The organism is Nostoc sp. (assembly GCF_036916975.1).
Classification (GTDB): domain Bacteria; phylum Cyanobacteriota; class Cyanobacteriia; order Cyanobacteriales; family Nostocaceae; genus Nostoc.
On sequence record NZ_JBALFF010000057.1, the window covers coordinates 57,672 to 115,342 of the forward strand.

General features: G+C 41.5%; 46 protein-coding genes, 4 tRNA genes and 2 pseudogenes (2 of these 52 cut by a window edge). 32 read left to right on the top strand and 20 right to left on the bottom strand.

Going from position 1 to position 57,671, the window contains the following annotated elements; genetic code table 11:
* Positions 1–620: the 3' portion of an O-antigen ligase family protein gene (locus V7K73_RS13565; protein ID WP_334880723.1), read on the top strand. The gene continues 610 nt to the left of window position 1, outside the view; the window shows 620 of its 1,230 coding nt (coding positions 611–1,230); the start codon falls outside the window, past its left edge; the stop codon is at positions 618–620.
* 505 nt (positions 621–1,125) lie between these two features.
* Positions 1,126–3,345 (top strand): GumC family protein, encoded by a 2,220-nt coding sequence (locus tag V7K73_RS13570; RefSeq protein ID WP_334880725.1) that lies wholly within the window; start codon positions 1,126–1,128, stop codon positions 3,343–3,345.
* A 564-nt stretch (positions 3,346–3,909) separates the two neighbouring features.
* Here V7K73_RS13570 and V7K73_RS13575 read toward each other — a convergent pair.
* Together V7K73_RS13575 and V7K73_RS13580 are read right to left on the bottom strand one after the other, a co-directional pair.
* Positions 3,910–5,352 (bottom strand): right-handed parallel beta-helix repeat-containing protein, encoded by a 1,443-nt coding sequence (locus V7K73_RS13575; RefSeq protein ID WP_334880726.1) that lies wholly within the window; start codon positions 5,350–5,352, stop codon positions 3,910–3,912.
* A gap of 1,083 nt (positions 5,353–6,435) precedes the next feature.
* Positions 6,436–7,302: an aldo/keto reductase gene (locus V7K73_RS13580; protein ID WP_334880727.1), complete on the bottom strand. Its 867-nt coding sequence runs from the start codon at positions 7,300–7,302 to the stop codon at positions 6,436–6,438.
* A gap of 113 nt (positions 7,303–7,415) precedes the next feature.
* Between V7K73_RS13580 and V7K73_RS13585 the strand changes: the two genes are divergently transcribed.
* Together V7K73_RS13585 and V7K73_RS13590 are read left to right on the top strand one after the other, a co-directional pair.
* The gene (locus V7K73_RS13585; RefSeq protein WP_334880729.1) at positions 7,416–7,955 is read left to right on the top strand and encodes a hypothetical protein; all 540 of its coding nucleotides are present in this window, start codon (positions 7,416–7,418) and stop codon (positions 7,953–7,955) included.
* Between the two features lie 360 nt (positions 7,956–8,315).
* On the top strand, positions 8,316–8,579 hold the full coding sequence (locus V7K73_RS13590; RefSeq protein ID WP_334880731.1) for a DUF3146 family protein: 264 nt from the start codon (positions 8,316–8,318) through the stop codon (positions 8,577–8,579).
* 54 nt (positions 8,580–8,633) lie between these two features.
* On the opposite strand, the gene V7K73_RS13595 is transcribed toward V7K73_RS13590, so the two are convergent.
* The 3 genes from V7K73_RS13595 to ntcA all read right to left on the bottom strand — a co-directional run bounded on the left by V7K73_RS13595 (position 8,634) and on the right by ntcA (position 11,533).
* Positions 8,634–9,089 carry a Holliday junction resolvase RuvX gene (locus tag V7K73_RS13595; protein ID WP_334880733.1) on the bottom strand — a complete coding sequence of 152 codons (456 nt, stop codon included), beginning with the start codon at positions 9,087–9,089 and terminating at the stop codon, positions 8,634–8,636.
* A 108-nt stretch (positions 9,090–9,197) separates the two neighbouring features.
* On the bottom strand, positions 9,198–10,688 hold the full coding sequence (locus V7K73_RS13600; protein ID WP_334880735.1) for a DUF3084 domain-containing protein: 1,491 nt from the start codon (positions 10,686–10,688) through the stop codon (positions 9,198–9,200).
* A gap of 173 nt (positions 10,689–10,861) precedes the next feature.
* Positions 10,862–11,533: a global nitrogen regulator NtcA gene (gene ntcA, locus V7K73_RS13605; protein WP_010998529.1), complete on the bottom strand. Its 672-nt coding sequence runs from the start codon at positions 11,531–11,533 to the stop codon at positions 10,862–10,864.
* 382 nt (positions 11,534–11,915) lie between these two features.
* Here ntcA and fabI point away from each other — a divergent pair, with 382 nt between their 5' ends.
* From fabI to V7K73_RS13625, 4 genes are all read left to right on the top strand, one after another.
* Positions 11,916–12,692 (top strand): enoyl-ACP reductase FabI, encoded by a 777-nt coding sequence (gene fabI / locus V7K73_RS13610; RefSeq protein WP_334880737.1) that lies wholly within the window; start codon positions 11,916–11,918, stop codon positions 12,690–12,692.
* 95 nt (positions 12,693–12,787) lie between these two features.
* Positions 12,788–13,429: an imidazoleglycerol-phosphate dehydratase HisB gene (gene hisB, locus V7K73_RS13615; protein ID WP_334880738.1), complete on the top strand. Its 642-nt coding sequence runs from the start codon at positions 12,788–12,790 to the stop codon at positions 13,427–13,429.
* Positions 13,430–13,582: 153 nt separating this feature from the next.
* Complete coding sequence (locus V7K73_RS13620; protein ID WP_334880740.1) at positions 13,583–14,566, top strand: ABC transporter ATP-binding protein; 984 nt, start codon at positions 13,583–13,585, stop codon at positions 14,564–14,566.
* 498 nt (positions 14,567–15,064) lie between these two features.
* The gene (locus tag V7K73_RS13625; RefSeq protein WP_334880742.1) at positions 15,065–16,522 is read left to right on the top strand and encodes an SLBB domain-containing protein; all 1,458 of its coding nucleotides are present in this window, start codon (positions 15,065–15,067) and stop codon (positions 16,520–16,522) included.
* Between the two features lie 436 nt (positions 16,523–16,958).
* On the opposite strand, the gene V7K73_RS13630 is transcribed toward V7K73_RS13625, so the two are convergent.
* The 3 genes from V7K73_RS13630 to V7K73_RS13640 form a co-directional block, all read right to left on the bottom strand.
* Positions 16,959–17,183 (bottom strand): hypothetical protein, encoded by a 225-nt coding sequence (locus V7K73_RS13630; RefSeq protein ID WP_334880743.1) that lies wholly within the window; start codon positions 17,181–17,183, stop codon positions 16,959–16,961.
* An 88-nt stretch (positions 17,184–17,271) separates the two neighbouring features.
* Positions 17,272–17,356 (bottom strand) — tRNA-Ser (locus V7K73_RS13635).
* Between the two features lie 100 nt (positions 17,357–17,456).
* Positions 17,457–18,386: a TIGR04168 family protein gene (locus V7K73_RS13640; RefSeq protein ID WP_334880745.1), complete on the bottom strand. Its 930-nt coding sequence runs from the start codon at positions 18,384–18,386 to the stop codon at positions 17,457–17,459.
* 149 nt (positions 18,387–18,535) lie between these two features.
* Between V7K73_RS13640 and nadA the strand changes: the two genes are divergently transcribed.
* The 4 genes from nadA to V7K73_RS13660 all read left to right on the top strand — a co-directional run bounded on the left by nadA (position 18,536) and on the right by V7K73_RS13660 (position 19,888).
* Positions 18,536–19,510, top strand: a complete 975-nt coding sequence (gene nadA / locus V7K73_RS13645) for a quinolinate synthase NadA (RefSeq protein ID WP_334880747.1) — start codon at positions 18,536–18,538, stop codon at positions 19,508–19,510.
* Between the two features lie 29 nt (positions 19,511–19,539).
* Positions 19,540–19,671 (top strand): hypothetical protein, encoded by a 132-nt coding sequence (locus tag V7K73_RS13650; protein ID WP_334880748.1) that lies wholly within the window; start codon positions 19,540–19,542, stop codon positions 19,669–19,671.
* Positions 19,634–19,719 (top strand) — tRNA-Tyr (locus V7K73_RS13655). Before V7K73_RS13650 ends, V7K73_RS13655 begins: the two co-directional genes overlap by 38 nt.
* Before the next feature lie 97 nt (positions 19,720–19,816).
* Positions 19,817–19,888, top strand: a tRNA-Thr gene (locus V7K73_RS13660).
* A gap of 175 nt (positions 19,889–20,063) precedes the next feature.
* Here V7K73_RS13660 and V7K73_RS13665 read toward each other — a convergent pair.
* Both V7K73_RS13665 and V7K73_RS13670 read right to left on the bottom strand, forming a co-directional pair.
* Entirely contained in the window at positions 20,064–20,717 is a 654-nt protein-coding gene (locus tag V7K73_RS13665) for a group I intron-associated PD-(D/E)XK endonuclease (RefSeq protein WP_334880750.1), read from the bottom strand.
* Positions 20,718–20,786: 69 nt separating this feature from the next.
* A tRNA-Arg gene (locus tag V7K73_RS13670) sits at positions 20,787–20,859 on the bottom strand.
* Positions 20,860–21,005: 146 nt separating this feature from the next.
* On the opposite strand from V7K73_RS13670, the gene V7K73_RS13675 reads away from it, so the two are divergent.
* From V7K73_RS13675 to cutA, 5 genes are all read left to right on the top strand, one after another.
* Positions 21,006–21,131 carry a hypothetical protein gene (locus V7K73_RS13675; RefSeq protein WP_334880752.1) on the top strand — a complete coding sequence of 42 codons (126 nt, stop codon included), beginning with the start codon at positions 21,006–21,008 and terminating at the stop codon, positions 21,129–21,131.
* A gap of 85 nt (positions 21,132–21,216) precedes the next feature.
* Positions 21,217–21,876, top strand: coding sequence for an Npun_F0813 family protein (locus V7K73_RS13680; protein WP_334880754.1), 660 nt, complete (start codon positions 21,217–21,219; stop codon positions 21,874–21,876).
* Positions 21,877–22,000: 124 nt separating this feature from the next.
* A complete protein-coding gene (locus V7K73_RS13685; RefSeq protein ID WP_334880756.1) occupies positions 22,001–22,852 on the top strand; it encodes a hypothetical protein in 852 nt (283 codons plus the stop codon).
* Between the two features lie 21 nt (positions 22,853–22,873).
* Complete coding sequence (locus V7K73_RS13690) at positions 22,874–23,875, top strand: transposase (RefSeq protein ID WP_334880758.1); 1,002 nt, start codon at positions 22,874–22,876, stop codon at positions 23,873–23,875.
* Positions 23,841–24,263, top strand: a complete 423-nt coding sequence (cutA, locus tag V7K73_RS13695; protein ID WP_334880760.1) for a divalent-cation tolerance protein CutA — start codon at positions 23,841–23,843, stop codon at positions 24,261–24,263. The genes V7K73_RS13690 and cutA overlap by 35 nt, the downstream gene beginning before the upstream one ends.
* Positions 24,264–24,441: 178 nt before the next feature.
* Here the strand turns inward: cutA and V7K73_RS13700 are convergent, their stop codons facing one another.
* On the bottom strand, positions 24,442–25,383 hold the full coding sequence (locus tag V7K73_RS13700) for an ADP-ribosylglycohydrolase family protein (protein ID WP_334880762.1): 942 nt from the start codon (positions 25,381–25,383) through the stop codon (positions 24,442–24,444).
* 357 nt (positions 25,384–25,740) lie between these two features.
* Between V7K73_RS13700 and V7K73_RS13705 the strand changes: the two are divergent.
* The 5 genes and pseudogenes from V7K73_RS13705 to V7K73_RS13725 all read left to right on the top strand — a co-directional run.
* Positions 25,741–26,082, top strand: a pseudogene (locus V7K73_RS13705) (hypothetical protein); the annotation flags it as partial.
* Positions 26,083–26,345: 263 nt separating this feature from the next.
* Positions 26,346–28,262, top strand: a complete 1,917-nt coding sequence (gene sir / locus V7K73_RS13710; protein WP_334880764.1) for a sulfite reductase, ferredoxin dependent — start codon at positions 26,346–26,348, stop codon at positions 28,260–28,262.
* A 289-nt stretch (positions 28,263–28,551) separates the two neighbouring features.
* Positions 28,552–29,196 carry a Uma2 family endonuclease gene (locus tag V7K73_RS13715; RefSeq protein WP_334880766.1) on the top strand — a complete coding sequence of 215 codons (645 nt, stop codon included), beginning with the start codon at positions 28,552–28,554 and terminating at the stop codon, positions 29,194–29,196.
* A gap of 13 nt (positions 29,197–29,209) precedes the next feature.
* Positions 29,210–29,938, top strand: a complete 729-nt coding sequence (locus tag V7K73_RS13720; protein ID WP_334880768.1) for a 16S rRNA (uracil(1498)-N(3))-methyltransferase — start codon at positions 29,210–29,212, stop codon at positions 29,936–29,938.
* A 60-nt stretch (positions 29,939–29,998) separates the two neighbouring features.
* Positions 29,999–31,063, top strand: coding sequence for a tetratricopeptide repeat protein (locus V7K73_RS13725; RefSeq protein ID WP_334880770.1), 1,065 nt, complete (start codon positions 29,999–30,001; stop codon positions 31,061–31,063).
* Positions 31,064–31,291: 228 nt separating this feature from the next.
* Here V7K73_RS13725 and V7K73_RS13730 read toward each other — a convergent pair whose 3' ends face one another.
* On the bottom strand, positions 31,292–31,813 hold the full coding sequence (locus V7K73_RS13730) for a hypothetical protein (RefSeq protein WP_334880772.1): 522 nt from the start codon (positions 31,811–31,813) through the stop codon (positions 31,292–31,294).
* Between the two features lie 496 nt (positions 31,814–32,309).
* Between V7K73_RS13730 and V7K73_RS13735 the strand changes: the two genes are divergently transcribed.
* Positions 32,310–32,939: an esterase/lipase family protein gene (locus V7K73_RS13735; RefSeq protein WP_334880774.1), complete on the top strand. Its 630-nt coding sequence runs from the start codon at positions 32,310–32,312 to the stop codon at positions 32,937–32,939.
* Positions 32,940–33,272: 333 nt separating this feature from the next.
* On the opposite strand, the gene V7K73_RS13740 is transcribed toward V7K73_RS13735, so the two are convergent.
* On the bottom strand, positions 33,273–33,704 hold the full coding sequence (locus V7K73_RS13740) for a VOC family protein (protein WP_334880776.1): 432 nt from the start codon (positions 33,702–33,704) through the stop codon (positions 33,273–33,275).
* Positions 33,705–34,462: 758 nt separating this feature from the next.
* On the opposite strand from V7K73_RS13740, the gene V7K73_RS13745 reads away from it, so the two are divergent.
* From V7K73_RS13745 to V7K73_RS13760, 4 genes are all read left to right on the top strand, one after another.
* Positions 34,463–35,260 (top strand): TIGR00297 family protein, encoded by a 798-nt coding sequence (locus V7K73_RS13745; protein ID WP_334880778.1) that lies wholly within the window; start codon positions 34,463–34,465, stop codon positions 35,258–35,260.
* Between the two features lie 512 nt (positions 35,261–35,772).
* Entirely contained in the window at positions 35,773–36,555 is a 783-nt protein-coding gene (locus tag V7K73_RS13750) for a peptidylprolyl isomerase (protein WP_334880780.1), read from the top strand.
* Positions 36,504–39,206 (top strand): type I secretion system permease/ATPase, encoded by a 2,703-nt coding sequence (locus tag V7K73_RS13755; RefSeq protein WP_334880782.1) that lies wholly within the window; start codon positions 36,504–36,506, stop codon positions 39,204–39,206. The genes V7K73_RS13750 and V7K73_RS13755 overlap by 52 nt, the downstream gene beginning before the upstream one ends.
* A gap of 607 nt (positions 39,207–39,813) precedes the next feature.
* Positions 39,814–41,400: a S8 family peptidase gene (locus V7K73_RS13760; protein ID WP_334880784.1), complete on the top strand. Its 1,587-nt coding sequence runs from the start codon at positions 39,814–39,816 to the stop codon at positions 41,398–41,400.
* On the opposite strand, the gene V7K73_RS13765 is transcribed toward V7K73_RS13760, so the two are convergent.
* The 3 genes from V7K73_RS13765 to murJ form a co-directional block, all read right to left on the bottom strand.
* The gene (locus V7K73_RS13765) at positions 41,385–43,064 is read right to left on the bottom strand and encodes a flavin monoamine oxidase family protein (RefSeq protein ID WP_334880786.1); all 1,680 of its coding nucleotides are present in this window, start codon (positions 43,062–43,064) and stop codon (positions 41,385–41,387) included. The two genes, V7K73_RS13760 and V7K73_RS13765, sit on opposite strands and share 16 nt — an antisense overlap.
* A 336-nt stretch (positions 43,065–43,400) precedes the next feature.
* Entirely contained in the window at positions 43,401–43,913 is a 513-nt protein-coding gene (locus V7K73_RS13770) for an outer membrane beta-barrel protein (protein WP_334880788.1), read from the bottom strand.
* Positions 43,914–44,132: 219 nt separating this feature from the next.
* Entirely contained in the window at positions 44,133–45,737 is a 1,605-nt protein-coding gene (murJ, locus tag V7K73_RS13775) for a murein biosynthesis integral membrane protein MurJ (RefSeq protein WP_334880790.1), read from the bottom strand.
* A gap of 829 nt (positions 45,738–46,566) precedes the next feature.
* Between murJ and V7K73_RS13780 the strand changes: the two genes are divergently transcribed.
* On the top strand, positions 46,567–49,584 hold the full coding sequence (locus V7K73_RS13780; RefSeq protein WP_334880792.1) for a GAF domain-containing sensor histidine kinase: 3,018 nt from the start codon (positions 46,567–46,569) through the stop codon (positions 49,582–49,584).
* Positions 49,585–49,723: 139 nt separating this feature from the next.
* On the opposite strand, the gene V7K73_RS13785 is transcribed toward V7K73_RS13780, so the two are convergent.
* Both V7K73_RS13785 and V7K73_RS13790 read right to left on the bottom strand, forming a co-directional pair.
* The gene (locus V7K73_RS13785; protein ID WP_334880794.1) at positions 49,724–50,230 is read right to left on the bottom strand and encodes a pentapeptide repeat-containing protein; all 507 of its coding nucleotides are present in this window, start codon (positions 50,228–50,230) and stop codon (positions 49,724–49,726) included.
* A 245-nt stretch (positions 50,231–50,475) separates the two neighbouring features.
* The gene (locus V7K73_RS13790) at positions 50,476–51,993 is read right to left on the bottom strand and encodes an LCP family protein (RefSeq protein WP_334880796.1); all 1,518 of its coding nucleotides are present in this window, start codon (positions 51,991–51,993) and stop codon (positions 50,476–50,478) included.
* A 115-nt stretch (positions 51,994–52,108) separates the two neighbouring features.
* Here V7K73_RS13790 and V7K73_RS13795 point away from each other — a divergent pair, with 115 nt between their 5' ends.
* The 4 genes from V7K73_RS13795 (at position 52,109) to V7K73_RS13810 (ending at position 57,035) form a co-directional block, all read left to right on the top strand.
* A complete protein-coding gene (locus V7K73_RS13795; protein ID WP_334880798.1) occupies positions 52,109–53,230 on the top strand; it encodes a mannose-1-phosphate guanylyltransferase in 1,122 nt (373 codons plus the stop codon).
* A gap of 213 nt (positions 53,231–53,443) precedes the next feature.
* On the top strand, positions 53,444–55,090 hold the full coding sequence (locus V7K73_RS13800) for an ABC1 kinase family protein (protein WP_334880799.1): 1,647 nt from the start codon (positions 53,444–53,446) through the stop codon (positions 55,088–55,090).
* Between the two features lie 130 nt (positions 55,091–55,220).
* Entirely contained in the window at positions 55,221–56,201 is a 981-nt protein-coding gene (locus V7K73_RS13805; protein WP_334880801.1) for an ABC transporter ATP-binding protein, read from the top strand.
* Between the two features lie 45 nt (positions 56,202–56,246).
* Positions 56,247–57,035 carry an ABC transporter permease gene (locus V7K73_RS13810; protein WP_334880803.1) on the top strand — a complete coding sequence of 263 codons (789 nt, stop codon included), beginning with the start codon at positions 56,247–56,249 and terminating at the stop codon, positions 57,033–57,035.
* 314 nt (positions 57,036–57,349) lie between these two features.
* On the opposite strand, the pseudogene V7K73_RS13815 reads toward V7K73_RS13810, so the two are convergent.
* A pseudogene (locus tag V7K73_RS13815) lies at positions 57,350–57,439 on the bottom strand (transposase); the annotation flags it as partial.
* 1 nt (position 57,440) lies between these two features.
* Positions 57,441–57,671, bottom strand: the end of a protein-coding gene (locus V7K73_RS13820) for a serine/threonine protein kinase (protein WP_334880805.1). It continues 1,488 nt past the right edge of the window; only the last 231 of its 1,719 coding nucleotides appear in the window; its start codon lies beyond the right edge, outside the window — the gene reads right to left on this strand; the stop codon is at positions 57,441–57,443.

The window sequence follows — 57,671 nt, forward strand, 5'->3', positions numbered from 1 at the left end:
TACTATCAAAATCAACAACATCTGTAGGTAATTTTATAATCATTACAGGTGCTTTTCTTATATATTATCGAATTTTAAACTTAAAGTATAAAATAATGATACCTGTTGTAACGTTTGTGTTAACATTTGCTATCGCTTTTTATACATGGTTTCTCTCCAATGCTGATACAATTCTTGGCTCAGTAGGTAAGGACACAACACTCACTGGACGTGCAGAATTATGGCCTGCTGTGTTGCAGATGATTGCAAAAAAACCGTGGCTAGGATATGGCTATGGAGCATTCTGGACAGAGAACGGTGAGTCTTCTATTATTGTACAAACCGTAGAATGGAATGCTCCTAATGCTCACAATGGTTTTTTGGATCTATGGCTAGCATTGGGTCTATTAGGAGTTTTGATTTTTCTAATTGGGTTCGTTATTAATTTATTAAGAGGACTATATTTAATCCGGTGGAATCAGACATCTGAAAATTTATGGCTTTTAGTCTATCTTACCTATATTATTCTTTCAAATCTAACCGAAACTACATTATTAGAGCAAAATAGCCTGGAATGGATACTTTATGTATCGGCAATATTATCAAGCAAAGTTTCTATACGTACAAATTTGTCAAAATAAAATCAATAGGTTTACTCGATATTAAAAGAAAGTGGGAGCGTTTTGAATCTGGTAAAATCAATCAAACTTTAACTTGTGATTCTTTCGATCATGTATTAATCAAAAAGAGACCAAACATTCAAAAATTACAGCTAATGTGTCGAACTAATAGTCTCAAGATTATCATATTAAGTTCTAGCTTAGTCCAGCAGAGTGTTATTTACGGTTATGAGAAACTGTCATGGCTGAAATTGATTATCTTCTGAGATAGCACCCCAGGAGCAACGCAAAATGGAGAAGATCCTTGAGTGGCAATATCAAGCTCCAAAACTGTTAGAGGCTGCTGATAAAATTTGGCAAAGTTAGTAGTTACTTTAAATTTCGGAAGGAACTAAATTTGTAACTTAATATAGTCTATACTATTGTCATATTGTCAAATCGCATCAGTCTTGTCGCAGTGGTTTGTGCATTCTCTAAGTAAGGGAATTTTTAGTTTCTTGCTTAAAACCTGTACTTTTGAAGATTTATGTCAGAAAAATCTATGGAATCTAGAGAATCTATCGATTTAGACCTTAGTCGTTACTTATTGATATTAAAACGATGGTGGCTACCTGCAACTGCGATATTTGCAGCTACTGTTATGCTCAGTGTTATAGCTACACAATTTATGAAGCCATCCTATGAAGCTGAAGGAAAACTGTTATTTAGAATTCCTTCTTTTAAAGTAGTAGGCTCCAATCTTTTGCCTACTAACACTGAAGGAGGAGATGCAGGAGATTTAAAATCCCTGCTAGCAACTCAAAATCCTATAAACACTCAAATAGAAGTTATTTCTTCACCTACTCTATTGCAGCGAACAATAGACAAACTAGGGCTTAAAGACGAAGAAGGTAAACCCATAAAGGTAGACCAACTACGGAAAGCCGTAATTATGAAGGTTGTTAACGGCACAGATGTATTGGGAATTAGGTATAGCAGCCATGACCCCGAACAATCAGCGGCAGTGGTCAACACAATCATGAATCTTTATTTAGAAAATGATATTTTGACAAATCGCTCTGAGGCAGCAGCAACTCGTCAATTTATTGCCAAGCAGCTTCCTAAAACTCAAGAGGCTGTTAATAATGCAGAAGTAGCGCTACGTATATTTAAACAGAAGCATCAGATAGCAGATTTATCAGAGGAGACAAGGTCAGCCGTTGCAACTATTGGAAATCTAGACAATGAGATGAATACTGTTAAGGCTCAACTGGATGAGGTAAACGCCCAAACCAATGAACTGCGCCACAAAGTAGAGCTAAATTCTCAGGAAGCGATCGCTGTGAGTGCCCTCAGTCAGTCGCCAGCAGTACAGGGAGTTCTTACACAACTTCAAGATACCGATCGACAGCTAGCGGTTGAACGTAGCCGTTTTCTAGATAACAACCCCGTAATTATTAACTTAGAAGCAAAGAGAGCTAGCTTAAAATCCCTCTTGCAACAGCAAGTTGGTCAGACTGTTGGTAATCAAACACCAATTCCGCAGAGCCTATTGCAGATTGGAGAACTTAGGCAAAACCTGATCCAAAATTTTCTGCAATCAGAAATACAGCGCTTTGGTTTAGCTAAAAGACTCTCCTCTCTAAATAATTCCCGTTCTGCTTACGAGCAGCGAGTAAAACTGATACCTCAATTAGCACAAAATCAGCGGGAATTAGAACGGAAAGTCGAAGTTGCAGAATCGACATATCAAACTCTTTTGAAAAAGGTTCAAGAATTACAGTTAGTTGAGAATACCAATACAGCCAGTTCGCGGATTATTGTTCCGGCTTTAGTGCCAGATAAGCCATCAATAGGCAAAAAAATTATTGTTCTATTGCTAGGAGTGATGTTCGGTTTATTTTTGGCTACTACAAGTGTTCTCTTACTAAGCATGAGAGATAGATCTTTGAAAACACTTAAGGAAGTCCGAGATGTATTTAGATATACATTGCTAGGAATTGTTCCTTTGTCTGTTAAAAAGGTTCGCTCCCGTTATTCAAATGTAGAAGAAAAAATTGCTGTCAGAGATACGCCTTACTCTTTAACTAGCGAAATGTACCGAATGATTCAAGCAAATCTGAAATTCCTGAGTTCAGATAAAGTGCTGAAAACTATCGTGGTAACTAGCGCAGTTCCTAAAGAAGGCAAGTCTACAGTTTCAGCTAATTTAGCAGCAGCGATCGCTCAACTAGGGCGTAAAGTTTTATTAATTGATGCAGATATGCGAGTTCCTTCTCAGCATCATCTTTGGCAGCTAACCAATGCAGTTGGTTTAAGTGAAGTTCTTGTAGGTCAGGCTGAATTTGACGTTACTGTATCTAGGGTAATGGATAATCTTGATGTCTTAACTGCCGGAGTTAGACCTCCCAACCCACTTGCTTTGCTTGACTCGAAACGGATGGCATCATTAATTGAAAATTTCTCATCTCAACATAATTATGATTTTGTAATTATTGATGCTCCTCCCCTGCTTTTGGCAGCCGATGCTTTGACTTTAAGCCAAATGACTGACGGTATTTTGTTAGTAGCTCGACCTGGGGTAATCGATTCTAACAGTGCTAACGCTGCTCAAGAGATGTTAGAAAGATCTAATTACAATGTACTAGGCTTAGTCGTGAATGGAATCATTGATAAAAATGAATCTAGTAGTTATCTATATCACGATCATGAATATTTTAAACCAACAAAGTTGGCAAAAGAGTTTCAGAAACTTGCAAACAAATAAAACTTTCAAAGGTTAGGAACTACTGCAATACATATTAATAAAACATGATCCTAATTCATGTGAGAGTTTGAAATGGGGAATGTAGGTTAAAACCTACAGTTCGCCCATTTTATTTTGAATTTTTTAGGGCTTACGCAAAAACCCTCTTAAACTCTCATTTCTCCGTGACCTCTGCATCCTCTGTGGTTCGTTTTCCGTTATCTGTGCGTAAGGGGTAGAAGCACCACTGGTAGAGAAATGGGGGATTTAGACCTTAGACCCATGCTACGCTCTCATTCACAGCAGTTCTTGATGGGGTCATTTCCCCCTACTAAGTGTCCCTTTCAAGAACTACCTTTTGCTTGAAGCAACAGCTAGCTTTAGCAGGTAATTACTTATGCCTTAGTGTAGCCTGATATACATATTACCTATCTTCGCAAACGCTGAAACTTTGATTATTTACCACCACACTTTTTCTTAGTTCCTAATAAATGAGCGAACAGTGTGTTATAAAAATGAGTTGTAGACAAAAACGCTGGATAAATTAGGATTTGGCCATACAACTCAATTCCATACTTTTAACTACTACCGCATTTCGTATGCCCCTCTATCGGATCGTGAACCCTTCACACGAGGGTCGCCTAGAAAATCGGTTTTCACACTATTGAACTTCATACCACTATTGATTGCTGGACTAGCCCACTTCAGCCTAAAATCACCATCCGAGGCATTCATAAACTGTGAATCTGCAATAATATCACTAGGTCCAGAAGCACTTATCGAGGAACTATTCGCGTTGAGGTTGTAGTCAAACCTAATGTTGCTACCACCCCATCTCCCGTTTATCGGTTTCCCACGCTCAGAATAAAGGATGTTATTGAGAACGTTGATATTATTTGAATCATTAACCGAGATTTGCCCGTATGCAATTTCCGGACTTTGGTTATTCAGATAACTAGTGTTGTAGACAATATCGATATTCTCACTTTGAAATGTATGAATGCCACCACCACCATTTTTATATGTGATGTTGTCGGCAATCAAAGTACGCCCTCGATACGGACTCAATCTTGATCCCTTTTGCTTATTCATTGCGCGATCAATAATAATGCCATTACCGTCTTGGATCTTGCCATTACGCATCCAGGGAACGAGCATTTGATTGTTGTAAACCCTGTTTCTGGTCACAAACATCTTATAGTTTTGGTTGTTGTCAGAATTCCAATTGTTGAGCAGCGAAATGCCACTACAGCCGTAAACTGAGTACCAGGCATTATTGAACACCTCGTTATTCTCTATTGTTACATAGTCTGATTCAGTCGCTGAAATGCCTCCGCCTCCACAATCATGTACCTTGTTGTTGAGAATTCGTATATGGTGGGTGTGACCATTTTGTGTTCCATCTATGCTGATGCAATTTCCATTGGTCAGTGGGTTTGATTGGTTATACTTCTGACTTACTCCATAACGACGGGTCATATTGCCATTGTTCCCTGCAACCTCCAACCCGTTAATTTCAATATATGATGCTCCATTGGAAATCCAAATTCCATGCCATCCATTGTGCTGAAGTTTCGGTCTATGTCCAGGATATGCTTTATACCTAATCCATGCCTTTGCCCTTCCAGAGCGTTTAATATCTACTACCGTTCCAGTTGGATATGCATTCTTGTATACCCCGTCCATAATAAGTACCGTGTCTCCAGGGTTAGTCAGGTCTGCCGCCCTTTGAATTGTCCTAAAGGCAGATGAGGTAGTGCGTCCGCTATTTTTATCGTTTCCTTTACCACTAACATAATATTTTGTCGCAGTTGGAACCTCACTGATCAGCTTGCGGCTTGGTAGTGGCATTTCTTGATCGGTGGATGACTGATGAACATCTTTAACAAAAGACTTTGTGATTCTCTGTCCTTGAACCACACCTGTTAATGCCCAGGGAAGTATAAGAGATGCGCTCAAACTGAGAAAACCTAAACCATGAATCATCATAGGGAAAAATAGGGTATGTTGCAAAAACTGATTTGTCAACGGTCAGTAACTCTAGCCTTAGTCAGTAACTCAGTATTGGTTACAGTCGTGTAACTGCCATTTGTAAGTTTATACACCGTTTCTCAGGTGTTAACCTGAGAATTACCACGTAAATATGGCTAAAAAGCCTTTTTAGCTTGTCTTCCAAAAAATAGCAACTATATAGTAAAAGTACTGAAGGAAAATGATTCAGTATCCAGCGCTACTTCATTAATGGACACCAAGCAAGTGTACAAATGGCGTCATTTCCAATTCGACATTATTGTACTGTGTATACGGGATATCTGTGGTTAAGATACTATATATGTCATCAATTAGTTAATTTAGTTAAATAATTCTTATGATAATAATAATCAGTAAGGAGTTTATAAGCAATATATCATGGTTTTTACGCCTATATCTTTTAAAGTATTATCATTCTCATTAAATATTAGGTAACTAAAACAAAGTTTGAAAAAGCGTATCAATAGCAGATTAAAAATTTTCGGTGAAAACTTTAGGTCTATAATATTTGTAAGCAAGTAATACTACTTAAAAAGATATTAAAATTAGGATATAAAATACAATTTTCGACGAAGTGATCGCTCCATGTAAGCCAGTTCTCTACGCTAGTCTTGCCTTATCCCGTGGCCTTGACGGTGCATAGGTTTCTTTGCCATACCATAGGAGTACGAGAATAGCTATTCTAACCTAGAAGTTTTTTTTGAAATAAGAGACGCGTTGCATAGCTTGCTTCTCTGGAAGAATACGGTTCTACGCATCATATTTAAACACATCATTTAAGCAAGTAGGCAAGAATAAATAAAACTATAGCAGTTGCCATAACGATTAGGACGCTAGATGTAAGATATGCTCCATCGCATCCCGTAGACACTATGGATTGGATCACCATAATAGCGAAAATCGTAACTGTAGGGTTTAGCCATAGCAAATCAGACCATAGTAGGTCATGATAATACTTTTAGTCTACGTCCTAATAGACTAGACGGTTGCTATATTGGATGAGACTAAACATCTTGATACATCAGGGTTGAGGATGACGTTCAAACTGTATTACACCGAAGTGAAAATCGCTTGGAATGATTAAGTTGCCCGATCGATTTTTTGCACTTCTTCATCAGATAGTTTCACATTGATAGCTTGGGCTGAGTCTTCAATGCTAGAAACCTTACTAGCACCAGGAATTGGCAAAATAGCGGGCGACTTGGAACGCAACCACGCCAAAACGATATTATATATTGAAACGCCTTTTTCTTTAGCTAAGTTAGCGATCGCAGGGATATCTTGCAAATCCTGATGGCGACGCCTACCACCAAAGGGACTCCAAGGCAAAAAGGTCAATCCTTGTTGTTCGCAATACTTCAACACGCCGTCATTTTCTGGCTGTCTTTGCCAAGGGCTGTATTGATTCTGCACTGAGATAATATCCACTACATCCCGCGCCCGTTTAATTTGTTCAACAGAAAAGTTAGAAACTCCCACAAACCGAATCAAACCTCCCTCCACTGCTTCTTTAACTGGCGCAAGGGATTCTTCGATTGTGTACTTAGAATCGGGCGAATGGTATTGCCAAACATCAATGGGTTTAGCACCACCCAACGCCTCAAAACTGACTCGAATTGTTTCGCGTAAATGTTCTGGGTTACCGTTGCTTGTCCAGTTTCCATTGGGACGCATCAAACCGCCCTTGGTTGCCACAATTACTTGGCTAACATCGCCTTTGTAACTACTAAGTGCCTTGTGAATTAGCCGCTCGTTGTGGTGCTTATCTGATTCATCTTTGCAGTAAGAGTCCGCAGTGTCAATAAATGTAATACCTAGATCCAAAGCCCGATGAATGACTTGAATTGATTCCGATTCGGGAGGGCGATTGGAGATTGACATAGGCATACCACCTAAAGCGATCGCACTTACAAATGTACCAGTTTTTCCTAGCTGTTTAGTTTCCATGTTTCTAATTCTAGCTTTCTGCCCCAATTATCTACCACCTAGCCAATACTTGTTTAGCATACATTCTTACAAAGACTGGTAGCAAAGGCGGAAAAACCTATCAAGTTATCATTGTGACTCCATTTAGAGACTTTGCTCTGCTATCAAATATTAGCTATCAAGAGGATGAGGAAGTTGTCTTAAAAATCAATAATTTTATAAACTCTGGGCAAACTTCCTTATTAGTGCAGCAGAATCAACGTAATTATTTATTTTTCTTCAGTTTAACACTGCCTGCAACAGCAATCAACGCAGCATTCTATAGCAATACAACACAGGTTCTTTATTTTCCTCCTACTGGAGGTCAGGAACTGAAACTAACGCAAATTATTCTTCCTGCTGGTAAGTGGATAGTTAATTATTCAGCGACAGCTGTAAACGATGGAACCAACGGCTTTGTGCGATGCTATGTCCGCGCGAGAGAAACAGGTGAGATTCTTTCCATACACGCAGCCGTCCTTGGAACACAACTGGGCGGATCTATAGGAACTACAATCAGTGGGGTTACACTCGTTAATTTAAATAAGCCAACCACAATGGTTCTTACTTGTACCCACGATGTCACTAATGGGAGACCTTTCATTGATTCTGGTGCTGAGATAGTCGCTTACTAAGCAAGCCCTTAGAGGATGTTTGTAAAGTCTAATTTATTACTCGCCCTGGCGAATATAATTCGCGGCTACACAGGCAAAACCCACCTCCGTGGGTTAGCAAGCCCTTGATTTTGCATTAGTCCACGGAGGTGGACTTCGCTTGTGTAGTAGCGAATTCTATTCGCCCAATACTTACTTACTTAAAACCTTATTGCCTTATAGCGACGACTTCAGAATACTGGAGTCGTTTTGCTCATTAACACAACCTTGTAAACTATAAATACCCACTTTGTGAGTTTGTCTAATTAAGATATGTTTGATAAATAAAATAAGTAGCCAGCCTATATATCGGCTGTTATTCCACACTTGACATAAAGCATTGTGAGTGTAAAACGTCTGCCAGAAACCATTGCCCATGTCAGAATTACCCGCCAATCCTGGCAACACGGCTTCCTTGAAGGCGAAGTGAATGCGGGTGAGTTTGAGTGGCATTTCCAGTGGCATTTTCGCCGGGGAGAACTTGCCGTCAAGCCTTCCCAAGGCCGCGCCTTAATCAAAGAACCCCTCGGTCGATTTTTGGAGCAACAAGATTATCAGCTAGAGCCTGGAGGAGACTATGCTTTTACTATTCGGGCGGAACTTTGAAAGTTAGGAGTTAGGAGTTAGGAGTTAGAAGTTAGGAGTTAATGATCTAATTCCTCACTCCTGACTGCTGAGTGCCGATTCAGTGAGGCGATTTAAGTATCTTTCGATTAAGAGGATGGCAACAATGTCATCTATCGGTCTTGGTGGCTGTCGTAGACCCTGTGGTAATAGCTTTATTAGCCCTTTGGGTGGGAACATTTGCCAATAGCGATCGCGTGCTTCTAAGGTTGTGTAGCGCTCATCCACTAAAATAATACTCAACGGTTCTGTCAATTCCTGATATAATTGCTGTCTCCACTGCTTGGCTGTAGTTTGGTCGCCCATCACCATCAAAGAGATCGGGAACTTTTGACGTAGAGTCTCAATGGTAGCGATCGCCTGTTTTGCTATCACGACCTGATGATAATACAATTGCCGATCCAGTCCCATCACCGCTAAACCACACTTATCTCGACCTGGATCAAACCCCAAAATGACTGGTTGCGTTCGTGAAAATTCAGGGAAAGCCATAATAAATTCAAAATTCAAAATTCAAAATTCAAAATTAAGAAATACAATTACAGTAGGCATTTTAGCTACTGTTAAAATATGTTTAAATCTTAGTGTACAAATAACTTTTTAAGTACTAAAAATAATTTGTCCGTTGACTATTGCCACTAATTTTACTCTCAATGGACCGACTGTATAAGTGTCCTCTGCCGCGATCGCTTTAATCTCTAATGGTTGATTGTACTGTCTTAATTGGCTGACAAAGCGTAAAAAAGTCCCTTCTACTTGCACATCTTCGACAATTCCGGCATTACGCGCCCGAAATTGGGAAGCAGAAATCAGTATTTCCAGGCGCTGCTGTAACTGATAGGATGTCATAATTTTGGAATCGGCAGTCGTTGTGGCTAGCACTGCACCTCCCGAAAAAACTAATTGATTTCGGGCTGTATCAGTGAAAAATTCTATCTGCTTTTCTCCCCTGACGTAATTACCAGCCGAGAAAATTCGCACCACATATTCTTGACCATCGCTAAGGGGCTTGCTCAATTGGTCAATCCTATCCTGGGTAACACGCAGTAGCTCTACATTTGCCGGATTTACCCCAGGCTCACTTAATTCTACGTTGGCGTTGCGATTAGCTTGTTGTAAAAGTTGTACCACTGCCTGACGAGCAGCAGTAGGTTGGGTAACACGAACTACAGCAGCAGCCAGAACTTGACCGCGAACTAAGGCCAGCTTACCTAGACGCAGGTCGCGGTAGGACTGATAATATTTTTCCAACCTAGCAACTTCCATTTCTAGTTGCTCTTGTTGTGCTTCCAATTCTTTGAGGCGTGATTCCCGTTTGGCAATCACTTGCTCTCGCGCTGCAACTTCTACATTACGCTTTTGAATCAATTGATCGAGTTGCGAGATTTTTTGATCGCGCACTTCTATGGCTTCTTGGCGATTAGCAAGTTCCCGATCGCGTTTTTCAATAGCTGTTTTGGCTTGGTCAATAGCTTTTTTAGCTTCCGCGTACAGTCGTTGACGTTCTGTCTTCAGTAGTTCAACTGCCGCCTGTAGCTCTTTTCTCTGATTGTAAACGCTTTGCAATTCAGCTATAGCTTTTTGGTACTGAGGTACAACTTGTTCTAGCTGACCTTGAGTGCGTTGCAGTTGAGTTTGAGTTTGAGTTTGTTGACTAATGGTGCGGTTCAACTGAGCTTGTGTTTGGCGTTGTTTCGCATTCGCCGCCTGCAAATATTGATTAATTACCTGCAAATCTTGTTGTGCTTTTGTTTGGGCAATTCTTGCAAGGTTTAGCTCACTCTCTACCTGACTTTTCTGAGTTTCTGCGGTTTTTAGCTGTTCCCGCTTCTGTCTGAGGTCTGTTTGAATATCTTCTAATTCAAAGACTCCCTTTCGCAAGCCTTCGTCGGCAGCGAATAAAATTCCTAAAGTTGATGCTGAAATCAAACCACCCGTAAAAATAGTTACCAGTACAGCAGTATTTTTCGGACGAAGGTTAAAAAGTGAGAGGCGGGCTTTGCCAACTCGTGTGCCGATGCGATCGCCCACGGTTGCAATTACGCCTCCCAGAATTAAAATTGCTGCGATGAGGATGTATCCGGTGGTCATCTTTACTTTAGCTACCGAAATCCTTCCAGATACAGCCTACTACTTTTAAGCATTGTCTGGAAATAAGTGGAAATTGGCAATAGCTGAAATTACTCAATTTTAGATTTACCTCTAGCTATTAGTGTCATTTTTCAAAATAGAACACGCGCCGATTCCCCTTTCTCCAATTGATTTTATGTGAATTGCCTACTTAAGGTAACAGGTTTGTGTACAGTAATCTTCTTTTTGTGGATAGAAATCATCTTTTTTTCACGCAAATCCCCTAGTAGCCTAGTAACAGTAACACGAGTTGAACCAATTGCCTCTGCGATCGCTTGATGAGATAACTTCAAATCAATTGTGATCCCATCTGCACAAGGAACCCCAAAATCCCGACAAAGAATTAGCAAAAAACTTACCAACCTAGAACCCATATCTCGGTGAGCGAGAGTTTCAATCATCATCTCTGTTTGTAAAATGCGCGAAGACAGACCTCGCAGCATTAACATTGATAATTCTGGATTTTCCTTGAGTGCTTGCTCCACTTGTTCAATTGGTGCTGACAGTAACTCCACAGGGGTAAATGCAACCGCATGGTAAAATCGATCCGACTTATTTCCCGTCAGCAATGACAATACACCAAAAACACTATTTTCCCGCAGCAGCGCTACCGTTATTTCCTCTCCTGCCTCGTACACCCTAGAAAGTTTAACAGCACCTTTCAAAAGAAAATAAACTCGTTCGGCAGGATCGCCAGGAAAAAAGATCGTTTTATTGCGTTCAAACGTTTCCACAACTGGCGGAAACGCCCCGGTCGCCATCTGACGAAATACATTTGCTAGGGCTTTATCTTGTGTCACGATCATCTCCCTTCCCCTACCCAATGCCGGAAAAACAAAAACTGATTACCTAAGAATACACCTGAAAAATGAATAAAGCACCGTCAACCTTTCTGTACTTTCCTATACTCCAACTAATCTCTTCATAACTCTTTGTTTATAATGATACATAATTGTTGATCCTTTCAGCTACAACTTGTTGATAAGTACTTCCAATAGCTGTATTAAAAAGGGTTTTTTAAAGAACAAATAAAGTTATTTTGGGAATATCTTTAGGAAAAATCAAGATTTTTACACGCAGCAAACACTCTTACCAATATTCATTTTTGCAAATCCTGTATAAAACAAAGACAAAACGTGCCTCAGATTCTAGTATGCTCCTAGATGATCGATCGCATTAACAATTTCTATGCTAAATCTGACTGGAAAAAATGCCCTTGTTACAGGTATTGCCAATAACCGCTCGATCGCCTGGGGCATTGCCCAACAGTTGCACAAAGCCGGAGCTAACCTGGGTATTACCTATCTGCCCGATGAACGCGGCAAGATGGAGAAAAAAGTTGCGGAATTGGTAGAACCTCTCAACCCCAGCTTATTTCTTCCCTGTAATGTCCAAAATGATCAACAGATTCAATCTACCTTTGAAACAATCCGCGAACAGTGGGGAAAGCTAGACATACTTATCCATTGTCTTGCCTTTGCCAGCAAAGATGATTTGACTGGAGATTTTAGCCAAACCTCTCGTTCTGGCTTCAACACCGCTTTAGAAATCAGTACCTACTCCCTAGTGCAGTTAAGTGGTGCAGCTAAACCTTTGATGAGCGAGGGAGGTAGTATCGTCACTTTGACGTATTTAGGCGGTGTCAAAGCAATCCCTAACTACAACGTTATGGGAGTTGCCAAGGCGGGGTTAGAAATGAGTGTGCGTTACTTGGCTGCCGAACTAGGGCCACAAAATATCCGCGTCAATGCCATCTCCGCAGGCCCCATCCGCACTTTGGCATCTTCAGCAGTGGGTGGGATTTTGGATATGATTCATCATGTAGAACAAGTAGCTCCCCTACGACGCACCGTAACTCAGCTAGAAGTGGGCAACACTGCCGCTTTCTTATGTAGTGATTTGTCTAGCGGTATTACCGGACAAGTTCTATATGTAGATGCAGGATATGAAATTATGGGAATGTGACGCGATAAAGTTAGGAGTGAGGAGTGAGGAGTTAAGAGTTATAAATTTTTAACTCATAACTCATAACTCCTAACTTTTAACTCTTTCCACTCCCCATGCAAACAACCAATCGCCAAGTTAATTCAAACTACGACCAGTTAACTAAAACCCCTCGAATTGCCACTGTTGAGCGCACCACTAGGGAAACCAATGTGCAAGTTACCATCAACTTGGATGGTAGAGGAACTTGCACAGCAGCAACAGGCGTTCCGTTTTTGGATCACATGTTGCATCAAATTGCCTCCCACGGGCTGATTGATATAGATGTTCAAGCCAAGGGAGACTGGGAAATTGATGACCATCACACCAACGAAGATGTAGGCATTACCTTAGGTCAAGCTTTTAACCAAGCACTAGGCGACAGAAAAGGTATTGTCCGCTTTGGTAATTTTCTTGCGCCACTGGATGAAGCCTTAGTTCAGGTAGCGCTAGACTTTTCTGGACGCCCTCACCTCAGCTACGGCTTACAAATTCCTACTCAGCGTGTCGGAACCTATGACACCCAACTGGTGCGCGAATTTTTTGTGGCACTCGTGAACCATAGCCAAATGACACTGCATATTCGGCAACTGGATGGCATTAATTCCCATCACATTATTGAAGCAACATTTAAGGCGTTTGCGAGGGCAACGCGGCTGGCGGTGGAAATCGACCCTCGTCGTGCTGGTCTAATTCCCAGTTCTAAAGGCGTTTTGTAAAGCTAGCCAGAATTACTTGCCAGAACTCACCTTTTTAGTGTTAATTCAGCGATTCTGTTTGCGATAATTGACACACAGGTTAGTGATGGTTATTATCAGCCTATCGGGTAACTTGTAATTAGTGCCAAGCTGGTAATTAGTAATTGAACCGAGATGAAGTCTGTTGCAGATGACCCTGATTCTCAACTTAATACGGCAGACACTCCGCCAGTAGTCCTGACTTCTGAGTTGCGAAAAGTCTATCGCACTGGTTTTTGGCTAAATCAAAAAGTCGTATCTCTCAAAAACTGTTCTTTAACAGTTTATAAAGGCGAAACCTTTGGGTTGCTCGGGCCAAACGGTGCTGGGAAAACCACCCTTTTAAAATTGTTGCTGGGAATTATTCGTCCTAGCTCTGGACGGGGATTATTATTGGGTAAGCCAATAGGCGATCGCAGTGTCAAGCAACATATCGGCTATCTGCCAGAAAATCCCTATTTGTATGACTATCTCACTGGCTGGGAATTTTTGCAGCTAGCCGCCGGACTATTCCAAATTCCCCAAAGTGTCCAACGCCAACGCATTCCCCAATTGCTCTCATTAGTAGGTTTATCCCAAGCCGATGCCCGCAAAAAGCTGCTGCGTCGCTATTCTAAAGGAATGCTACAGCGTGTTGGTATGGCACAGGCGCTAATTAACGAGCCAGATTTGGTTTTTTTGGATGAACCGATGTCTGGTCTTGATCCGGTGGGACGCTACCAAATGCGGGAAATTATCCTGGCGCTAAAAGCTGCTGGTAAGACGATTTTTTTTAACAGCCACGTTCTTAGTGAAGTAGAACAGATTTGCGATCGCATTGCCATCCTCGCTCAAGGTGAATTAATTTGCTCTGGTTCCCTCAATGAACTTTTAGGCAAAAACAACACATATCACGTCAAAGGTCAAGGTGGTGACTGGGAAATTCTAAAAAAATGGATACCTAGTCTCAGATTTGAACCTGATGGTTCCTGGCAAGGTACACTACAAGACGATTACTATGATTTTCTCGCCAGTCTTCGTCTCATGGAAGGTAAAATTATTGCCATGAACTTGTCGCGTTACTCTCTAGAAGAGTTTTTTATTCAACAAATCCAAAGCAAAAATAACTCGCTTAATTAATCTTGTTGGTAAATAGTAAATTTTGGGCTGTCTTGAGCAACAAAACCCAAAAAATCTGCATTTTTTTTTGAGTTGATCCTTCTCAAGGCAACCCATAAAAAATCAAGTTTCTAGCTATTTTTAAGGTTATTTGTATTTATTTGATGAACTTGTTCACAATTTTGGTAGTTAGAGTAGGTTTTAAATCGTACTAAAATGTTGTCAACTTGAGTTTTACAAAAAAAATATTTGTCAGTGTCTTATTGGTTAAAAAAAATTATTGTATAAACTGCCCTTAATTGCCTAATTTCTAATATTTTTGATAATTCTTATATTCAAGATTGCTTAACTTTAAATTAACTTCACTAAAAATTCAAATTCAATCAACAAATTTCCTCCGGAGAATGACACTTTTCGAGGAAAATAAGAGTGTCGGGGAACTTGAATACTTTGGTCTAGTCCAAATAAAAATGTTTAGACAGTACATTATTGATTGTAGTTTCAGAGTCTCAAGTAAATATGCTTAACACAAGTTTGTTTAAATTCCTAACTCAGCCAGTTGTGGGTGTGGCTTTGTTAACTGCTGTCAATGCCGTTGTGCCATTTGCCAGTCTAGCTCAGGGACAATCATTACCACCAACAACAGGAACACAATTAAATACTAATTATTCATTAGGAGGCGGCGATCGTATCCGTGTAAATGTATTTGAAGTACCTGAATATACAGGCGAATATCAAATTCCTCCAGGTGGAGCAATCAACCTACCCTTAATTGGCAGCGTGCCAGTCCTCGGTTTAACAACTGAACAGGCTGCTGATGAAATTTCTAGAAGATATGCCCGCTTCCTCAAACGCCCTTTGATTTCAGTCAATTTGTTATCGCCTCGTCCCATTAATGTTTTCGTTGCTGGAGAGGTGACACGTCCAGGAGCTTACACTCTTAGCTTGAGCGGAGGCGCGGGAGACAATCCAGGCGTACAATACCCCACTGTATTAGCCGCATTGACAACAGCACAGGGGGTAACCTTGGCTGCGGATGTGACTCAAGTTCAATTAAGGCGTAAATTAGGACGTTCCTCAGAGCAAACTGTCAGTATCAATTTGAAGGAACTCATCCAAACAGGCAGGTTATCACAAGATATTACCTTGCGGGATGGAGACACTATAGTTGTGCCAACTGCAACCAACTTCAACGTCGCAGAATCCCGCAATATATTTGCATCAAACTTTGCCGCTAGCCAAACCACACCCCGCACAGTAACAATTATCGGTGAAGTTAACCGTCCCGGTTCATATCTTGTCACCTCAGGCAACACAGATGCACAGGGGGGAGGACCAACCACTAATAGTGGCACTGCTTCTCCCTCTGGTCTACCAAATGTGACGCGGGTAATTCAACTAGCTGGGGGAATTACAGCACAAGCTGATATTCGTAATCTCAAGCTACGCCGACCTACAAGAATCGGCTCAGAACAAGCTATAGATATCAATCTTTGGCAATTATTGCAAAGCGGTGACGCCAATCAAGATATTATCGTCCAAGACGGAGATACAATAGTTATTCCGACGGCAACTGAAATTAACCCCGCAGAAGCCACTCAATTAGCTACCACTACTTTGTCTCCTACACGCATTCAAGTTGGTGTAGTAGGCGAAGTTAAAAAACCAGGGTTAACAGACGTTCAGCCGAATAGTTCCTTAAATCAAGCTATACTCGCTGCTGGAGGATTTAATGATGCCAGAGCTAGTAGTAGTGCTGTTGATTTGATTCGCCTCAATCCTAATGGTTCTGTTACTAAACGTATAGTAAAAGTGGATTTCTCGGCTGGTATTAATGAGCAAACTAATCCCATACTCCGCAATAATGACGTTGTAGTAGTCAACCGATCTGGTTCAGCTAAAACTGGCGATACCATAAGCACTGTAACTGGACCTCTAGGTGTTATCTTTAATCTTCTAAACTTGTTCGGACTCTAGTTTAAGATACAAATGTGAATTGGGGGCGTTGGTCAAATCTCTCCGTCCCCAAAATTGCCTTTTTTATCAGTCAAGGCTCAATAGTCAAGAGTTAATATAGCCCTACTTAATCATTTGTGAGAGACAAAAAGTTGAAAAGCTTATAAATAGGTATTTTTATCTCTATATTTTTTCACGATTTAATTTGGATTGCTATAGAAAAGAACTATAGACTCATAATGGCAGTATTAAATTAACTCTTGTACTGCTTTTTTAGAGCAAGAATAAGTGAGTGGGCGTGAATAATTAAAGGTTTAGAATAAGCAGAGCCAGCCAGATTTTAAGGGCTGGAGCCGTTTAATACCAGCCAATTTAATTAATTTTACATTACGTAATATATAGCAACCGTCTAGTCTATTAGGACGTAGACTAGACGGTTGCTATATTAAAGATACTTTTAAAATAAATTTTTGATGCAAAAATTTATTTTAAAAGTCTTTGTTTTATCAAATACTTTGCGTACTTCTTGTACAGAAATAACATTACTAGCTTTGCTATCCATTAGTTTAGCTTCAACAGGTTGCCGAACATAAATTTGGTACATCAAATCATCCGATATGAAATTTTCTGGCAACTTGTCAATCAATTTGTGGGCTTCTTCTTTAATATTTAGAATTTTCATAGTAGTCAATCAAATACTGTTTGTGCATCAAGTTGGATATATTGTAGATGCAAAACAGGTGTAGTACTTGATAACAACATTCATTCAACGGAGAGGGGGAGATTCGAACTCCCGGAGGTTTTAGCCTCATCCGATTTCAAGTCGGACGCAATCGACCACTCTGCCACCTCTCCAGTAAATCTGTCAAACTTGTGCATACCCTACTTTCAGACCCTATTCAGGCGCTTTTGTTAGTTAGCACTAAAGCTGACAGATAATACTATACCCTATCATCTACGCAGATTGCACTACTGGATGCGATCGCTCATACAAAATTTCCTCTGAAGCCACCTGAAAGTCATTCCCCACCCAAACTAAGGAAACTTGCGAAACCACACCCGCCTCTAAGGTGACAATGGAAAAATTACGCAACTTCTCGCCCTCATTTTCCACAATCCTGGGGACACTAGCCGCATTTAAATAAATTGTCCCCTCTGGACTTCTAAAGATGGGCTTGCGTTGCACCTTCTTGGTATGGCGTAAATCTCGGTGCATGTGACCAAATGTCACCAGAGGAATAGTTTTACCAGCAGTCAAGGCTTGAGAAATCGCCTCGCCCAAATCTGGATCGCCAAAATCGCCGCCAATTGGGTGCCAATCTTTGCCGCAGGGGTCTTCGGGGCGATCGCCTAACCCACTAGGCCCATTGTGACCCAAAAATATAATCGTCTCATAAGCGGCACTTTTAACTGCTTTGAAAATGCGATCGGCGGATTCTTCCAAACTCGTCACACCGTAACGTTCTTGACAGATTTCCGCGAATTTCCACTCTGGCCCACCCCAGGTAAAGGGACGACCCCCCACTACAGTTAAATTCCAAGCGGGAAAATCCAACTTACCGTAACCGACATGGGACGAACCTAATAAATCGAGTTGTTCCTGTACCCAGTCTTCCTTAGAGCGGTCATAAGGAGCCTTTTTCCGTCCCCATTCGGTGGCGGTGTACCAGGCATCATGGTTGCCCATTACGGCTGCTTTGGGAATATCGAGAGAGGCGATCGCTCTGACCACTTCCACCGATTCATTGCCAAAATCCCCGACAAACAGCACTAAGTCAACACCCAGATGCTTGAGTGCAACGCCATCTTCCACTTCCCATTGGTCGTGAATATCTCCAACTACAGCAATTTTGAAGGTTATCGATTGAATTTTCTGACTGGTCATGCCACTTTCCTTGCCGTCTATCTCCAGGATATGAAACTCAGCCCGATTTGGACACAATCCCAAGATATCAACCGTCCACTATTTTTGGTAAAAACTACTATAATTGATTTCACAGGACATAAATTTGCAACTTAAAGCACCCCTTAACTGTGTTTACCACTGCACTAGCTCAACGAGAAAACACCCAACTGGGTGAACTACCACTAGATTTGTTTGCCGCAATTGTGAGTCTCAAAAAAGAACTCAACGCCGTTATCCTGGCGCATTATTATCAAGAGCCAGATATTCAGGATATTGCAGACTTTATTGGGGATTCATTACAACTGGCGAAAGCCGCAGAAAAAACCAATGCGGATGTGATCGTCTTTGCTGGTGTTCACTTCATGGCAGAAACAGCAAAGATACTTAATCCCGATAAATTAGTACTTTTACCAGATTTAAATGCTGGTTGTTCTTTAGCTGACAGTTGTCAACCAGAGGCGTTTGCAGCTTTTAAAGCAGCGCATCCGAACCATTTGGTGGTGTCTTACATCAACTGTTCTGCTGATATCAAGGCAATGAGCGATATTATTTGTACTAGTTCCAACGCTGTGAAAATTGTGCAGCAGATACCAAAAGAACAGCCGATTATTTTTGCCCCTGATCGGAATTTAGGGCGGTATGTGATGGAACAGACAAGACGAGATTTGGTGCTATGGCAAGGTAGCTGTGTTGTCCATGAAACCTTCTCGGAAAAGAAAATTGTCCAGTTAAAAATTGCCCATCCCGAAGCAGAGGCGATCGCACACCCAGAATGTGAAAGTAGTGTATTGCGTCACGCCAGCTTTATTGGCTCTACAGCCGCTTTACTCAAGTATTGTCAAAACAGCCCCAGCAAAGAATTTATCGTGGCGACAGAGCCGGGAATCATTCATCAAATGCAAAAATTAGCTCCTGACAAGCGTTTTATTCCTGCACCGCCGATAAATAACTGTGCTTGTAACGAATGTCCGTTTATGCGGTTAAATACCTTAGAAAAACTCTACTGGGCAATGAAAAATCGCACTCCCGAAATTACCATGTCTGAGGATATTCGCCTTGCAGCACTGCGACCAATGCAACGAATGCTGGAGATGAGTCTGTAACTAATATTTTTTATCCATAAGGTAGAGACGTGATTCCTTCGCATCTCTACCCAGAAATTATTTTTTCTAACTACTTGCAATTTTTAAAAGATGGTGCTAATATTATTAATCGTGAGACAAATCGGGTCGGTGTCCGAGTGGTTAATGGAGACGGACTGTAAATCCGTTGGCTAGCGCCTACGCTGGTTCAAATCCAGCCCGGCCCACCACTTGCGAAGTTATAGGTTATAATCGCTGGGTAAGCATCAAAACTCCCAGCATTGTAACTTAGAACTCAAAAACAAAAGTTAAGCAAAGTTATATTTTGCCCGTGTGGCTCAGTGGTAGAGCACACCCTTGGTAAGGGTGAGGTCACGAGTTCAATCCTCGTCACGGGCTTTTTAAATTAACGAAATAAGCAACGTAAATTCAAGGGTTTCAGGCTTATTAAGAGATTTAGATATTCAAAAGCTAAGTCTCTTATTTGCATTAGTGGCTATTTTGACTATGATTTTGACTATCAACTTGTTTTATTGGCTATGATTTGGCTATGGTTTTGTAGAGTATATTATTTTCATACCACTTTCCCATAAGCTTTCTTCACCCAATACCCTCTAGGTGGCTTTTCTATCCCATAAGCCTTACACCATTTTTCTACAGCTTTATCAGACACACCCAAATCTCTGCCAATTTGTGCGGTTGGCGTTTCCCACATTAATTTTTCTAGTTCTTCTTTTGATGGCCTTTCTACTTTTCTGGTGTGAATTCTAGAGTCTGGGTTAACCTTTCTAGTAGTTAAATCAATGCCAAATTCCTTATAGGTTCGCTTAGACGCTGCTTCAGTTAAATCTGTAAAATCTTCCCACCAGTAAAACGGTGTAGGTGAATTAGGTATCTGGGTGGTTATGTAGCAACCATTAAAGTTAATTGATGGATAAACAACTTTATCTATGTCAGGTAGATAAACAGCATAAAAGTCAAAGTCATTTACTTTATACTTTTTCTGATGAGTACCATTTTTATCTACCCAAATAGTTTTATTTACTACCCTGTTGTCTCCCGCGTATTTAGCTTGTATTTTGTAAAATTTATCATCTTTGTAGGCAACAAAATCAAAAGGTAAATGCTCACAAACAAGTGGTGTGAGAATCAAGTATCCTTTAAGTGTTAGATCAGCGATCGCTTTGGTAGCAGCAATATCGCCCTTGTTCTTGGTATGATGCAGCAATAACGAACCTTCAATCTAGATAATGATCATATCACTTCACGGTGCATGAGGGTTCATATTGAGTTAAAACGAGCGCGGCAGGGTTCGAACCTGCGACCGATTGCTTAGAAGGCAATTGCTCTATCCACTGAGCTACGCGCCCAACATAAATTAATGGCTCCCGAAGAAGTCATCTACACTATTATATCGTCTTCACCTACCAAGAAGCAATCGAAAATTGCAGATTTACCATTAGCAAGGCTAAGATGCTAGTCGCTAGTTAGTTAATCTACACCGAAAACGAAACAGATGGGGTATTGGTTTAGATATATTGAGTTGTCAAGAGGTTATTTGCCTGTTAGCGCCAACGACCTGTGGGCGGCTAACTTCGAGAAGGATCTAGCGATCGCTAGGCTCATTTCCACAGTATGCTAGGTAATTTCAGCCTTGGCGATACTGCCAAATGCCATTATATATTCCATATTAAGAGTGCCCCTGTGAGGAGTTATTTGCTAGTGCCATGTTTATTCTCAAACGGCAGGATGTTGAAATATCAAGCATTCAGCACCCAAAAAAGGATCAGCAAGTGCCGATTCTCAGTTATCAAGGGCAGACTTTTCGCTTAATTAGCGTATTCAAAGCTAGTCAAGAAGAAGAAGCTAGAGCCTTATGGAGAGAATTAACGGATAACCGAGGTAAAGCCTGTGTTTTACTGGAAGAACCCGAACGCTTTAGTGTTTGGGGTAAAATCCGTTTAGAGCAACTGGATAGTGACACAGGTGGTCATGGCAAAACGGCGATTTTAATCCAAGCCAGTATTTTGCTGTTGCAGGGTGTTTCTATCGATATTGAAGAATTTTTAGGTGCTAGACAAGCTGCATTATTTGAAAAAGATATTGCCGAGGTGTTCAAGCAGAAACAATTTCCGCAAGCATCAACCCTTGAAGCAGTTAAATATTTGGTATCTACTAATCCGTTACCGACAGCCAAAATACCTGATTGGCAAGAGAATCATGTAGTTATCTTGTTACAAGAGCTACATCGATTAGGAAAAGGCTATTTTGGCAACGCTAATTTTACCAAACAAGTGATTTATAAGCTAGAAGATATGCCAGAAGCCGAGCGATCGTTGTTTATCACTTGGCTAAATCAATCGCCACTGGGTAAACTATGGCAGTAACAAAATTACTGTCACTGGTACTTGCTTTTGGTGTTAGATTGTGCATTACTTAGCAGACACATTGCTAGATATACAGTCCTTTAACTCAAAATACTGCCAGAGAGCATCTACATAGTCAAGTTTTATGAATAACTCTTACGAGAATTCGTTTCTTTCTAAATCCATTTTCAACACTCAGAACATAGTCTTAGCTAATATTGGCTGGGCGGTACTGGCACTGCTATACTTTTTGTTGTTTAGTGCCAAAGTTCCCGGAGCAGATGGCATAGAAAGCCGGGCCGAGTGGTATGTGATTGGCACAAATATTTTTGAAGCTTTCGCTTATTTGGCTGCCGGTATCTTATGCTTGAGGAACTGGCTGAGTCCGCAAATCGTCAGTGGCCGGAATGTTTGGCTCTTGATTGGCTTAGGTATGCTTTCCTATTTCGTCGGGGGGATAATTTTCGGCTATACCGAAATAGTTTTAAAAGATGAACCGGATGTGTCTGTAGGGGATATATTTTTTGTACTGACTTATCTATTACTTGGCGCAGGCATGACTTTAGCTGTGGCTTCCAGGCGAATCAATCTGGAAAAATGGCAGTGGCTAATTGTTTTAGCAATAGCAGTGTTCGGTAGTGTGTTGGCATGGTGGATTTCTATGCAACAGGAAAAACCCACAGCACTGCTAGTCGCTATTTTGAATTGGTTTTACGTAGTTAGCGATGTGGTTCTGTTAATTATTGCTACCACTCTGCTGTTAGCCTTTTGGGGGGGAAGAGTTTCCCAGTCTTGGCGAATGATTGCGGCCGCGGCCTTTTCGCTTTACATTGCAGATATGTGGTTTAAATATGCCCAAGGCCCAAATTATCAAAGTGGAGAGATATTAGAAGTGTTTTGGGTGTTTAGTGGAGTGTTATTTGGTATGGGCGCTGCCTTAGAATATGACGCATCACTAAGACGAACGCGGCGTACCAGTGGACGAAAACGAGCTTAGTAAAGATTTTTGGTATCTACCGTGAGAAAATTAACAGACTCTGACAAGCAAGAAATTCTTAAGTTATATCGAGAGACTGCCGAAACAACCTCAACTTTGGCAGAGCGCTATGGTGTGAGTAATTCGACAATTAGTCGTCTGCTCAAAAGCACTTTGCCAGAAGATGAGTATGAATACTTAGTCTCCTTAAAACGGGCTGCGAGAACTCCTGAGGGTAGGGCGCAGGTAAGCTACGAGCAGTTACCCCTGCTGACTGAACCAGAGCCGGAGATAGAAGTTCCAGCCATCGAGAGCCACCCTGTGGAAGTACTAAAGGTTGAGCCACTACCACGTCGGGTAATTCATGTAGAGGAGCAATTTTACTCAGAGGAAACGGCGGAGTCACTCGCTGCTAGTAGACGGGTGCGGCGACGTCCCTCGGCGACGGAAAAACCAAAGCTCCGAGTCACAGAGAAATTAGAAACTCCAGAGCCAAAACCGCCGGAAATAGTCAGCATCCCTATCCCACCACTAAAGAATGAACATCCAGGAGCGGCCGTCATCGCGCAGATGCTGGGCGAAGATTTGCTAGACGAATCGGAGGATTTGGACGACTTAGATGATGATGATTTAGAAGATGACGATTTTGAGGAAGAAGATTTTGATGACGATGACCTGGATGACCAAAGACCTTTAGTCACAAAACGCAGACCAGGGGAAGCATCAGTTCAAGTTTTACCTCTGTCAATAGCCAATTTGCCGAAAACTTGCTATTTGGTAATTGACCGTTCCTCAGAATTAATTACCCGTCCTCTGAAGGACTTTGGTGACTTGGGGCAAATTCCCAGCCTGGAAACCCAGCAAAGAACTCTGCCGGTGTTTGATAACCATCGCGTCGCCAAGCGTTTTTCTACTAAACGCGATCGCGTGATTAAAGTTCCTGATAGTAAAATGCTCCATAAGGCTCGGACTCATTTGCAAGCTAAGGGCATCACACGATTGCTAATTGATGGTCAGGTCTACTCGTTGTCTACGACGGTTTAGAGGTCATGGAGACACCTGCTGGCTATGGTGTGGTATTGGTACTGGAAACATGCAGGAGGTGAAACAGCGCGGTCTTGGGGGTTTCCCCCATGAGCGACTGCAAACCCGGAGGGCAGAAGCAATTGCAAATGCCCTTGTGGAAGCGAAACTCGCTGCTTGTGTAAGTCTGTTACCAATCCACTCAATTTACACCTGGCAAGGGGAACTACATAAAGAGCAAGAATGGCAATTAGTGATTAAAACTGATTTGGCGCAATTTGCTGCAATGGAACCCAAAATTAAGGAATTGCACTCTTATGAAGTGCCAGAAATTATTGCTTTACCAATTGTTGCCGGTTCTCAAGCTTACTTGCAGTGGATTTCTCAGCAAGTTAAAAGTAAAGAGTGAGGAGTTAGGATTTTCATAACTCCTTCCTCTTTACTCTCAACTAATAACTCTAGGGAATAAGAATTAAATAACATACAATTTATGTCCGACAGCTTACCTCACCCTCAATCCCTCTCCTTATAAAGGAGAGGGAAGCTAGATAATTGATGAAGTTTTGTATTTTATTTAATTCACGTTCCTAAGCGTAAACAGCTGCTTCAAAACGCTCTGCTAAGTAGATAATGTCCTGTCTACGAGCAATTTGATTCATCCATTGTTTGGGAATATTTTCTACCCCGTAGTAAATTCCCGCTAACCCACCGGTGACAGCAGCCGTAGTATCGGTATCTCCGCCTAAGTTGACAGCTTTCAGCACCGCCTCAGAATAAGACGAGCTATTTAACAAACACCACAAGGATGATTCTAAGGTATCAATCACATAGCCACCAGAATTAATCTCTTCTACTGGTATCTTGGCAATCTCACCACTGAAAATTCTGCCAAAATGCCGCTTCTCTAACAAAAATTCTCGGACAGAATAAATTGTTTGGATATCTTGCAGTGCTTGTAAATAAGCTGTTTGAAGGTCAGCCCCTTCCAAGAGCGCCACTGCAATACTAATATAAATGCCACAAGCCATCTGCGATCGCGCATGAGCATGGGTAATCGCCGAAACATCATGCACCCGCGCCAGCAATTCGTTTAAAGTGAAGTTTCTATGACAATAAGCCATCGGCAAGATTCTCATCAACGAACCATTGCCATTACTATTTTCAACCTTCCCACCCGCCTGATGAGGAACAACTCCCTGCTTCAGACGCATAATTGCTGTGTGGGTAGTTTGACCAATATCAAAGACATCGCCACGGGGAGTCCAGTAAGCCTCCTTGTACCAGCGCCAGAACGAATTAGCTATAGCATCCAACGAATACCCCCTACAAAGGCATTCTGCCAAGCAAAAGCTTAAGGAACTGTCATCTGACCAAGTTCCTGGTGGTTGATTCCATGTGCCATAACCCTGCATCGTTGTCACTGGAGATTTTACTCGTTCAGCACGGCTAGTAAACTCTACCGGCACACCCAACGCATCACCGACACACAAACCCATCAGACCAGACAACGTTTTTGTAGCGGTTAGCATTATTCAATCTCCACAATAATTGCTCAAAATTAACTTTATAGATTTCCTCTATAGCTTGTTGCAACGGATGCTACAGCCTATTTCTCATCATCCGTGAAAAGTTCGGTAAAAAATTGTTAATCGGGTATTTTATTTACCATCTAGCGACTTAGTTTCAGTTCCAAATATTGTGACAGTTTTAAAAGCGTCTATTTTTGGAACAAAGAACCCAGATGAAAAGACATTGAATGTAATTATAACAGCTTATTTTTGATTATCCTGGATAGTTAACCTGTAAAACTCATGCCTCAATAGCAACATTAAGTTAATAAAATCTGGAAAATATTTGGAAACTTGTCACACAATTCTCGGCTGAGAATATACGGTCGAGTGAAATTAGGAACTACACCATTTTCTGCACGCGGTAATGTCCTTTGGAGTGATAAGACAAGTGCTATTATTCCAGAAGTTTCTGTGGATGTGCCTATCGCTAATAAAACTAATGCCTATTTAACTGGTGGTTATTCTTTTGTCGAGAAAGATGGCTCACCAACTCCCATAGGTAACAAAGATTCAGTTGTGGTAGGTGCTGGTGTTGAATCGGAAGTTGCTAATAATTTCCTCGTCTACACTAATGCCAAGGTAGGAATTGGTGCTTACCAAAATAACGATACTCCTGCTGTTAGCATCAATGGCGGTCTTGGCTATCGCTTCAAATAAAAGATTATTGAGTCCTCAGTCGCTCTATACTTTACTTAAGTACTCAGGACTCAGCACTGGCTCAACCATAGCTATTCGCTAACAAAACTTACTACTCCAAAAAGCTGGTTTTGTTAAGTGTTACATTACTGACAAAGCCGGCTTTTGCCGTGGTAAAATTAAAATATTCCTCAGTATTCCGGCCGAATTACCGGGGATAAAATAGCCGAAGGGTGCTGATTCGGCGTCTACTAATGCTTTATTGAGAATACTATATAAGTCTAATGGTTAAATCTGCTCCTTCCCCCATCGCTAGCCGTAAGCCTTCCAAAGTAGAAGAAATCAAGGAAAATAGTAATTTTTTGCGTGAACCTGTAGCAACTGAGATCCTTCAAGACACTACCCATTTTACCGAAAATGCGGTGCAGCTTTTGAAGTTTCACGGTTCTTATCAGCAGGATAACCGCGACAACCGCACCAAGGGACAGGAAAAAGATTACCAGTTTATGCTGCGGACAAAAAATCCGGGTGGTTTAGTACCGCCGCAGCTGTATCTAGCTTTAGATAAAATCGCTGATGAGTATGGAAACCACACGTTACGAGCAACTACCCGTCAAGGTTTCCAATTGCATGGAATTTTAAAGAAAAATCTTAAATCAGCAATTGCCACTATTGTCAAGAACCTGGGTTCGACTTTGGGAGCTTGCGGCGACATTAATCGAAATGTGATGGCACCACCAGCCCCATTTAAGAATCGCCCTGAGTATCAGTATGCTTGGGAGTATTCCCAGAATATTGCTGACTTGCTCTCAGGGCAAACGGGCGCTTATTATGAAATTTGGTTAGATGGGGAAAAAGCAATTAGTGCTGAAGAAGACCCAGAGGTGAAGGCAGCCCGACAGCGCAATGGAAATGGGACAATTATCCATGACAACGAAGAACCGATTTATGGCACTCACTATATGCCCCGCAAGTTCAAAATTTGCGTGACGGTGGCAGGGGATAATTCGATTGATTTGTATTCCCAAGACCTGACGTTGGTAGTAATTACTAATAAAAAGAAACAGCTTGAAGGATTTAATATTTTTGCTGGTGGTGGTTTAGGTAGAACCCACGGTAAAGAAGAAACTTTCGCTAGGTTAGCAGACCCTATCGGTTATGTAACGAAAGATGACGTTTACGACATCGTGAAAGCGATTGTTGCTACCCAGAGAGATTATGGCGATCGCACCGATCGTCGTCATGCCAGATTAAAATATTTAATCAACGATTGGGGCGTAGATAAATTCCGCACTCAAGTTGAAGAATATTTCGGTAAATCAGTCGAAGCCTTCAAACCACTGCCAGAGTTTAAATATCACGACTTCCTCGGCTGGAATGAACAAGGTGATGGCAAGCTATTTTTAGGAATTTCTATTGACAATGGTCGAATCAAGGATGAAGGTTCGTTTCAACTAAAAACCGCTTTGCGGGAAATTGTCGAGCAGTTAAACTTGCCTATTCGTCTGAGTGCCAACCACAACCTAATTTTTTACGATATCGAACCAGATAGCAAGCAAGCTATTCAAGACATTCTCAGCCGTTACGGTGTCGGAGACGACCCTACTAAAATCGAACCTTTAGTGCGGTATGCAATGGCTTGTCCGGCTTTACCGACTTGTGGCTTGGCAATCACAGAATCAGAACGGGCAATACCAGAGATTTTGGAGCGGATTCGCGCCCTGTTAGATAAAATGGGTTTACAAAAAGAGCATTTTGTGGTAAGGATGACAGGATGCCCCAACGGTTGCGCTCGTCCCTACTTAGCAGAATTGGGCTTAGTCGGTAGCGCTCCAGAATCTTACCAATTATGGTTAGGGGGTTCGCCAAATCAGACTCGACTAGCACAACCTTACACAGAGAAGCTGCACCATAATGATTTAGAGAGTTTCTTAGAGCCGATTTTTGTTTACTTTAAGAAATCTCGGAAATCTAAGGAAAGTTTTGGTGATTTTTGCGATCGCATTGGTTTTGATGCCATCCGCGAATTTGCTGCTAGCTACGAACCTAACACGGCTAATGCTGCAAACAAATCGCGTCATCGGGTGAATTTGAAAGAAGAGGTTTATAGCAAGTTAAAGGAAGTAGCCCAAAGCCAAGGTAAGCCGATGACTCAGTTAGTGACTGAAGCGCTAGAGGTTTACTTCCAGAATCTTTCGTAAGCTGAAAAATTGAAGATAATAAAATCAAAGCGAGACACAGATAAATCCATCTGTGTCTCTTGTGTAAGTCCTAATACACTTAGTACACAGTTTCGTAAATTCGTGGCCAATTGAGGGTTTAAGTTTAAACGCAAAGGGGAGGCAGCGCGTTGCGGGGTTCCCCCCGTTGTAGCGACTGCCGTCGCGCAGAGGTAAGCGCAGAGGAGCGCAAAGTTTGTTTGGAGGTATTTTTTTTCTTCCCCTGCCTCCCCTGCTCTCTTCGGTAACACATCCACAGGAAAACTGAACTATGGTAACGACAGCAAAATTCGCAGAAACTAGGGATGTGCTGCAAAACATTAGCTGGCAGACATTCAAAGCTATGCTGGCAGATATGGGATGTGAGCGAAATAAAAGGCTAGCTTATCACAACGGAATAGTAGAAATTATGACTCCGCTAATGCCGCACGAGAACTCAAACCGTCTCATTGAAGGTTTTGTTCTTGTGCTGTGTGAAGAATTTGGTTTAGAAGTTAAAAGTGCTGGCTCCTTGACTATGACGCGGGATGATTTGGAGCAAGGAGGCGAGCCAGACAGTAGTTACTATATCCAAAATGAATTGTTAGTCCGCAATAAAGAAAATATTGACTTAAATACAGATCCACCACCAGACATAGTACTAGAAGTGGAATATTCCAGACCCAAGATAGACAAGTTAGCTCTTTACGCTTCAATGAGAGTCCCAGAATTCTGGCGGTATAACGGAAATGTGTTACGTATTTACACCCTCAATGGTGGGCAATACTCGCAGAGCGATCGCAGTCCAACTTTTGCGCCTATGCTAGTGACGGAGATTCCCCGATTTATTCAAGAAAGCAAGAAAGTTGGACAAATAGCAGCAACTCGTGCTTTCCGTACCTGGGTTAGACAGCAAATATCTCCAGCAGGGCAATAATTTATTAAGAAAAATGTCTCAACTGCAAAGAATTGCGATCGCACCCTCCCAATTCCAACAAGGGCAAATTCTACTTACAAAAGAACAACAGCATTATTTAGGGCGTGTGTTGCGCTTGCGTGAAGGCGATCGCTTTATTGCAATGGATGGTAAAGGAAAATCGTGGTTATCACAGCTAACAGGTGAGCAAGCACAGGTTTTAGAACCACTTTCAGTAGAAACTGAATTACCTGTATCAATTACGCTGATGGTGGCGTTGCCTAAAGGCAATGGATTTGATGAAGTTGTGCGGTGTTGTACGGAGTTGGGAGTAACTTGTATTGCACCAGTATTGAGCGATCGCACTTTGCTTCATCCTAGTCCTCAAAAGCTGGAACGCTGGCGGCGCATCGCAGCCGAAGCCGCCGAGCAATCAGAGCGCTCATTCGTCCCAACAATTTTAGAGCCTGTTATTTTTAATACGAGTTTGTCATTTGCAAACAGCCAGCAATATATCTGTGTGGCGCGTGGTGAATTTCCCCATTTAAAAGATTGCTTACAACCCAAAGGACAAACGACAAATGACATAAGACAAGAAAGAATTGTCATTGCTACCGGGCCAGAGGGAGGATGGACAACACAAGAAGTTGAAAATGCGATCGCATCTGGATTTCAGCCTGTTTCCCTTGGCCGGCGCATCCTCAGAGCAGTTACAGCCCCATTAGTAGCATTATCCTTGATTACCGCAGCTTGTGAAGTATAAATGATTTATAGCTCACGCAAAAGAGATTTTGCGCGAGACATTGATCCAGTGGATTGAAACATGATTGAGCAAGTTGCGATCGCCTTTGAGCATAAAGATTATCAAACAGCTGCTAAATTACTGAAACAGCTGCTAATAGAATCGCCAGAAAATCCTTGGGTACAATTTTATCTCGGTCGGCTGCATGAAGTATCTGGAAAGCTCCAGGATGCAGAAAAAGTCTATCGGCAACTGCTGCGAGATACGAGGAATACTAGAATAGTGACGCTTGCACGTCAAGGTTTGCGACGGCTACAAGAAATCGAACTAGAAGAAAGACAAAGAGCCATTTCTCAAGCAACATCCGAAGGGAATAACAGCGAACTTGGCGTACTAGTTTTAGAGCCACTCAGTAACGAACTCAAAACAAAAGCCTCTCGAAAATTTGCCCAGATTATGCAGCTAGACCCCTACACTGCACGGCTAATATTGCCTAGTCGTGGCTGGAGATTGTACCGCATTGGCCCAGTGGGAGAACTAAAATTTTACGGCAAACAATTACAGCAGGCTAGCATTCCTTGCTTTTGGGCAACAATAGCTCAAATTCAACAAATTCAAGTTTATCAAGTCAAATATTTCCAAGAATCTACCCCACAAGCTACTGTTGTTTGCCGTAATGAGACAAATCAACTCGGTTCTCTTACCTTTAACTGGTCAGAAGTAACAGCAAGAGTAGTGGGACTGTTGCCCATTTTTGAACAAGTTATAGATGTTGATGCCTACCGGAAACTGGAATGGAAAACTCAAACACAAGACTATACTCAGTTTTCTGATTTACACATACCTGGTAGACGTTGCATTCTCCGACTTTATGATAACGGCTATGAATTTCAGCAAGGTTTAGAAATCATTCCCCAAGCTAGCCAAAATACAATCAGAATAAATTGGAATAGTTTATCAAGTTGGATTGACCAGCAACTACCTCAAGTCAAAATTTGGTCAGATTTCACATGCTTTGCAGATACAACATTAGATCAAACCGAAATGCTGGGTCATATTAAGTCTCACATTCATTTGTTGCGTAGAGAACCGACTAATTGGGACTCAGCTTTTCATTTATATAGTGGACTGGTGTTTGTTAAATAATTCGTAATTAATTTACTTATTAAGTAGGCAGGCAAAATTAAACATAAAATAAAATTCTACTTCGTACTAAAAAATGCAGTTGTAGTGGAAAAAATTAAGCGATCGCTCCTACTTTGGAGAGTTCCCCCATCTACAACTGCTAAACTTGTCTTGATATTGCGTATTTACACTTAACTAATCAGTAGTATATCTACACAAAAAAGACGCGAGATTTCGCGTCTCTGTGTTTTAACCAGGGGTTTTAACCTGACGTGCCATGTCTAGGTAAGCGCTCATATTTGCCCCTGGACGCCGACGACCATTAGAGCTAGTAGCTGAAGGAGCGAGATATTTAGGCGCAAAGGTAGTTTCTTTTGGCTCCTCTTTGAGGACTTTTGCTGCTGCGGCTTTTGCATTTTTGCCAGGTTCAACTTTAAGACCCTCAGCAGTTTGCACTAGGGTAACATCAGCTGGTTTGGGGTTTTTAGCTGATTTTTCCTTACCCTTAGCTGCGGCGGTTTTTGTTCCGTTCAATGAAGCTGGCTTGGATGCTTCTGGTGCTTCTGATGTAATATCTGCTACTTTTTTAACATTCGATACAACTGTCTCTGCTACTTTTTTCACATTCGATGCTACTTCTTGAGCAGCATCTTTAGCAGCATCTTTGGCTTCGTCCAATTCCAAGAAGTAGCCGTTGCTTTTCTTCTTGCCTGGTAAGAGTCCGGTAATGAAACCCAGAATACCCGAAATTAACTTTTTGATAAAATCCATTACAATTACTCCTGTTTTTTACCTTTTATATTTGAAACTCGACCGTAATTGTTAAAAATTACGACATAATGTTACATTTTCTACTTTGTGCCACTCCATTGTAGTGACAACCGTTATAGGTTTGTGCTTAATCAACATTTTAGTAAAACCACAGGGCAAATGTTTTTTTTGCAAGTACTTGCGACCTGTATACACCGAGAACTAATTATTAAATTTTACTGTAACTAAGAGCAAGATTCTGAAAGCAGGCTTTACAAAAATTAACATTTTTTCGTTTTAAAATTGCTGATTGAATAAAACAACCAGTGAGAGGAGTGTCATAGCTTGTTGGCAAATAGCCCTGCTATAAGTTAAATTTTATACTAACTCTCTTTGAGAGCATTTCAGTTTTGCAAAAATGTCTTTTAAAGAATCCGAAAAGTAACAGCTTGAGTTTGTAGAGCAAGATGTACCAACAAAACTGAAATATACCCATTAATTCAGCCAGATTTTGTAAATGAACATTGAAAATCAACAACGCAATCCTGTTTTGTTAATACACGGAATTGACGACACAGAAGCAGTTTTCCATAAAATGGCGGGTCACTTAGGATTACAGGGTTGGTCTGTATATTCCCTAAATCTCGTACCTAATAATGGTGATGTGGGTCTTCATGAGTTGGCAAAGCAAGTAGCAGATTACGTTACAGCCACCTTTGCACCAGAACAACGCCTGGATTTAGTAGGCTTCAGCATGGGAGGAATTGTCAGTCGTTACTATGTCCAGCGATTGGGAGGAATTAACCGCGTGCAGAGGTTTATCACAATCTCTTCGCCCCATAATGGAACTGTAGTTGCTTATGGTTCCCGGCGTCCTGGTTGCGTGCAAATGCGCCCCGACAGCATTTTTCTCAAAGATTTAAATTCTGATGCTGTAATATTGGGGCAGCTAAATTTTACATCAATCTGGACACCTTATGATTTGATGATTGTCCCAGCCAATAGTTCACAAATGTCCGTAGGAACCGAAGTCATAGTACCAGTTCCTCTACACCCTTGGATGCTAACAGACCCCAGGAGTTTAGCAGTAGTGAAAGCAGCTTTAACAGAGCCTATTAACCTACCATTAGGAACAAGAATTAAATAATTCGTAATTCGTAATTCGTAATTCGTAATTCGTAATTCGTAATTCGTAAATTTTGTTTTGTAATGGGGATTTAACCCCAATCGCATTACTTGCCGATTTTTGAACCGGGGGACTTCAACCCACAGACAGCAGTTAAATAACATAAACATATAATTTAGGTCAAATTAAATATAAAACCTCACCCTGCCTCCGGCTTCCCCCGACAATACTAAGGAGAGGGATTGAGGGTGAGGTTTATTATATGTTTAATTACGTCTACCTACTTAGAATGCTTGCCACACTCTCTTTGATTCATCTTTAATTACGAATTACAAACTACGAATTACGAATTACTTAAGCCCTATCCCCAATTTGCGTATGTTCGGAACTCCCAAAAATCGCCTCTGGGTGACGATAATACTTGAATTCCATGAGGTTATAAAAGGGATCTTCTAAAAAGAAAGTCCGATGTTCAAGAGGAGAACCAACAAAGCGGTTTTTGGTTTGCTCACGAAAAAGTAGCTGTTGTTGTTGTGCTTTTTCTAGTAAGTCTTGCCAGTCACATTCTTGGGTAAAAATTAGCCCAAAGTGTCTAGGATAAATAGTATGTTGCGGTGTCAAAGGTTCTTTGGTGACGTGAGCCACTAATTGATGACCGTAGAGATTAAGAATCAGGGCGTGATGGTTTTCACGACCAGGAATGCAGCCCAAGCCATCCACGTAATATGCTTTTGTTTGGGCAATGTCAGTTACAGGGAAAGCAAGATGGAATAAAATTTGGCTCATAGCTTGTGTAGAAAAGACTAGTAGTTGATGCTATTTACAATTTATGCTGTTAAATCTTGATTGTGGTCAACTTGAACACAGTTTTAATTGACATTAACTTATATTCTTTATCTTTATGACTAAGATTGCAGACTGAATACCACTTCAGCAGCTGCACCCTCGGCTGGTGACTTCGCCCTACGTCTACATAATTTACACTTAATTATTTAGTCTTGTGCAGCTATAGTAATTTAGATTTGTATGGTACACACTTAAGAACGTAGATTTAATAACTTACAACTTTCGTAAGGTGTTTGATAACTTAATCTATCCTAGAAATTGCTTTGAGTATGTTAAGCACTCGAAGAGTCCACTCAACTAAACAAAAGTTTTGCATTTTGTTTAATCCACGTTCTTTAGTCAATATTGCAGTGTATATCTTAGATATTGTTGGTTGTTTTAGACTCAGCTTTCAGGGAATATCTACAAAATTAAGTTAACAATACAAACATATTACTTTAGCTGGAGAGGTGTCAAAAATTAAGCAATAGTACAGCACGGCGTAAATAAACCACCCATTCAAAATCAATGAAACTCTTACGCTGTATACCTGTTTGACTTTTAAGAGCCAGTTGCTACCCTGCCTTAACGCTAAGAGCGAACAAGTCGGCACCGCAAGTTAGCACTGGCTCAAGATTGATTTTTGCCTTTCGGTACTAGGGGTAGTAAATTCGTTATTCTGTTGATATTCAGACAAAATTACTCATGATTAATTGCTGATGTCATCCTTAATTGATTCTGTTAATCCCTGGTTGGTGGCGGTAGGATTAAACACAATTCTATTGGGTTTAGCTTGGATTGCTCCGAAAAAGCTGCTTACCCCTGCTGGATTATTCCACGCCTGGTTTCTAGCCATCCTAATTTGGGTAACTCTAGGCTGGCAAGGATATGCAGTAGTAATGTTCTATTTTCTCGTTGGTTCTGGCGTTACCCGCATCGGGATGGCGCAGAAGGAGGCTGAAGGAATTGCTGAAAAGCGTTCTGGGGCAAGAGGTCCAGAAAATGTTTGGGGTTCGGCTTTGACTGGGGCGCTGTGTGCTTTGGGAGTAGGGATAATAAATTCGGGATTTATTATCCCTAGTTCCCAATCTCTAGTCCCTAATCTCCAGTCCCTATTATTGTTAGGCTATGTAGCGAGTTTCAGTACCAAGCTGGCTGACACCACTGCTAGTGAAGTCGGTAAAGCTTATGGTAAAAGCACCTTTCTAATTACTACACTCCAACCAGTGCCTCGCGGTACAGAAGGAGCGGTAAGCTTGGAAGGGACTTTAGCTGGGATTGTGGCTTCTGTTGCGATCGCATTTGTTGGTTGGGGAGTTGGTTTAATTGATCTATTAGGAGTAGTTTGGTGTGTATTGGCAGCATTTATTGCTACTAACTTAGAAAGTGTGATTGGGGCAACATTGCAATCTAAGTATAATTGGCTAACCAATGAAGTCGTAAACATTTTTAATACATTAATCGGTGCGATCGCTGCTATGCTACTCGCCTGGACATGGATAAGTATAATTAAGTAGACAGGTGAGAATAAAGGATTACTTGTTAAGGTTTCGCCCTCAGTTGCTACAACTTTGATTAAATGAGAAATACAGTAGATCGAGTTTTAGCAACTGACATAGATAACTGGCAAGAAATAATTCTTAATATGTTTTAATTTATTTTTGCCTATCTAACCTTACGATCATTCATTTTTGTACAATGATTAGCTTGTAGTAAACGGCTCCAGCCCTGCTTTTATCCACTTAAATGCTAATTAACTGTATCTACCTGATTATTTTTTTGAATTTATAAAGATTTGGTTACACAACTTGTTTTGCCTTATAACTGATATTTTAAATCCTGTTCTGTCTCCGCTAGACCGTAAAAGTAATTAGGGAAAATTATTTTATTTAGTAAATATATAATTTTTTAACAATTTAGATGTAATTAATTCATAAAAACTTTATCATATTTAATCATGAATGACCACATGATTTTTATATGATTTAATTTAAAAATAAATGCTTAACCATTTTCACATAGTTAGTTCATGGAATCTTTATCATTTTTAACAATCAATGACCAAATAATTTCTATTGAGTCAGCAGTAAAATACCTGCAAGCCTCTGGAAAATTGGGACAGTTCATTGGGGATATTCTCCGCCAGTACGTAATTGAGGAAGAAATCAGAACAAGAGACGATATTGAGATTGGTACTGCAATAACTGAACAGGCAATTATTGACTTTAGGCTAAAAAACCAACTAACTGACCCCCAAAGTTTTCAAGAATGGTTAAAGGTCAACAACACAGATTACGCTACCTTTCACACATCGGTGGCTTTTGGTTACAAGTTAGAAAAGCTAAAAGCTTTAGTGACGCAAGCAAAACTCCAAGAATATTTTATTGAACGCAAAATTTTTTTGGATCGGGTAGTACTTTCTCGGATCGTTGTTGATAATCGAGAATTGGCAGATGAACTACAAACTCAAATTGAAGAAGGAGGTAGTTTTGAGCAACTAGCTAAAGAGTATTCCCTTTCAGATGACCGAATTGTGAACGGCATGATGGGAATAGTCAGCCGTGGAAGTATGCCGGATATATTACGGGCAGCTATTGATGTGGCGAGTCCTGGACAATTGATAGGACCAATAGAAATCGTTGGCAAAGACTCTCCGCAAGGAGAAGGACCTTATGGTTTGTTTCGAGTAGAACAATTTCTGCCAGCGTCTTCAGAAGATACTCAACTAAAGCTTGCACTACAAAATGAGTTATTTGAGAAATGGCTAGCAGAGAAAATTCAAAAACTGACAGTCAAATTACAAGTGAGTTAAATATTCTGAATAATGAATCTTTACGATTAAAAGTCTTAGCTTCTTTGCCTTGGAATCAGCCCCCGTTATCTTGGCTGACTCCCGAACAACAAACCCGATTGGAAAAGGAGTCCCAAACCCGTCAGTATCGTCTTGGAGAGAAAATCTGGTCAAACGATGTTGGCGGTTACCAATTCTTGATTGTGGCTGGAAAAGTCCGCTTACGAGAAGAGGGGGTTGGTAAACCAATAGCCGCCCTAGATGTGGGGGATTGGTTTGGTGACTTGCAAAAGCTGTCTGCGAATTTTAAAGCTGTAGCTGCTAGTAAAGAAGTAGTAGTAGTGTGTTGGCATACAGAGGTGTGGGCAGAATTTTCTAACCCACAAATTCAGCAATTCTGGCAAGTGTTACCAGTGGACATGGAGAGTGAGAGAGACACATTTTCCTTCTCTTCCACTGCTTCATTAGCGCCAGCTAGTGAAGGAACTTCTAGCACCCACAGCCTCCAACCCCAAAGAGGACTCCCAGCCCCCAATCAGATCGTCTCAAATTATCCTTTTGTTGCTAGCTGGAACACTGCTGCTGCCTGTTTAACAATGGTGGCGCAACAGTTAGAAAATTCTGTGCAACTGGAATGGGTGCAGCGCCAACTTAGAGGACAACGCCCAAAACAGGTTGTGGAAGCAGGAGAAAAGTTAGGGTTAGTGTTGCGGCGGTTACAAGTGAATTGGGGTGAGTTGCGACAGTTGTCATTTCCAGCTTTACTGCTGTGGAATTCTGATTCGCCCCAGAGTCCTTCTTGGGTGGTAGCTTATGGAGTTAAAGGCGATCGCTTAATTATCGCTAACCCTCTAAATCCCGATCGCATTTGTGAAAGCTTACCACAATCAATAGTTGAAGCATCTTGGGATGGGCGATTGTGGCAAGTAGAACTGATATCCCAGCAAGAAAAATTTAACCTCAGTTGGTTTACCCCAGCAGTTTGGAAATATAAGAAATTACTAACAGAAGTATTGTTAGCATCTTTTACCTTGCAGCTTTTGGGGTTAACAACACCGCTAATTACGCAAGTCGTCATTGATAAAGTGATGGTGCAGGGGAGTTTGCCGACTCTCGATGTGATGGCGATCGCACTTTTTTGCGTAGCCATATTTGAGTCTATACTTGGCATTCTGCGCCTATTCATCTTTACCCATACAGCTCGTCGTCTGGATTTGAGTTTATCAGCACAGCTATTTCGCCATCTGATGCGTCTGCCTTTGGCTTATTTTGAGTCGCGGCGCGTCGGAGACACAGTAGCACGAGTTCAGGAACTCGAACAAATCCGTCAGTTTCTCACAGGTACAGCATTAACTGTGATTTTGGATAGCATCTTTGCTGTGGTTTACCTAGCATTGATGTTTTACTATAATATCCCACTCACCTTTGTAGCCTTAGCAGTACTGCCGCTATTTGCCACATTGACGATAGTTGCAACACCAATTCTGCGTAACTGGCTCAACGAAACCTTTAACCGGAGTGCCGATAGTCAATCGTTTCTAGTTGAGACAATCACCGCAATTCACTCCGTTAAAGCCCATGCAGCAGAACCAGTAGCCCGCGATCGCTGGGAAGGCTTATTCGCTCGCTTCATTCGCACAGGTTTTAAAGCTTCTACCACCTCCAATATCAGCAGCAATATCGGTGACTTTCTCACCAATTTTTCCACCATGCTGATTCTCTGGTTTGGAGCCAAATTAGTCATCGAACAAAAGCTCACAGTCGGACAGCTTGTTGCCTTTCAAATGCTGTCTGGTAGAGTCACAGGCCCGCTTTTGCGCTTAGTACAGTTGTGGCAAACCCTCCAACAAGTGCTACTTTCTGTAGATCGCATTGGTGATATTCTCAACGTCTCCCCAGAAGCTGAACTGGGAACTGGTCTAGTTTTACCACCCCTGAAAGGACAAGTCACCTTCGAGCAAGTATTTTTCCGCTACCGGCCCAACTTTGAAGCAATTCTGCGGGGAATCTCTTTTAATGCCGAACCAGGGCAATTTGTTGGCATTGTCGGACGGAGCGGTTCTGGTAAAAGTACTCTGTCTAAGCTATTGCAACGCCTCTATCAAATTGAATCAGGCCGCATCCTTATTGATGGTTTTGATATAAAAAGTGCCGATTTAGCCTCACTGCGGCAACAAGTTAGTGTAGTTCTTCAAGAAGACTTTTTATTCAACGGTTCTATTTTGGAAAATATCACTCTCGGTACTCCCGACATTACCGCAGAGCAAGTAGTAGAGGCGGCAAGACTAGCAGTAGCTCACGATTTTATCAGTCAATTACCCTACGGTTACGAAACCAATGTGGGTGAACGCGGTACCGCTTTATCTGGCGGACAGAGACAACGGATTGCCCTCGCAAGGCTATTTCTTTCCCAAGCGCCGATTTTAGTTTTAGATGAAGCTACCAGCGCTTTGGATAGTGAAACTGAACAACAAGTACTGCAAAACCTGCAAAAAGTTTCCGTTAATCGTACCGTGTTTTTAATTGCTCACCGCTTTGCCCCTCTCAAACGTGCTGATTTGATTTTGGTGTTGGAGCAAGGCGTGATTGCCGAACGTGGTACTCACTCACAATTGTTGCAACAAAAGGGTTTGTATTGGTCACTATATCAACGGCAGCAAGCAAATATTTAACTAACTCAAAGCTTGTAGTTACATAAAAGATAAACGTCTGGAAAGCTGCTTAAAGATAGTTTTTTGCGAATGGAGTATAACTCCATTCGCCATTTTAATTTTGATGATTTTAATAAGTAAGTGGGTCAAATTAAATATAAAACTTCACCCTGCCTCCGGCTTCCCTCTCCTTAATTCCGGCTTCCCCCTCCTTAATTCCGGGGATTGAGGGTGAGGTTTGATCTTATATTTAATTACGCCTACCTACTTAATAGGACTTACGCAAATTTATACCTATACAGTTTAAGGTTTTTGGCGCTAACCCAAGCGTATTGTTTTATAGCCTGCGATCGCAGTAGTTTTAAAAGTAGTAACAGTCATAACTTTTTCTTCTCATTGCGTTAGTGTTCATTAATACAGTTTAAAGATTTAAGATTTACTTGAGGAATTTACCTTAATAAAAATCACAGTTTCCAGAAGGTTTTTTGGTAATAAAATTAGCATTTTCTTCTGAAATTTCATAGTAATTATTGACAATGGAGCTTATTCAAAAATTGAAGTTTTTTAATCGAGATTTTAAAGCTTCAAACTGTCAAAAAACGATTGCTATCTTTGAGAAAAAATACTTATGCTCATTGATGATGTTAATAACAATGTGTTGTCAACTCAACAGCTAAATCTCACTTCAATTTCTTCATTAGATAGCTTTAAGACCAAAAATGACCACAGCCTCAACTTCAGTAGACCTAGTAGCTATAACTCAGGCGATGCTGATGTGCAGTTGCTAAATAATGGTGACTCCGAAAATAGCAGTAATACTTTTAGCGCTCAAAATTATAACTCCACCAATGGCTATGGCTTGATTAATGGAGCAGCAGCAGTGGCTAGAGCTATTGGTCAGAATACCTTTGCTGATGTTCCTGATCTTGGTGGCAATAATTGGGGAGCAGACCTTGTGAAAGCACCAGAAGTCTGGGCAAAGGGATACACAGGTAAAGGCGTTGTTGTTGCTGTTGTAGATACTGGGGTTGACTACAACCACGAAGATTTAAAGGATAATATCTGGACGAATCCCAAGGAAATTGCTGACAATGGTAAAGATAATGATGGCAACGGCTATGCTAATGACATCCACGGCTGGAACTTTGTTGACAATAATAATAATGTCCTAGATGACAACGGTCATGGCACTCATGTTTCCGGGACGATCGCCGGAGAAAATAATAGCTACGGTGTCACTGGTATTGCTTATGATGCCAAAATTATGCCTGTCAAAGTTTTAGATGACTCTGGCTCTGGTTCCTACACTTCTATTGCTAAAGGCATTCATTATGCTGTGGACAATGGAGCTAACGTGATTAACCTCAGTTTAGGAGGTCCTTATTCCAATCGTACTTTAGAGTCAGCCATTGACTATGCCAGCAGCAAAGGAGTAATTGTCGTCATGGCAGCAGGTAATGATGGTGACTCATCACCAGACTATCCCGCCCGCTATGCCTCCAAGTCGGGAATTGCCGTTGGGGCTGTAGATAAGAATAATAATCTGGCTGACTTCTCTAACCGTTCTGGAACAAATGAAATTTCCTATGTCACAGCCCCAGGAGTCAACATCTATTCCTCAGTTCCGAATAATCAATATGCTACTTATAGCGGCACGTCTATGGCTGCTCCCCATGTTGCTGGTATAGTTGCCCTGATGCTTAGTGCTAACCACAACTTGACTGATGCCCAAGTCCGTCAGATTGTGGCAGAAACCGCAGGAAATAGTACACAAACTACAAATAGTTCAAATAGTCCAAATATTTCTAATGTCAGTTCTCTGGCGAGTCAGGCGATGTCTAGGATGGTCACTGAGCTTTCTCGAAGTGCGGGCTACGCCAAAGCAGACACAGCAGAAAATAGTTCACAAGGTACAATCTCTAATTTCTCTAATTTTAATATTTCCAATGTTAGTTCTCTGGCAAGGCAGGTAATTTCTAATAACAACTTGCTACCCAGAAACGCACAAACTAGAAATTATCTCACATCACAGACAATTTCTAGTTTTAATAATTATGATGTCGGTTCTTTAATAGGTCAGGGAGTTACAGAAACAGCAGAATATCTAACACCAGAGACTATTGCTAGTGTTAATAGTTATGATGTCAGTTCTTTAATAGACCAGGCAATGTCTAACGACAAGCTGCTAGGCAATTACCTTTACTCTTGGGTGTAGTCGTTAGAAAAACGTTCGTCTCTCGGAATCCTGGGATGATAGCGATTTAATTGATTGGTAGTAATTGATTTTTTCTGTTCAGCAGGGATATTTCGCCAACCTAAATCTTTAAGGATTCTCTTAGCTGCAACTTCACCTGTTCTACAACCCCCTTCCATATATCCCTGGTAGGACACAGAACAGTGTTCACCAGCAAAAAATAGATTACCTACACGTTCTTGTTCCGCTCCACTTATCCCTGTCCATTGTCCGACTAAATAGCAAGCATAGGAGGCTCGTGTGTACTGTTCTCCAGGCCAATAGGCGCGAATGGCTTGACCTTGACGTAGGTTTTTGATTCCGGGGAAAATTCGATCTAATTGTGGTAATAGTATTTCGGCTTGAGATTCTGCTGAACCTTTACCCAAAGATAAACCATGTTCACCACCAGTAAAGTTAGTAATAAGACCTTTGGGGCTTTTTTGGTAGCGACTGGGTTCCCAGGTGCTTTGAAAGCCTGTATCAGTAAATGTTGCGGCTGTTGAGTTATATTTAGTACGCCACAATTTTTGTTGATAGGCTGTAATTAATTTGGCATTTGTACCATATCCTAATTCTGCGATCGCTTTCTGTTTGATTGCTGGTAAATTAACTTTCAACTTCACTAAACGCAAAGTGCTAAAGGGCAATGTCAACAAAATTCTTTCATAAGTACGCTCAAAGGTTCTATACCCAGACCGTAAACTAACTCGATAGCGACCATCGGGACGAATACAGATAGCTTCTAATTCTGTATCAGTTTGTATAAAATTTCCTAAATAATCCGCTAGCAGACGAGGTACTTGATCGTTACCACCACGAATGGTATAACGTTCATCACTTTCGCCGTAGACTGAGAATGTATCAGTGTTAGTACCAATCAAAAACACTAAATTCAAACAGGATTGTTCTGCTGCTTCTCGACCATATTCGGTAGTATAGGCAACATACAGCATTTCTTGCAAAATGGGATTAATTTTTGCTTGCTCTAAATAATCTCCAATGGAGGTGTTATCTAAAGCGAAAGTTGCCTGATTGTAAGAGCGATAAGTTACATCTCCATCCCCAATGGCAACTAAATCCTCGTCAATTTTATGTGCTAAAGGAATGAAGTAATTAATAATTTCTAGTTCAGGAATTTTGCGTCCTTTAAAGTACCATGTTTCTGGCACTAATCCTTTATCAGTAGCAAGTAGATCGACTATTGTTAAACCAAGTTCTTGAGCAAGCGATCGTAATTGTTTATGATCTGTATCAATAAATTCTCCACCAAGTTCGACAGTCACGCCAGTACCTGCTGCGTTAGTTAAACTACATATCCGACCACCAACGCGGCTCCTCGCCTCAATGATGTCTACAGGAACTCCAGCTTGACGTAAGCGGTAGCCAGCAGTCAAGCCAGCAATTCCCGCACCCACTACCAGCACTTTGGAAATTGTGGCAAAAGCCGCAGAATCACGTCCATTATGCCAGGTAGCTGTAGCTAATGCGCTTGCTAATCCCAAACCCCCAAAAAGTAAGCGGCGACGAGTGGTTCTTTGTTTTAAAATATCAACTATCTCATCAGTGGGAATGCCAGTTTTGAGCGATGCCTTCGCAATTTTATAAGCGCGTTGCAAAGATCCCATTAGTGCAGACTTAGCCATCAAGCACACCTCTATTCCCGCTAATTATCAAATAATATTAATAATAATCGCAGTTTGAAATAACTTTTTTGATGAAGTTAGGAAGTTAAATATAAAAAGTAATTAAATATTGGTGTCAACTTAACGTATAAGCTAGATTTGGCGAACTTTCCAGGTTTGACCCTCACCCCCAACCCCTCTCCCAATTTTGGGAGAGGGGAGGAAATTCTCTAGTTCGCCGAATCTCAAGTTGGGATTCGGGGTTAGGGGATGAGGGCAAACACAAAGTTTTTGCACCTGACGGGATGCTCCCCATTGCTTTAGGTTGTGAATAAGCTATTTTCTAGCTCGTAATCACTAGAAGCGATAGCCTAATCCAGCTTGGAAGCTGACAGCATCAGCATCACTATTTCTGTAGGCATCAATGCCCCATTTAGTATCACCATAAGCAATGACATTCTGGCTAACTTCTGATTCAATACCAAGGGTAACTACAGGTGCATTCTGATTACCCAATGGGGTTTTTTGACCTTCGTCAGTTACAAAAGAATAACCACCACCGAAGTAAACATTAGTATTTTTGGCGATGGGCGCATCGTAAGTCACTATGGGCATAATTGCGGCAGCATCACCACCATAAAGCACAGAACCCCGCAATGAAACAGGCGCATTGGGAACGGCGTAACGTCCTTGAATATTACCACCAATTTGTGCTTCATCGTTTCCTTGTCCGCCACTGGTTGCACCAACCGCAACACCAGCACCGATGTAATTGCCATTTGTACCAGCTGTTTGAGCAGAAGCAATTCCAGCCGAGAGGACAATGGAAGCAACAGCGAGGAAAGAGGCAGCTAATTTTGTAAGTTTCATAGAATTATTCTCACTAGAGTTAGGTAAAATCAATATTCTCTAGTACTAGAATCTCTTTTTTTACAAAATGTAACCTCGCACACCTGGTTCACCCAAGTGGCTGAATTCTTTCTCACCCACTTGGGTGTACCAAATCAAATAATGAACTACCCCGCCCCTAAAGATAGCCCATGATTACATGGACGAAGAATGCGGGACGGAGGAATGTTCAAATAACAATTATTTCTTCAAAAAGCGCTGACGTAGACGAGATATAAAAGTATTCACCTCTGGTATTTTCATTGATGAAGCGATCGCAGCAAACACTGCAATCCCCACGAAGCCAGATATACATAACTCCAACATCAGAATCAGTAAACCTGTTTTCCCTAAGAATTGTTGAGAAACAACCAATGTCCCATAGCTTGCTACCCCACCTACCACGCTACCAGCAGTCAAACCCAAAATCGGCAAACCCCATTCCCGCCAAGGTAAACCATTCAGCTTGCGATCGAGCAACCATAACAGCATCAACATTGAACTGCAATTTACACCCACTGTTGCTAACACCAAACCGGGAGCGCCAAAAGGTTTAACAAAAAACCAATCTAATATCATGTTGAGCAAAATATTAAAAATACTGATGCGAAAAGGTGTCTGTCCATCGCCTAAAGCATAGAATACCCGCACCAAAACATCACGTCCCAAATAGGCAAACATCCCAATTCCATAAGCGACTAGCAAGGATGAAACTAGCTGTGTAGCTTCTGGCTTGAAAGCACCGCGCTCATATACCACCTGCACAATAGGTACAGATAACGACACCATCAGCGCCCCTAGCGGTAGCATGGTGAAAGCAGTAAGTAGCAGTCCTTGGCGAATGCGTAATTTTAAATCTGGCCAATTTTCGGGGCCGGCAAGTCTGGCAAATATCGGTAACAGGGGCAGTAAAATGATATTAGAAATAATCCCTAACGGAGTTTGGACTAATAAATTCCCATAGTTAAATCCTGCCGCAGCACCAGGGATCGGACTAGCAAAATAAAGGTCAGTGGCAACATTAATTGGCATCATTCCAGAAGAAACTGTTGCCGGAGTCATGATTTTAATCACTTCTTGAACGCCTGGGGATTTAAAATCAAACCGCAGGCGTAATGTGCCGAGTCCTAATCGCCACTGGACAATTAGCTGCACTAACCATTGGAGAACTGCTCCTGCTAAGGTTCCCCAAGCTAAAACCATTCCACCGATTAAAGCGTATTCCGGCTTAATAATATCTTTGCCCAGTTGCATAGCCAAAATCCCAAGGCCGACAACAACGGTAATACTAGATAATAAGGGACTAATGGAGAGTAACCAATATTGATTGGCTGTATTGAGAGTACCAAAGCCAATGCCAATTAAACCGGCAAATAAAGCCATTGGTGCCATAATGCGGAGTTGTTGAATGGCGATCGCTCTGGTTGTCGCCTCCAAACCATGACCAACTAAATCAACGATCGCATCCGCAAATAAAACTTGAGCCACTGTCACCACCAACAGCGCTCCAGCTACCAGCGTTGTCACGGTTTCCACTAGGGGAGCCGCTTCTTCTCGCCGCCGCTTGGCTAAAACGCTGACAACTGCACTGTGTAATGGTCCATTCACCCCGCCGAGTAATATCAATAGAAAGCCAGGGATAATATAGGCATAACTATAGGCGGTGGCAGCAGCACCAACACCAAAAGCGGCAGCGATCGCTTGCTGCCGCACTAAACCGAAGATTTTACTAATTAATGTGGCTGCGGCAACAATGCCAGCAATTCCAGCGAAAGAACGAGAGGGTTTTTGGTCTTGTTGTGTCACGAATATTACCCGACAACTCTTGCAGAGTGCATACTTTAAAACATTTAACCTGAAATCCCGTAGTCTGTCAGGTAAATTTTGACAAATTACTTATTTTACATGCTTTCGCCCTACAGCCCTTTAGGTATCCTACGGCGGGTATTGCCACGATCGCTCAAGGGACTTCCAAATAAAATCGCAAAGTGAGCAGGGGGAGTAGGGCAAGAAAATATCTGATAGTCGTCTTAGGGACTGACAAATAAAAAAATACCCAAAAAACTGGCGAAAAAACTTTCTCCTCCTTATTCCTCTGTGTTCTCCCAAAGTTTGCTCAACGCTCTTAACTCGCGCACGCAATTTCTCTCTGTGTCTCTTGTGGTTCGTTTATTTGAGTAATTTATTTCTTGTCAGTCCCTTACATGGCTGAAAACTTTGTATTAGTCCTCTTCAGAGAACTTTAGCTATAAGCAAGAGGAATTTATTCCGAGGCGGGATGGCAACGAAGCCCAAGATTTAAAAAATGTTGGTAATGAAAAGCCTAAAAAATGTGTGAATCTGAACAGCCAACTTTTGAAGCGGGTTGGAGGATCTTTTATCCATAAGCTCTAAAGGGGTCTGCTTTTCTGATTTGCTTCGGCAACACTAACTTAACCATATCCTCTCTTGTCTACAAGCCAAAATTATTTTTTAATCCATTACGAGGATAGATCAAGAAAGGGGAACTATAACAATAACCATCTTCTGGAAAATTGTTGAACATTGCAAAAATTTGCAGTTTGTCATATTTTTGACGTTTTTTAACTCCATGAAGTTGGGGATGAGGAATCATTAAACGACATAATCCAGAGCAATGGAACCTAATTCAAATTTCACGGAAAATCAACTTCTTTTGTCAAGCGCTCAACTTCAAGAGCAACTAGACCAACAAAAGGCTCTAGCGAGTGTAATTGTCCGAATTCGGGAGTCTCTTGACTTAGAAACAATTTTTCAAACTACCGTTACCCAAGTGCGTCAATTGCTAAATGCCGATCGGGTAGCAGTCTTCCAGTTTGACCAAGAAAAAGACTGGGAAGGAGAATTTGTTTCTGAGGATGTTGCACTTGGCTGGGACTCAGCACTAGCAGTAAAAGTTTACGACCACTGCTTTGGAGACCAATTTGCTTCGAGTTATCAACAAGGTAGAGTGCAAGCAGTAGCAGATATTTACAAAGCGGGACTGAGTGATTGTCATGCTGCAATTTTAAGTAAATTTCAAGTACAGGCCAACCTCGTTGTCCCTCTATCGCGCCAAAAGGAACTGTGGGGATTGATTTGCATTCATCAGTGTAGTGAGGCTCGTGACTGGAAAGAATCGGAAATTGAGTTTATTCGTCAAATTGCCGATCATCTTACCGTTGCGATTCAACAAGCGAAGCATCTCCATGAAGTCCAATTGCAAGCCGCAGAATTGGCACAAGCGGCTCAACGCGACCAAGTAATTGCTCAGATTGTCGATAAAATTCGCTCACCCCTTGATATTGAAACCATTTTTAAAACAACAACTCAAGAAATACGCCAGCTGCTGCAAGCTGATCGAGTTGCCATCTTTAGCTTTAATGACGATTGGAGTGGTAACTTCGTCGCTGAATCATTTGCAGAAGGCTGGACTCCTTTAGTTGGCGTTCAGCCTGCGATCGCTGATACTTATTTACAACAGACGCAAGGTGGACGTTACGCTCACAACCAGACATTTACAGCCAATGACATTTACCAAGCCGGATTAACAAACTGCCATGTAATCCTGTTAGAGCAATTTCAGGCAAAAGCTTTTGCAACTGCTCCCATTCTCCAAGGAGACAAACTTTGGGGAGTCATTGCTGCTTACCAAAATTCCTCACCAAGACAGTGGCAATCTTATGAAGTCGAATCCCTGACCAAAATCGGTACACAAATTGGTGTAGCCTTACGACACCATAAGTTGCTCACATACGCTCAGTACCAAGCAGAGCAACAAAAGACATTAACTAGCGTAATTACTCGAATTCGGGAATCCCTAGATTTAGATACAATCCTGCAAACTACTGTCACTGAGGTACGGCAAATGCTGCAAGCAGACAGAGTGGCAGTCTTTCGTTTTGACCCTCAAAAAAATTGGGAAGGAGAATTTATTTCTGAGGATTTTGTACCTGAGTGTAACTCGGTAATCACAGAAAAAGTTTATGATTATTGCTTCGGTAAAAACTTTGCATCCCTTTACGCGCAAGGTCGAGTAAATGCGATCGCTGATATTTATCAAGAAAAGTTTCCAGGTTGCTACATTCAAATTTTAGAAAAATTTAAAGTGCGGGCAAATCTGATCGCACCTCTATTAAAAAAAGGTGAACTTTGGGGATTGCTATGTATTCACCAATGCAATGCTCCTCGTCACTGGCAACCCTCTGAAGTTGAATTTGCCAGTCAAATAGCCGAGCAATTGGCAGTCGCATTAAAACAGGATTCTTATTTAAAGCAAGTTCAAATGCAGGTTGTCCAGTTAGCAGAAGCTACTGAACGGGAGAAAGCAATGGAACGGCAGGAATTGCTGGCTGCAACCATTGATAAAATCCGCCAGTCACTCGATATTAAAACTATTTTTAGAACGACTACTCAAGCTGTGCGAGAGTTGCTCCAAGTCGAGCGAGTTGCAATCTACCGCTTCAACTCAGATTGGAGTGGTAAATTTGTCGCAGATTCTTTTAAAGATGGTTGGAAACCTGTTGTACAAGCTCAACCAATGATTATAGAAACTTTTGAGGACACAGACGACGATAACGAACTTCCGCGCAACGAAACCTTTGTTCCAATTCGGGAAGGTGAAAAACTATGGGGATTATTAGTTGCTTATCAAAATTCTCAGCCGCGTTATTGGAAAGAGGAAGAAATCAATTTACTAGCTCAAGTAGGGGTGCAATTGGGAATTGCAATTCAGCAAGCGGAATTACTCGAACAAACTAAACGTCAAACCTTAGAACTTACTCAAGCTCTGCAAGAATTAAAACAAACTCAGACTCGGTTAATTCAAGGTGAAAAAATGGCAGGATTAGGGCAACTACTTGCTGGGGTTGCTCATGAAATAAATAATCCTGTCAGTTTTATTTTTGGCAATCTCATACATTTAAATGAATACACTCAAGAACTGCTAAATGTAGTGAAACTTTACCGTCAAAATTCCTCCCTATTGCCAACTGTTCAAGAAGAAATTGACAAGAATGATTTGGACTTTATGATGGAAGATTTACCCAAAACTCTTGATTCAATGAAAGTAGGAACAGAGCGGATTCGTGAGATTGTCCTATCATTGCGAAACTTCTCTCGTACAGATGAGGCTGAATTGAAGCCAGTAGACATTCATCAAGGATTGGATAGTACTTTGTTAATCTTAGGGCATCGGCTCAAAAACAATAATGAACGCCCAGGTATTGAGATTGTTAAAAAATATGCTACGTTACCTTTGCTCGAATGCTATCCAGCGCAATTAAATCAAGTATTTATGAATCTTGTAAGTAACAGTATTGATGCATTAGAGGAAAAATTTAAAACTATACAGCAAAGGTATTTGAAGTTATCTAAAAAGTGTCCGACAATACCCTTAACTATCTGGATTACTACGCAAGCTGTCAATAATCAGATTGTAATTAGAATAGCTGATAATGGTTTGGGGATTCCAGAAGAGGTGCGATCGCACATGTTCGACCCCTTCTTCACTACCAAAGCCCCAGGTAAAGGTACGGGGTTAGGGTTATCTATCAGCCATCAAATAATAGTTGAAAAACATCATGGTCAGATTAAATGTTCCTCAAAAGCAGGAGAAGGAACAGAGTTTTTAATTGAAATTCCCAGTGCTAATTAGAAGCGACTGATACCGCAAGGCGAGTGTCACGCATTCAAAAGTCACGCATTCAAAAGTTAAGAATAGTTGGAGGTTGGGTTGATTCGTGTTACCCAACAAACCTTGCAATATGTTGGGTTTCGTTCCTCAATCCAACCTACTATCGACAACCTAAACTATCTCGCGTTGACATACCCGTAACCGGATTTACCCCATCGGCTCTTTCACACATTAGCGACACTTGATAACGGTCAATTAAAGCGTCTGTAAAATCAGCGCCTGTAATTTCGGCATCGTAAAAACGGCTCCGAGTCAAAGTTGCTTCTGTAAAAATGGCATTTTTCAGGTTAGCACCATCCATCGTGACGCGATCGACTAAAGCGCCGCTCAAGTTCGCTCCTTCCAAATTTGCTTTTAACAAAACTCCTTTAGTGAGAATTGCGTTAGTTAAATTTGCTCCTTGAAAATTAGTTCCCCGCATTTCTGCTGCGACAAAAGTCACACCTGCCAAATCAGCATGAGAAAAGTCACGATTTTCTAAATTTATATTGTTGTAATTGATTGTATTTATTTGAGCAAATGCCGGTTTGGGATTAAGTATTAACCAGAAAAAGGCGAGTATCAAAATCACAATCAAACCAAAAAAGCGCAGTAAAATCTTTTTCATAACTTTATTATTTATCTTTTGTCATTAGTCCTCTCTTACAAAGTTCTGATCGCCGGAAGCCGGCGCTCAGACTTTGCGCTTTGTCATTTGTCCTCTGTTAGTGAACAATAGACCTCTTGCAAAAGTCCCTAACACCCCTCCCCAAAGTATCGGGGAGGGGAGACAAAGCGTAGCTTTGGCGGGGTGAGGTTCAAATTGTTTGATTTATGCAAGAGTTCTAATGACTAATTACTAATGACTCTTAGCTATTTCCAATCTTTACCAATCCGAATTGTGAGATCAGATTCTAAATCACCAATCGCCGCTACCTCAATTTGACCCAAGCCTAAGACTTTTTGCAAATCAACTCCAACTTGTCGGTTGCCTTTTTGGACAACAATCTGAGTTTGACGTTGGGTATCTGGCCAATCAGGTACTTTGTAAATATTAGTAAAGCCTTTGTGTTTCAGATAAGCAATAACTTTTTCAGTTAACTGAGGTTGATTGGAAGCATTTTGAATAGCAATTTTGAGGTTAGGAACCTGACGCATATCTGGTTTCAGACCAGGGACATTTACCCCAACATAATCATTCAACAGGCTTTGTTGTCCAGTCATATTTAGCCAATAGCTATCAGGGTCTTTGCTAAAACGGCTAAAAGTACCAGGCAACACGGTCATTTGGAAATTATCCCGATCTAAGTTGAGGCCGAAATTCACCAACGCCATCATTTCTTCCATCTTCAGGTTGCTATCAAAGTATTTTCGCATCAAGCGAGTTAATTGAGGCAACCTGGGTAAGACGGTAGGACTATTTAAGCGTTGCAGCAGGGCTGCTATTAGTGCTTGCTGACGCTGCACTCTCGGCAAATCTCCCAAACCTGGTTCCCGGAATCGGACAAACTGTTCTGCTTGTTCGCCGTTGAGGGTTTGCCAGCCACTGACTAAATTAATCGACAGCCGACTGCTAGAGTCTTTATATTCCATTGATTGGGGAACAAAAACCTCTACTCCGCCTAACTGATCGACTAACTGCCGTAATCCACTGGTAGAAATACGGATGTAGCGATCGATTGGGGCATTGTTTAAGGTACGGCTAACTACCCGTGCTGCCAAGACTGGGCCGCCTTTGGCATTGGCATCAGATACCTTAGTTAATCCCTTTTCTCCCTTTTCTGGAATGGCGATCATCGTATCTTTGGGAATCGAAAGCACCCGTACAGATTTGTCACTAGGGTTAAGTCGTACCAGCAGCATGGTGTCGCTTTTCCCAGCAAAGCTTTCTGGTGAACCGTCAACAGTACCGTTAACTGGTTCAATCCCCATAATTAAAATATTCATCGGTCGTGAAAGCTGATACTGGGAGAGTTTGCTCCATAACTCCCCCGGTAGTGGTATTTTTACCTCGTCTTTAGTAGTAGTTCCTAAATCTTCATCTGTTCGATCTAGATTGCTCCACAACGGAGTCCACAGCGCTAAAGTTGATACCAGTAGTCCAGATAAGATGATGCCGATGACAACCGTCAAGATCCACAACAGCCATCGAGGCATGGTTAAGCCCAGTCTCTCATAAAGCTGATTGGGAATTGCGCCCACTGATTCGACAACACTACGGTTGGGATTCGCTAGCGGGTTTAGTTCTACCTCCTCCTCTAAATCCTGTACTGGTGAAGCTGTTACTTGATTTTCTGTTCGTTGAAGTTGCTGCGGTTTCACCTCAGGTTCAAATTCTACAACTTGCTGAGATGTCAACGGATTTTCTGACCATTCGACTTGTTTTATCACAATTATCTCCCCACTCAACCACTCCCTAAAAGTATGTTAATGCAAGCTACAAATATTGCCAGTGGAAAAGCTCACTGTAAACTTGTAATGTTCTTCGGTAAGCCTGTATGACAACATGAATACTTTATTGTTCCCCGTAATCCTTGCTGGTGGTAAAGGTGAACGTTTTTGGCCTCTGAGTCGCAAAAACCGACCCAAGCAATTTTTAAGTCTTGATGGTAGCTCTAGAAGTTTATTACAAGCAACCGCCGATCGATTGATTGAACTCGGTGGCGGTGAGTCTAGCGCTGCAAGAAACTCTCCCGCGACTGGCGACTGGCGAACCCCTTGGGGGTGGGATTCCTTGTGGGTAATTACTTCTAGTCAGATAGCTGAAGGGGTAAGACAACAATTACCCCATCTACCATCTCAAAACTTATTGATTGAGTCGGAAGGAAGAGACACCGCCGCCGCCGTTGCTTGGACAAGTTTAGAAATCAAACAACGCTATGGAGAAGACGCTGTTATTGGCTTTTTCCCTGCTGACCACTGGATTGCTGACCAAGAGGCGTTTGCACACACATTAAGCGCGGCTACGCAACTAGCAGCAAGCACAGCAGCGATCGTTACACTGGGGATCAAGCCTACTTTTCCATCAACCGGTTACGGTTACATTGAACAAGGTGAAAAAATAGGTAGCTTTAATGAGTTGCCAGCTTATCACGTCAACCGCTTTACAGAAAAGCCCAACCGGGAAACGGCAGAGACTTTTTTATCTACGGGACGCTTTAGCTGGAATAGTGGCATGTTCGTTTTTCGGGCAGGGGTTGTTCTCAAAGAACTACATACCCATGCGCCAGAAATTATCGAACCTTTAGAACAACATGGCCCTGATATCTATCCCCAGTTGCCTAAGAAGAGTATAGACTATGCGCTAATGGAAAAAACAACTCTAGCATACGTTTTGCCAGTTGATTTTGGTTGGGATGATTTAGGAGATTGGAATGCGATCGAACGCTTACTCAAGACAGAAGGGACTCCCAATGTAGAACTTGCTACGCACGTAGGGCTAGATACGCACGGGGCGATTATTTACGCCTCAAATCCAGAGGATGTAGTTGTTACAATTGGTTTAGAGGACGTGGTGATTGTGCGCGATCGCAATGTCACCCTCGTTGTTAAAAAAGAACGTACCCAGGAAATCAAGCAGATCCTCAAAATTCTCCAAAGCGATCCCCGATTTACCGACCTGCTATAAAAGTTAAAACCCTTGGTAGAGGCGAAAAAGCCTATTTTCCCATTATAACTTGACTTTGGGAATTGCGAATCAGGCATTGGGCAATTCAATTTTAGATTTTGGATTGACGATTTTAGATTCAAATTTAATCCAAAATCCAAAATCTAAAATCTAAAATTCTTACTCCCTACTCCCCACTCCCCACCCCCCACCTCCCCAATCCCCACCTCAAAAATGTTCCTTACCCAAACTGTTCCCCGTCAACGAGAAATTCTTGAAGTATTCCTTCGCAATGGCTGGGACTATATGCGAAGGTTACTTACTGGTGGTAAAGCTGATGAACCCCAGCTACCTACACCTGCGGTTTTAAAAAATATCCTGGTAGACTTGGGGCCAGTTTATGTTAAACTTGGTCAGCTACTTTCTACCCGTCCCGATTTACTAAACGCCGCCTATATTGAGGAACTGTCAACTCTACAAGACGAAGTACCGGCTGTTCCTTGGTCACAGATAGAAATAATCCTCCGTAAAGAATTAAAACTTCCACTAGCAGAAACCTTCAGCACAGTTAACCCGATTCCTGTAGCAGCAGGATCAATTGCTCAGACACATCGCGCTACATTAATAGACGGTCGAGAAGTCGCTTTGAAAGTGCAACGTCCGGGAATTGATTTGACTATTGCCCAAGATATTGCTTTAATTCAAGGTATTGCCGATTTAGTGGCGCGAACTGAGTTTGGGCAAACCTACGAAATCAAATCCATCGCCGAAGAATTTACCAAAGCTCTAGAAGCCGAGTTAGATTTTACCCGAGAAGCGGGTTTTACAGATCAACTGCGGCGCAACTTATCTAAAAGTCGCTGGTACGATCCCACACAAATAGTAGTTGCGGAAATTAACTGGGAATTGACCACAGCAAAATTACTGGTGATGGAATGGCTGGATGGGGTACCATTTTTATCGGCGGATTTGGACAACAACAATAATGGTAAAGACCCTGCTGTAGAGCGTAAAGAAATAACTACTTTGTTATTTCGGGTATTTTTTCAGCAACTATATATTGATGGCTTTTTTCACGCAGATCCGCATCCAGGGAACTTATTTTATCTCAAAGATGGTCGTGTTGCCCTCTTAGACTGTGGCATGGTAGGAAGACTTGATCCGCGCACACAGCAGATATTAACAGAGATGTTGTTAGCGATCGTTGATTTAGATGCTCAAAGGTGCGCTCAATTAACTTTGCAACTCTCAGATTCTGCTCAACCAGTAATTTTGTCGCGCTTAGAAAATGATTACGATCGCATGTTGCGAAAATATCATAATGTCAGCCTAACCCAAATCAACTTCAGTCAGATAATTTATGAAGTTTTACAAGTTGCCCGCAACAATAAAATTAGGTTGCCGAGTAATATGGGTTTGTATGCCAAAACCCTGGCGAATTTAGAAGGTGTAGCGCGGACATTCAACCCGGAGCTTAACTTTTTTGATGAAGTTAAACCATTAATTACAGACTTGTTTCGGCGGCAGTTATTAGGCGATAATCCAGTGCGATCGCTCCTGAGAACAGCATTAGATATTAAAAGTCTGTCTCTCCAATCTCCCCGCCAAATAGAACTGTTATTAGACCGAGTTACATCAGAAACCTTACAGTGGAATTTATCGCTGCGGGGGTTAGATGGCGTGCGGCGCACTATGGACGATGCAGCGAACCGACTATCTTTTAGTATATTAGTGGGTTCACTGATTATGGGTGCAGCAATTATATCCACCAGAGCGCAGACAACACAGCTATCTTTTTTAAGCACTAGCCTGTTTGCCGTCGCCAGTTTATTGGGTTTGTGGTTAATTATTAGTACATTGCGATCGGGACGTTTACGGTAAAACCATTTTAGATTTTGAATTTTGGATTTTGGATTGAAGGAAAAAGCGTTCGACTGAGCGCTCATGCCGTTCGCGTAGCGTTCCGCAGGAAAGTCTAAAATCTAAAATTTAATTTCTAATATAAAAAACTATGTCAATCATCATTGCTGAAAACCTGAGTAAATCTTATCCAGTCGCAGTTAAAAGTCCGGGTATTAAAGGTACAATAAACCACTTTTTTCGCCGCACCTACCGCTCAATTAAAGCAGTTCAGGATGTTTCCTTTGAAATTGCCCCTGGTGAAATAGTGGGGTTTTTAGGGCCAAATGGTGCTGGTAAAACTACCACACTCAAAATGCTCACGGGGCTGATTCATCCTTCTAGCGGTACAGTCAAAGTTGCTGGACAAACTCCGTTTCATCGCAAAGAAGCATTTTTGCAAAAAATTACCTTGGTAATGGGGCAAAAGCAGCAGTTAATTTGGGACTTACCAGCGCTGGATTCTTTGAGAATTAATGCTGCTGTATACAACATCTCTGATAAAGAGTTTCAACGACGGGTGGGAGAACTAACAGAGATGCTTTCGCTAGAAGGCAAACTTACCCAAGCAGTACGGAAGCTATCTTTGGGTGAACGAATGAAGGCGGAATTGCTAGCAGCACTTTTGCACCGTCCTCACGTATTATTCCTAGATGAACCAACGCTGGGACTAGATGTAAATGCTCAGGTGGCGGTGCGCGATTTTTTACGCGACTACAATCAGCGTTATCAAGCTACAGTGCTGTTGACGAGTCATTACATGGCTGATATCACAGCTTTATGTCAACGAGTGCTGTTGATTCACGAGGGAAGGCTGATGTATGACGGTACTTTAGATGGACTACTAAAACGTTTTGCTCCATACCGAGAAGTCCATATAGAGTTAGCCCAACCTCTACCGAGAGAAAAACTTATGACCTATGGTGATGTGCAACTCCTAGAAGGGCGATCGGTGCATTTTATGGTATCTAGAGAGGCGCTCACCCGCACCGTTTCTAAGATTTTGACGGATTTGGAGGTAATTGATTTAACAGTTACCGAACCGCCTGTAGAGGAAGTAATTGGACGAGTATTTCAGGCAGGTGTTGTATAGTTAGTGCTGAGTAAGTGGGTAATTTTTGTAGCGGTAAGTGAATAAATGAAGCGAATAATCAGAAAAGCCTTAACTTTACTGTCAGTATACTACGCCTACATGCTTGAGTATCGAGCAGAACTAATATTATGGGTTTTGGCTGGGTCTTTGCCGATTATCCTTATGGGTATCTGGATACAGGCAGCACAAGGCGGGCAGTTTGGGCTATCACCTGTGGATTTTGCTCGTTACTTCATCACAGTTTTTGTCATTAGGCAATTAACAGTTGTTTGGGTAATTTGGGACTTTGAAACAGAGGTAGTGGAAGGCAAGCTTTCGCCCAAGTTGCTACAACCACTCGACCCAGTATGGCATCATGTTGCGCGTCATATTTCTGAAAGATTTGCTCGGCTAACGTTTGCTTTTCTATTAGTGGGATTATTTTTTATTCTTTATCCCCAAGCTTTTTGGTTGCCAACTTTGAGTAGATTTTTGCTGTTTACATTGGCGGTGGTGCTAGCTTTTGTTTTGCGGTTTACTATTCAGTACACCTTTGCCATGTTCGCCTTTTGGACAGAACGGGCTAGCGCTTTAGAAAATTTTTGGTTGTTGTTTTATTTATTTTTATCTGGTTTGATAGCACCTTTAGAGGTCTTTCCAGAACCTGTGCAGAAAATAGTGATGTTTACGCCTTTTCCCTATTTGATTAATTTTCCTGCGAGTCTTTTGGTAGGGCTACCTGTGCATATAGGGCAAGGATTTGGGTCAATGGTGGGATGGATATTAGTGTTTTTGGGTGCGAATCGCTTTCTTTGGCGTGCGGGTTTGAAGCGGTACTCTGGGATGGGAGCTTAAAATAATTCGTAATTCGTAATTCGTAATTCGTAATAGAGCCTCCGGCACGCTTTATGCGTTCGTCAATTTTGTTTTTTAATGAAGAGTGCTGTTGTAAGTTTGAAATTCTGGCTCCCCGAATCCCAGATTTGGGATTCGGGGTTGGGGGATGAGGGCAAATCCTTTTCATCATGGAAGAACTAAGCTGTTCCACAAATAAACTTGCATATACTGGGCGGCCTTTCCTGCCCACCCCACAAGAGTTATATTTAATAAGGATTATGCAAGCTTATTTGTTTTTTAGCTTATAGGTTTCAAGATAGGCGTGGTTTAATTTCTAACTGGCTCAATTGCTCATCAGCGCAGAGAATTTGTAATGCCCGTTGCACAGTGGATTCTTCTGCACCTCCTTTGAGAATAGAGATTTTATAAATTACTCGATATTGTCTTAAACTTTTCTGCCGTCCCCAAAGAATAATCTTCTAACTTAAAATCAGCAAAAGGCTTCTTCTCTAACCTATCCCGTAGTGCTTCATCAAGAATTACACCTGGTGATTGTTTTTTAACACCAATGATTATAATACTTCTCTGATATTTAGTTAAATCCTGATTTGCCTGACAATCACTTTCTTGAAATTGTCCCAAGTTTAATATGCG

Bases quoted from the DNA above. Each gene is read 5' to 3' on its own strand.
- V7K73_RS13570 (WP_334880725.1), top strand. From the start codon at position 1,126: ATGTCAGAAAAATCTATGGAATCTAGAGAATCTATCGATTTAGACCTT.
- V7K73_RS13580 (WP_334880727.1), bottom strand. From the start codon at position 7,302: ATGGAAACTAAACAGCTAGGAAAAACTGGTACATTTGTAAGTGCGATC.
- V7K73_RS13595 (WP_334880733.1), bottom strand. From the start codon at position 9,089: ATGGCTTTCCCTGAATTTTCACGAACGCAACCAGTCATTTTGGGGTTT.
- V7K73_RS13600 (WP_334880735.1), bottom strand. From the start codon at position 10,688: ATGACCACCGGATACATCCTCATCGCAGCAATTTTAATTCTGGGAGGC.
- ntcA (WP_010998529.1), bottom strand. From the start codon at position 11,533: ATGATCGTGACACAAGATAAAGCCCTAGCAAATGTATTTCGTCAGATG.
- fabI (WP_334880737.1), top strand. From the start codon at position 11,916: ATGCTAAATCTGACTGGAAAAAATGCCCTTGTTACAGGTATTGCCAAT.
- hisB (WP_334880738.1), top strand. From the start codon at position 12,788: ATGCAAACAACCAATCGCCAAGTTAATTCAAACTACGACCAGTTAACT.
- V7K73_RS13620 (WP_334880740.1), top strand. From the start codon at position 13,583: ATGAAGTCTGTTGCAGATGACCCTGATTCTCAACTTAATACGGCAGAC.
- V7K73_RS13625 (WP_334880742.1), top strand. From the start codon at position 15,065: ATGCTTAACACAAGTTTGTTTAAATTCCTAACTCAGCCAGTTGTGGGT.
- V7K73_RS13630 (WP_334880743.1), bottom strand. From the start codon at position 17,183: ATGAAAATTCTAAATATTAAAGAAGAAGCCCACAAATTGATTGACAAG.
- V7K73_RS13640 (WP_334880745.1), bottom strand. From the start codon at position 18,386: ATGACCAGTCAGAAAATTCAATCGATAACCTTCAAAATTGCTGTAGTT.
- V7K73_RS13675 (WP_334880752.1), top strand. From the start codon at position 21,006: ATGGGGTATTGGTTTAGATATATTGAGTTGTCAAGAGGTTATTTGCCT.
- V7K73_RS13680 (WP_334880754.1), top strand. From the start codon at position 21,217: ATGTTTATTCTCAAACGGCAGGATGTTGAAATATCAAGCATTCAGCAC.
- V7K73_RS13685 (WP_334880756.1), top strand. From the start codon at position 22,001: ATGAATAACTCTTACGAGAATTCGTTTCTTTCTAAATCCATTTTCAAC.
- cutA (WP_334880760.1), top strand. From the start codon at position 23,841: ATGGTCAGGTCTACTCGTTGTCTACGACGGTTTAGAGGTCATGGAGAC.
- V7K73_RS13700 (WP_334880762.1), bottom strand. From the start codon at position 25,383: ATGCTAACCGCTACAAAAACGTTGTCTGGTCTGATGGGTTTGTGTGTC.
- sir (WP_334880764.1), top strand. From the start codon at position 26,346: ATGGTTAAATCTGCTCCTTCCCCCATCGCTAGCCGTAAGCCTTCCAAA.
- V7K73_RS13715 (WP_334880766.1), top strand. From the start codon at position 28,552: ATGGTAACGACAGCAAAATTCGCAGAAACTAGGGATGTGCTGCAAAAC.
- V7K73_RS13720 (WP_334880768.1), top strand. From the start codon at position 29,210: ATGTCTCAACTGCAAAGAATTGCGATCGCACCCTCCCAATTCCAACAA.
- V7K73_RS13725 (WP_334880770.1), top strand. From the start codon at position 29,999: ATGATTGAGCAAGTTGCGATCGCCTTTGAGCATAAAGATTATCAAACA.
- V7K73_RS13730 (WP_334880772.1), bottom strand. From the start codon at position 31,813: ATGGATTTTATCAAAAAGTTAATTTCGGGTATTCTGGGTTTCATTACC.
- V7K73_RS13735 (WP_334880774.1), top strand. From the start codon at position 32,310: ATGAACATTGAAAATCAACAACGCAATCCTGTTTTGTTAATACACGGA.
- V7K73_RS13740 (WP_334880776.1), bottom strand. From the start codon at position 33,704: ATGAGCCAAATTTTATTCCATCTTGCTTTCCCTGTAACTGACATTGCC.
- V7K73_RS13745 (WP_334880778.1), top strand. From the start codon at position 34,463: ATGTCATCCTTAATTGATTCTGTTAATCCCTGGTTGGTGGCGGTAGGA.
- V7K73_RS13750 (WP_334880780.1), top strand. From the start codon at position 35,773: ATGGAATCTTTATCATTTTTAACAATCAATGACCAAATAATTTCTATT.
- V7K73_RS13755 (WP_334880782.1), top strand. From the start codon at position 36,504: ATGGCTAGCAGAGAAAATTCAAAAACTGACAGTCAAATTACAAGTGAG.
- V7K73_RS13760 (WP_334880784.1), top strand. From the start codon at position 39,814: ATGCTCATTGATGATGTTAATAACAATGTGTTGTCAACTCAACAGCTA.
- V7K73_RS13765 (WP_334880786.1), bottom strand. From the start codon at position 43,064: ATGGCTAAGTCTGCACTAATGGGATCTTTGCAACGCGCTTATAAAATT.
- V7K73_RS13770 (WP_334880788.1), bottom strand. From the start codon at position 43,913: ATGAAACTTACAAAATTAGCTGCCTCTTTCCTCGCTGTTGCTTCCATT.
- V7K73_RS13780 (WP_334880792.1), top strand. From the start codon at position 46,567: ATGGAACCTAATTCAAATTTCACGGAAAATCAACTTCTTTTGTCAAGC.
- V7K73_RS13785 (WP_334880794.1), bottom strand. From the start codon at position 50,230: ATGAAAAAGATTTTACTGCGCTTTTTTGGTTTGATTGTGATTTTGATA.
- V7K73_RS13795 (WP_334880798.1), top strand. From the start codon at position 52,109: ATGAATACTTTATTGTTCCCCGTAATCCTTGCTGGTGGTAAAGGTGAA.
- V7K73_RS13800 (WP_334880799.1), top strand. From the start codon at position 53,444: ATGTTCCTTACCCAAACTGTTCCCCGTCAACGAGAAATTCTTGAAGTA.
- V7K73_RS13805 (WP_334880801.1), top strand. From the start codon at position 55,221: ATGTCAATCATCATTGCTGAAAACCTGAGTAAATCTTATCCAGTCGCA.
- V7K73_RS13810 (WP_334880803.1), top strand. From the start codon at position 56,247: ATGAAGCGAATAATCAGAAAAGCCTTAACTTTACTGTCAGTATACTAC.